This is a genomic window from Methylocapsa palsarum (assembly GCF_900114285.1).
GTDB classification, from domain to species: Bacteria; Pseudomonadota; Alphaproteobacteria; order Rhizobiales; family Beijerinckiaceae; genus Methylocapsa; species Methylocapsa palsarum.
Map to the genome: position 1 here is coordinate 57,672 of NZ_FOSN01000004.1, position 56,746 is coordinate 114,417.

Sequence of the window (56,746 nt, forward strand, 5' to 3'; positions counted from 1 at the left end):
ACGAAGGCGCGCCGGCGCAAGACCTGCGGCTTCTCTCTCCGACGGAAAAGGGATTCGTCCTGTTGAGCGCCCTGGCGAACTTCCCGAGCGAAACGGCGGATGCGGAGCAAAGGGTGAAAGCGTTCACCTGCGAAACGCAGGAGCCGGCTACGGATTAACCCCGACGTCGAAAACGCTCAGACTCGTTCGACGTCATGGTTCAGAACACACAACGGCCCGTAAACAATCTGGGCCGTACTCGCTTCGAGAAGCGACTGCGTCTTGAGATACGCGGTATAAAGCCGCGCAACAAAACACTCTTTAAAATTGAAGAACTTCGACAAATTGAAAAAACACCGCCAAATTGAAGACAGCCCGCAAAGAAAGCTTACCCGCCACAGAATGGATCTTCTCGCGACATGTTGGCGCAAAAACTCCTGACCGGACGCCTGTGTTCAATATTTTTGTTTTTCCGTAACCCCGTCTTTGCCTTGAAGCACAGCCCCTTGCGACTGTTTCCGGCGCGTCTTTTTTTGCGGACGATCTCCCTGCGCCCGTCCCTTGGCCTCGCTCGGCCGGTCGACAATCGTCCCGCGCCGGACGCCGGGGAAGAAAATGACGACGGCCGAAGGCCTTGGCGTAGAAGGCTTGGGCGCAGGTGGCTTGGGCGCAGGGCCTTGATGAGCAAGGCGATCAGAGTCTGAAAGACCATGGCCCGTCACAGGTTTGAAAACCAACACTTCGCCCATCCTAAGTCTCCAGAATTCAGCGCACCCGGCTGTGCGGATCGCGTGATGTCTATTTTTATGAGTCCACCTTGCTCAACGCCAAACATGCATGACGAAAAAGCATGGTCGAGGTCAGAGGCGACCGTCGGCGCGCTGTTTCGCCGGAGGGTTAAACTACGGCCTTACGATAATTTTAATGTGATAAAACGCACTCCCCATCAACGGGTTCCGGGCATCTCAGGCTTTGCTATTTCGATGGCTGTGACATGGCGCCCTTGCGGACTCCAGCGAAGCCGCTGTTTCTCGGAATTCGTTTCTTGGAATCTGTTTCTTGGAGGCGATGCGGACTACAGGAATTGACTGAGGCCGGGGATGGCCGCCGCGACCTGCCCCACACGTTCATCGCCCGCCTTCTCACGGGCATATGCGAAGACTTCCTTGCCGATCGCCTGCATTTGACTCATGCCAAGACCGAGCTCCCCAAGCCTGCCCGCCAGACCCATGAGGCCGCCGCCGATCATTCCAGCGAAGCCGGACAACACCCCGCCGCCGTCTCCCGCCGCGTCCGCAGCCTCGGAGGCCCCCGGCACGGACGTAAACAATTCCTCTACTTCAGCCTGCGGACCCTCCTTACGCAGAAACGCAAGAATGAGCCCCGTCGCCTGCCGGGCGACGTCGGGCTCCACACCCGTTGCTGCGGCGATGCGCGCGATCAATTCATCCATGTCGGCCTCCTTCCTTGCGAACCTGTCGCGCCGGGCTTTCGCGGCCCCGCCGATGCCCGCACTTGCCGCTCGCCGAGGCCAAAAATCAAGCCGATCCGCGCTTGAAAATGACCCTGCCGAGGCCATCGCACCTCGTATCGCGACAAGACATGTCCTATAGTCATCCTGATCCGCGGACCTTGAGGCAGACTGACCGCGGGGCGACCGGTCCGGTCAAACCGGTCCCTAGGAAATATTCTGTCCTGCGAAATAATCTGTCCCACAAGGAATCCGCCGCATGGCCGATGAGTCGGCAAATCCGCCTGGTCAGATTCTGGTCGGCAAGGGAGACCGGTTCGAGCATTTGATTCTGGCGCTCGGCAACCGTCACGGTCTTGTCGCGGGAGCGACCGGTACGGGTAAGACCGTGACTCTGCAACTTCTGGCGGAGGGATTTTCGCGGGCTGGCGCGGCTGTATTTGCGGCGGACGTAAAAGGCGATCTGGCGGGCGTCGCCATGCCAGGCGATTCAAAGCCGCATTTCGTCGCGCGCGCCAGGGAAATCGGCGCCCCCTACAAGCCCGATTCCTTTCCGGTCGCGTTCTGGGATCTTTTCGGCGAACAGGGTCACCCCATCCGGGCGACGCTCTCCGACGTCGGCCCGCTGCTCCTCGCGCGGCTGCTTGAACTCAACGACATCCAGGAGGGCGTCCTCAACATCGCGTTCAAGGTCGCCGACGAATCCGGCCTGCTCCTGATCGACCTCAAGGATCTGCGGGCGATGTTGCGGCATGTGAGCGAGAACGCCTCCGACCTGACGGCGCGCTATGGCAATATCGCCGCCTCGTCGGTCGGCGCGATTTTGCGCCAATTGCTGGTTCTTGAAAATCAGGGCGCCGCGAATTTCTTCGGCGAACCCGCGCTCGACATTCACGACTTCCTGCGCACGGACGCCAACGGGCGGGGGATCATCAATATCCTCAGCGCCGACAAGCTCATGCGCTCGCCGCGTCTTTACGCGACTTTTCTTTTATGGATGCTGTCCGAACTGTTCGAGAAATTGCCAGAGGTCGGCGATCTCGACAAACCGAAGCTGGTGTTCTTTTTCGACGAAGCGCATCTTTTGTTCGAGCGCGCCCCGGCGAGCCTCCTCGCCGCGATCGAGCAGGTCGTGCGGTTGATTCGCTCGAAAGGCGTCGGGGTCTATTTCGTGACGCAAAACCCCGTCGACATTCCCGACAGCGTCCTCGGGCAACTCGGCAATCGTGTGCAGCATGCGCTGCGCGCGTTCACGCCAAGAGACCAGAAAGCCGTGCGGGCGGCCGCGGAAACGTTCCGCGCGAATCCGTCGTTCAATACGGCGGCGGTCATCACCCAACTGGGCGTCGGCGAGGCGCTGGTCTCGATGCTGGACGAGAAGGGGAGTCCCGAAATCGTGGCGCGGGCCTTGATCGCGCCCCCATCGGCGCGGGTCGGCCCGATCACCCTCGAGGAGCGGCGCAGCCTCATCCAAAGCAGCAGCCTGCTTGGCAAATACGACACGCCCGTTGACCGGATCTCGGCCTTCGAGCGCCTAGAAAATCCCTCCGCCGCGCAGGCGGATCAACCCGGCGGCCAGCCTGGCGACGCGGCTGCAACCCCGACGGGAGGACTTCTCGACAGGCTCGGCGGCGCGATCGGCGGATTCTTCGGCAAAACGTCCGGGACCAGCGTCGGCAAACGCCAGCGCATGTCCCCCGGCGAGATGGCGGTCCGCTCCGCCGTTCAATCCGCCGCGCGCTCGGCCGGAACCCAGATCGCCCGGGCGATCATGCGCGGAATCCTCGGCGGGCGCTCGAAATAGACGGCGCCTACTCTGCTCTCGCGGTCCTGATCCGCGATATCGAAAGGCGGGTGAAATCCTATGGCTCGCTGAATAAAAGTCCTGCGGCCGTCATCGGCAACACCCATCACGCTTCGTCAGGTCGTCGCGTCACCGGATCGGCACCCCCGATTCGGCGCTCAACTGGCGCGACAGGGCTGGCGTCAGGGCGCCGTGGACCGGACGGCCCCTGTCGCGCTCGTAGCGCTCGATGGCCTGCCTTGTCGTCAGTCCGGCGACGCCGTCGGGCTTCAGCACAAAGCCCAGTTTGACGAGAGCGCGTTGCGCCGCAAGAATCGTTTTGCTCGGGGCCGCGGATGAAGCAGACGGCGACGTCGCCGCCGCAGCTTTGCCGGGCGAGGTTTGGGCAGGCGAAGTTTTGGCGCCCGAGGGTTTGGCCGATCCGGTTTTTGCCGGAGGCGCCTTGAGGAAGGTGGAAATCGGATCCCCTGTCTCTTCCTCGGCGGGGGCGTTTGCTGCCGGGGCCTGGCGCGGATGAAGGTTCACGACCTTGTCGGCGCCTTGATGGTCAAATGTCGTCTTCTCCTCGCTTGTTAGAGCGGGGGTTGACGCGCCCGGAGCGATTCGGGCGACGGGGGCCGGGGCGGTCTCCGCGATGGCCGGCTCACGCGCAGGCGCCAAGGATGCGGCCTTCGCGAACAAAGGCGCAGGATGGCGGCTGGTCTGCAAGGTGAGCGCGTTGACGATGATCCCGGCGACGACCGCGGTCCCGAGGACGGCGCAGATGAGGAGCCCATAGCGCCGGCGCGGTTTTCGCCGCTGGTTCGCGGGCCGCCGTTGTCTGGAAAAGGGCTTGTCGAGCATCGGGTTTTGTCTCGAAGCCGGTTCAGACAAGATGAAATCATGATCGGCCGCAGCCAGAGCTTCACGCAATTTTCTTCACCTTCGTTTGCTTTGAAAGATCATCCAGCGTCTGCTTGAAAAGGTCGGGCTTTTCCTCTCCCCGGCGATAGCCGGAAAGGGCCGCGACTGGCGCGCTGGCGCGCGCGTCTTTAAGCGGCGGGCGGCAGTCGAGAGGCAGACGGACGACGACGCAGGTTCCCTTGCCGGGTTCGCTCGCGACCGCGATCTCGCCGCCCTGCAGTCCGACGAGGCCGCGGACGATCGACAGGCCAAGGCCAGTCCCCTGAAAGGGCCGATCAAGCGAGACTTTGGCCTGGAAGAACGGATCGCCGAGCCGCTCGAGATCGCGCGATTCGATTCCGATTCCTGTGTCCGCCACGGTGAGCAGGAGCGAATTCCCGTCGGATTTCGCGCTCACCGTCACGCGGCCGCGCGGGGGCGTGAACTTCACGGCGTTCGAAAGAAGATTGAGGATGATCTGTTTGCAGGCGCGCTTGTCGCCGATCAACTCGCTGAGACTCGCCGGGTAATCGCGAACGAGTTCGACGCCCTTCTCGGCGGCGTCAAGCCGGATCATGTCGCAACAAAGCTCGAACAGGGGCAAGACGCAAAATCGTTCAGGGCTGATTTCGAACGAGCCGGAGCGGATCTTGGAGAGATCGAGGATGGAGTTCACGACCGTCAGCAGATGCTGGCCGGACTGGTGAATGACTCCGGCATATTCGAGCCGCTTGCCGGCGTCGCGCGGCGCGAGGTCTGGATGGCTCAAGAGCTCCGAAAAGCCGATGATCGCATTGAGCGGCGTTCGCAGCTCGTGACTGACATTGGCGAGGAAATGATCCTTGGACTGGCTCGCTTCCTCTGCGCTCGCGCGGGCCGCTTCGAGTTCGTCTTCGCGCGCCTTCGATTGCGTGACGTCGCGGAAAACGCAGATGATTCCAAGACCGTCGCGCTCGCCGGTCTCCCCAGGATCGCCGCCGCGACACCCCTGGGCGAGCATATCAAGCCAGACGAAGACCGGCTCGGCATAGCGGCCGCGATCGACCACCGCCGAGGCGCGCAGGCGCAGGTTCGCCCGCGCGATCGCGGAGCCAGGGCCAGCGTCGGTGATCGCTTTGAGAAAAACCGGCCGGTCGGCGACGTGAACCCGCTCGAAAAAGCCGCGGCCTTTCAATTCGCCGGGGGGAAGCCCAAGCAGGCTCTGGCAATTGCCGCCAACAGACATGGCGGCGCCGGAGGCCTCAAAAACCACCATGAGATCGAGGGAGGTCTCGCTCGTCAGCCTGGCGCCGTCGGCCTGAGGCCACTCGGGTTCGATCCGCACCGCCGCAAGCTGGACAAAGGCGAGGGCCGTGATCGCGTTCCCCATCGCCAGGATGAGGTAGAGCGAGCCATGCGCCGCGCCGAGCACCGGCGTGGAAAGACTGGGGACGGCCGCCGCGCCAAGAGTCGCCAGCGCCAGAATTGTAAAGGCGCCGCTCGCGCCGGCGAGGACGGCCTTCATCGCGCTCGCCCCGGCGGACGCGTCGCGACGCCCGCAACATTCAGAAGAGCTTTTTGACCATCAAGGCGGGGCGAAGGATTCACGATCGGCTCCAGGAAAGGGTCTGTCAGGCCGTTCGTCCGATGTGACGAATGAATTGAATGTGACCAGGTCTTGTTAAGTTCGCCCTAAATCCTGACGCCTTTACCCATCCCGAACCCGTCGAGCAGCGGGTTCAGCAAGCAAAACGGCCGCTAATTCGCGAATATGGTTTAGAAAGGGTTCCGCTTCGACACCTTCCGGGTCGGGGCCCTCGCCTTGGGCGCGCCGCGCCGGTCTGGAGGCAGAGATTTAAGGATTGAACCCTAAAATCGAAGGGCTCGCCGGCTTTGGGTATTACTATGTTCTTTCTGCTTCGCTGCGTGTTCTGGCTGACGATCGTGTATGCCGCGATCTTCTGGCCGAAAGACTTTGATCGAAAAGCCGCGGCTGACATCCTTCCAAAGACGCGTCAGCTGGCCGGCGACGCCCTGGAGCAGGCGCGCGACGAGATCGTCAGGTCCTGCGTCAGCGCGCCCGCCGCCTGCCTTGAAGCCTCGGGATATCTAAACCTGCCGTCGGCCGCACGCGCCCCTCTCGGCAGAACCCGACCGCCGCCAAGAGAAGCAGCGGACCGGCCCTGACGCGCGGAAGCGCCGGACGAACGCCGGGCGCCTGCAACCGGAGAAGTTTAAGCCGGCGGCGTTCCCCGATTTGAAGCAACGGCTGCGGCCCGAGTTTTGCCTTGGTAAAAGGCGCGACGCGTCAGTATATTGGAAAGTCACATTTCGGGCTTGGGAACGCATGACACTCGACGAAATCATCTCGAACTTCGAATATTTGGACGATTGGGAAGACCGCTATCGCTATTTGATCGAGCTTGGCCGGACTCTCGAGCCCCTGGCCCCAGAATCCCACAACGAGACCAACAAGGTTCGCGGATGCGCCAGTCAGGTCTGGCTGGAGACGCAGGTCACGAAGGACGCCTCGGGCACGCCCGTCCTGAACCTTAAGGGCGACAGCGACGCGCACATCGTCCGCGGGCTTGTGGCGCTGGTTCTCGCGCTTTATTCGGGCAAGCCGGCGCCGACGATCCTGTCAACGGACGCCCTGGAACTTTTCGAAAGCCTTGGTCTGGCGGCGCACCTGACGCCGCAGCGCTCGAACGGCGTCCGGTCCATGGTCGACCGGATCAAATCCGACGCGCGCGAAGCCGTTGAACCCGCTTGACGGGCGATTGCTCCGCGCCTCCGGCGGAGCGCAAAGGCGAGATTTCAGCGCATCCGCCTGCGCTGCTGGCCAAGTCCCATTTGTTTGGCGAGATTCGAGCGCGCCTTGGCGTAGTTCGGCGCAACCATGGGATAGTCGGGCGCGAGGCCCCATTTCTCCCGGTATTCGTCAGGAGACATGTTATATTGGGTGCGTAGATGTCGTTTCAAAGATTTGAACTTTCGTCCGTCTTCAAGACAAACGAGAAAATCGTTTGTGACAGACTTCTTGGCCGGGACGGCCGGCTTCGGAATCTCGACTGTGGGAACAACCGTCCCCGTCGTGACCCGCAGTAAGGCCGAATGGACCTCGTTGATAAGCGAAGGTAGATCGCTCGCCGGGACCGAATTGTTGCTGACGTAGGCCGACACGATGTCGGCCGCCAACTCGATGAAACTGTTAGAACTTGACGTTTCGCTCATTGCCCTGAATATCCTGAGTAGTCGCCGCCGCCAACAGGGAGCCGATTATAGCGATGCCGTTATTTCCTGAATTGGCGGCTCGCCCATTTAAAACAATCGTTCTCTTTATCGACCTTCTCGAATCGAGTTCAAAGAACATTTTTACTTTTCTAAGGCTAAACTTGTGTATCCGCAAGTAGCCGCGTAAGCGCTTTATTGCGAAAGCGAAAAAAAGCGTCAAAATTGCAGAGCGCCGAATTGAGGGGGTTCCGCTGGTGACAAGTGTTACAATTGTAACAATGTCATGAGCGCGCTTCGTCAGGCAAAACTGCCAACAAAGGCGCGGCTTCTCCACGACGCCGGGCGCCTTCGTTTTATTCATCGTCCGCGGAAAATTGAGTTCTCGCTGGGCGAAACCCGCCGCAAGCCGCCTTTTTCTATACATAGATCAGGCGTCATTCACGCCAATCGATCGCGACCAACAGGATCTCCCGATGAAAGCCGCGTTTTTGTCAGACCAGCCGCGCCCGCCCCGGATTGAAAAGCGTTGGGAAAAAAAGATCGTGCACGGGGTGGAGCTGACAGACGAGTACGCCTGGCTCAAGGCGGAGAACTGGCGCGATGTCCTGCGCGACCCGGCCGCCCTTCCCGGCGAGATCCGCGCGATCATCGACTTGGAGAACGAATACGCCGGCCGCGTCCTCGCTCCCCTCGAGGATCTGCGCGCGCAACTCGTCAAGGAGATGCGTGGCCGCATCAAGGAGGACGATTCGGAGGTTCCGCTCGAGGACGGCGACTGGCTCTATTACAGCCGCCACGACGAAGGCGGACAGCATGGCGTCTTCTGCCGGACGCCGCGCGAGGGAGGCGCCGAGGAGATCTTGCTGAACGGCGACGAACGAAGCGCCGGGCTGAGCTTTTTCGAGATCGGCGCCGTTCGCCATTCGCCCGATCACCGCCGTCTCGCCTGGAGCGACGACGACAAGGGCTCGGAATATTATTGCATCCATGTCCGCGACCTCGCCGCGAACAAAGACCTTCCCGACGCGGTCGTCGACACCGACGGCGGTTTTGTCTGGATGGCGGATTCAAGCGGCTTTTATTTTGTCCGGATGGATGAAAACCATCGCCCCGCCGCCGTGTTCAGGCACAGGCTGGGGACAGGGCCAGAATCCGATGTCCTTGTTTTCGAGGAGCGCGATCCGGGTTGCTTCATCGACATCAGGCGCAGCCAGTCGGGTGCCTTCGCCATCATCAGCGTCAGCGACCACGATTCGTCCGAGTGCCTGCTGCTGGATCTGCACGATCCCGATGCGGCCGCCCGTCCGATCGAACCAAGGGCTCCGGGTCAGCGCTACGACGTCGAGCATCGCGACGAGCGGCTCTACATCCGGACCAATGCGGACGGCGCGGAGGATTTCAAGATCGCGAGCGCGCCCGTGAAAACTCCGGGCAAAGAATTCTGGATCGACGAGGTCGCCCACCGGCCGGGGCGGATGATCGTCATGATTTCGCTTTATCCCGATTATCTGGCGCGTCTCGAACGCGAGGCGGGCCTGCCTCGCATCGTCATACGTCATTTTTGCGATGGCGAAGAGCATTCGATCGCGTTCCCCGAGGAGGCCTACCATCTCGGGCTCCACCAGAGGCTGCGATACGAGTCAGGTACGTTGCGATTTTCCTATTCGTCGATGACGACGCCGAGGGAAACCTACGATTACGATCTTCTGACGAGAGAACGGATTCTCAGGAAGCGGCAGGTCATTCCATCGGGGCATGATCCTTCGAATTACGTCACCCGGCGATTGTATGCGACCGCCGCAGACGGCGAGAGCGTGCCGGTCTCGATTCTTCATCGAGCGGATCTTCATTTGACCGGCGCGACGCCCCTGCTTCTCTACGGATACGGCGCTTACGGCTCGCCGATCCCGGCGTCCTTCGGCGCGAACCGTCTGTCGCTCGTGGATCGCGGCTTCGTCTACGCCATCGCCCACACGCGCGGCGGAACGGACAAGGGCTGGCGCTGGTACACCGAAGGCAAGCTCGAAAACAAACCCAACACCTTCGGCGACTTCCTCGCCGCGGCGAAACATCTCGTTGCGGCCGGCTACACCGGCCCGGGACGCATCGTCGCCGAAGGCGGCAGCGCCGGTGGAATGCTGATGGGCGCGATCGCCAACATGGCTCCCGAGTTTTTCGCCGGGATCATCGCGGACGTCCCCTTCGTCGACGTCCTGAACACAATGCTGGACGCCGAGCTTCCCCTGACGCCGCCGGAATGGCTCGAATGGGGCAACCCCATCGCCGATCCCCGCGCGTTCGCCGCGATCCGCTCCTATTCGCCCTACGACAACGTTGCGGCGAGGCCCTACCCGCCGATCCTCGCGCTCGGCGGCCTGACCGATCCGCGGGTCACTTATTGGGAGCCGCTGAAATGGGCGGCGCGCCTGCGCGAGGCGACGACGGGCGACGGTCCAATCCTGTTGAAGACCAATATGGGCGCCGGCCACGGCGGCGCTCCTGGACGCTTCGAACATCTCGAGGAGGTTGCGCTGGAATTCGCCTTCGCCCTGGCCTGCGCGGAGGTCAGATCCGATCGCCCGCCCGCCTTATGACGGGCTACGCTGCTGGGCCTCCATGAAAGCCTTGAGTTCGGTCATCGTCTCGAAATGCATGATCCCATGCTCCGATTGCGCCTCGATCGACCCGTCGGCGTACATGACATAGACCGTGCCCGCGGATTCATAACGGCGGATGATGACGCGTCCCTCGTCCCCCTGAACCTGCGCCGGCGCGGGCTCCAAGGCGGCGCTTTCCTCCGATGGACGCGCTGTCTCGCTTTGCCGCTGGTCAGGATAGGCCGGGCGGCTCGCCGCCGCGCCGGGATCATCGACCGCTCGCCCGGACCATTCCGGCTCGGACCGCTCCACCGACCGCGGATCGTAATCCTCCGTCTCGTCAAACTCGTCGTCGGCGATCTCGCGCGCGGCGGAGGGAACCCCCGGTCGACCCGGCTCCTCATCCTCCGGCGGCGCGATGGTTTCCTCCGCGCGATCCTCCAGGATTCCGATCCGCGCCCGCACTTTTTCCGCGACCGCCCGGCGGATGTCCTCCATCGTTTCAGCCGCCGGGCGCGGCTGAGGCCACGACGCATTCTCCGGAGCGTCATGGAGATCCGGGCCCGGGCCATGAGCCTCCAACGCTTCGGGCTGGAATGTATCGTCGAACGATTCATCCTTGAACGATTCGTCCTTGTAGGATTCGTCCTGGAAAGATTCGGCCTGGAAAGATTCGGTCTGGAACGATTCGGCATAGGACGGGCCCGGGAAATCCTCGTCGGGATAGAGCCGCACCTCCCCGGGAAGCGGGATCGCGCTCGGTTCGGCTTCAAGGACGGTCCTCAGATTGGACAGGCTGTTGAGGATCAGGCCGAGCGCCATCGTCACGACGCCCCCAGACAGCGCGGCGGCCCCGGCGATCAGGCTCGCCCAGCCGCGCTCGACGGAGATGATCCCGTATCCGAAATACATGGCGAAGGCGCCGCCGATCGACAACGCGAGGCCAAAGGCGAAGACCACATAGCTCATCTTGTTTCATCCGCGGCGAAGATCCGCCGTTTTTCCATAAAAGATACTATAGAACAATTGACGCCGATTGGCAGGATAGGAGGCGAGGCGCCTCCTATTGCGGCGCAATATAAGGGCTAGAAGGGTTCCAAAGAAGCGCGCGAACCGTTAACTTCGCCGCCGGACTTCGCCTTATGTCTTGATCAAGGAGCCTTTGATGTCGTTCACGCTACCCGAACTGCCCTACGCCTATGAATCGCTTCAGCCCTACCTCTCGAAGGAAACGCTCGAATACCACCACGACAAACATCATGCGACCTATGTGACGAACGCCAACAACCTTCTCAAGGACAGCGGCCTTGAGGGGAAATCCCTTGAGGACGTCGTCAAGGACACTTTCGGTAAAAACGTTCCGCTCTTCAACAATGCGGCGCAGCATTACAATCATTCGGAATATTGGAAGTCGATCAAGCCGAACGGCGGCGGGAACATTCCCGGCGAACTCGAAAAGGCGCTGATCGACTCGTTCGGCTCGGTCGACAAGGCCAAGGCGGATCTCGTCGCGGCGGGAACCACGCAATTCGGGTCGGGCTGGGCCTGGCTCGCGGTCAAGGACGGCAAGATCGCCGTCTCGAAGACCGGCAACGCGGATAATCCGCTGGTCCAGGGCGCGACCCCGATCCTCACCGTCGACGTCTGGGAGCACACCTATTACATCGATTACCGCAACCGCCGCCCCGATTACCTCAAGGCTTTCGTCGACCATCTCGTAAACTGGGAATATGTCGCCGAGAAATATCTCGCCGCGGTGAAATAAGGTTTCGCATTCGATTCGAACAAATGGCGCGGGTTTCGCGGAAGCGAAATCCGCGGGAGCATACGATGAATCCCCTGGATTCGAAGGATATTATCTACCAGGACGCCAACGCGGCGATCACCCGAGGCATCGCGGACCGCCGCGTAAATATCAATAGAAACAAGCTTGGATGTCCAGCCCAACTCAAGAGGGCGATTCAACCCCTTGACGGAACGCAGCGCGAACAGATAGGGTATGTTCACTCTTTGTGCGATAGGCTAGAGCCAGCGGGCCGGGAAACCGATTCGCGCCGCACGCCAGAGTTGAAGCGCAGCACCGCCCCGGGGCCAGAACTGATGTTGACCAAAAAGCAGAGCGAGCTGTTGCGGTTCATCCACGAGCGTTTGAAGGAGACCGGGGTTCCCCCTTCCTTCGACGAGATGAAGGACGCGCTCGACCTGCGTTCGAAATCGGGCATTCACCGGCTGATCATCGCGCTCGAGGAGCGCGGCTTCATCCGGCGGCTGCCCAACCGCGCGCGGGCGCTCGAGGTTCTCCGCCTGCCCGGCTCGACGACGCCGCTCGACGCCGGGCGCGGCAAGAAATTCGCGCCGAGCGTCATCGAGGGCACGCTCGGGCGCGTGCGGGCGCTGCAGCCGAGCGCCTCCGCTGACGAACCGCGCGAGCGCGCCGTCATCGCCATCCCCGTTATGGGCCGGATCGCGGCCGGAACGCCGATCGCGGCGCTGCAGAACCGCAGCCACACGATCAGCCTGCCGCCCGAAATGCTCTTGCCCGGCGAACATTACGCGCTCGAAGTGCGCGGCGATTCGATGATCGAGGCCGGCATTTTCGACGCCGACACCGTCGTCATCCGCAAACAGGACACCGCCGAGACCGGGGACATCGTGGTCGCGCTCATCGACGACGAGGAGGCGACATTGAAGCGGCTGCGCCGGCGCGGCGCCTCGATCGCGCTGGAGGCCGCCAATCCGGCCTATGAAACCCGGATCTTTGGACCCGACCGGGTGCGCATCCAGGGCAAGCTCGTGAGCCTCTTCCGCAAATATTAGACGCGCAGCAAATATTAGGCGCGAACAAATATCAGGCGGGGGCGCGCTTATCGACCTGAGCGGCGGCGGCAGCCGCCCGCTTATTCCCGCAACAACCCGTCGTCAGGTTCTCCGGCATCGGCCGAATCATTCGCCGCCTCCTGTCCGGGATCGCGCAGGTTCGGCGCGCCGGGATCGGGCGCCTGCTTTCGTCCCGCCGTCGGCCCTGAGACCGCGGCCAAATCCAGCGCCGGCGGCGCGCTCCGGCCCCATTGCCGTTTGGGCGCGCGCGACCAGGGCCGGTCCTCATCCGCCGACCGCGCGGCGCGAACAAGAGCGCCTCCTGGCGCGAAAGCGATCGTCAGGGCGCCGGTCTGTTTCAGCCGGTCCCGGTCGATGACGACCCGCGCGGCGCAACCCGTCGGAGCGAACAGCGGCGTCACGACGAGATCGGCGCGCACGCAATCTTCCGCGAACGCGAGACGATCGAGCACAAGCGCGACGATTCGCCCGTCCCGCAACCGGCCGACGCAGCCGATCTTGTCACAGGATTCCCGGAAGACCGCCGCGCGCGCGTCGCGGCCGTCGGCGTCCGCGCGAAGCCATTGCTCGACGGTGAAAAGGCCGGGGCGGGCGCCGAGAATCGCGAGCCTGCCGTCCGCCCCCCGCACCGCGATCGCCGCCCCGTTCGGCGCCACCACGAGATCGAAGGCGGGCAGAGCCGCCGCGCCGAAAAGTCCGATTGCGGCGAAAGGGATGGCCATCGCGCGGAAAACCGCCGTCCGCCACAGCACGGCCGATAGAACCGCGAGGGTCAGGAACGCAATCGACCAGGGTGCGAAGGCTGGCAGGTGAATGGTCGCGCCGGGCAAGCGGCCGACGACTCGCGCGGCCCACATGATGGCTTCGATGCCAAGGCCGACATAGCGCCACACCCAGGCGTCGAGGCCGAGCGGATAGAGCAGCGCGCCGGCGATCGCGCCCGGCACCGCGAAGATCTCGATCACAGTCAGGGTCAGCGGATTGCCGATCAGGACATAGGGGCTCAATTCGTGGAAATTATAGGCCATGAAGGACGCCGTGGCGGCGGTCGCGCAGAAGGTGGCGAACAAAAGCCCGAGAGGTCCCTCCCGCATATGCGCCATCGCGCTGTCGAACAGGCTTTGAACCGCGCCGGTCCAGCCCCGCGCGCTCCGCTCCGGCGCCAGCGGGCGCGCCGCGAAAAGCCGGAGATCCTCGCGGTCCCGCGCCTTGGCCTCCATCCGCGCTTCATAGACGGCGACGAGCGCGGCGACCGCGGCGAATGACAACTGGAAACTCGCCCCAGTGATCGCCTCAGGCTCGACCAAGACGACGACGGCCGCCGCGAAGGCGAGATTGCGCATGGTCAGCGCCTGGCGGTCGAGGACGACGGCGGAAAGCATGATCAAGGTCATGACCAGCGCGCGTTCGGTGCCGACGCGCGAACCGGTGGCGATGTCGTAAAAGAGCGCGCCCGCCATCGCGAGGACCGCCGCCCATTTCTTGATCGGATAGCGCAGGGCGAGCGTCGAGCTCAGCGCCAGCAGACGGCGGAAGCCGACGAAGAAGATCGCGGCGACGAGCGTCATCTGTACGCCAGAAATCGTGATGATGTGAAAGATTCCGGCCTCCCGTATCGTCTCCTTCGCCTGATCTGACAGCAAATCGCGTTTGCCCGTCACCATCGCCGCAGCAATCGCTCCGGCGTCGCCGCCCACGATCGCATAGATCCGGCGCGCCAGCGCGTTGCGGCCCCGGTCGAGACTCATCATCGCTGAAAGCCACAGTCCGGGCGCAGGCGGGTCAGCGACGGATTCGATCCGCCCGAGCGAACTGCCGACGGCGCCAAGGCGCGCAAACCAGGCGTCCCTGGCGAAGTCGTAGCCGTCCGGAAGGCTCGCGCGGGCCGGCGGCAGCAGCCGGGCTTTCAGCCTGACGTAGGTTCCGGCCTCGAAGGGAGGCGCCCGGCGCGTCGAGAGCCGCACGCGGAAAGGCGTCTCGTCCGGCGCGAGGCCAGACGCCGAGCGCACGCGCAGGATGAAACGAGCGCCGACGGGACGGAAATCCATCTGTTCGATGTAGCCTTCGACAGTCGCGATCGTCACCCGGCCGATGACCGGAGCGGCGGCTCTGGCGCTCCGCCACGACGCGGATAGCTCTCCGGCGAAAAACGCGCAAAGCGCGCAGAACATGGCGAAGGCCAACCGGCGGCCGCGCGCCACAAGCGCGAGAGCGCCAAACAACGCCGCCCCCGGAACAATGATCCAGAGCGACGGTTCGCGATCAGCATAGAGGTAGCTGACGGCGCCCGCCCCGGCGGCGACGGGCAGCCAAAGAAACGGCCGCCGCAGGGCGATCTCTTTTTCGAAAGCTTCGGCAAACAGCCGCGCCATCGAAATGCCGGCGAGCCCCAGCGCTGACAACAGGCCGGGCGAGCCCGCGCCGGTTTTGAGTGTCGCCGTTCTGGCCGTCTCCGCCATCGCTTCACACTAATGATGTTTTACGTTTTGTGAAATGCAAAATCCGTCATTTGCGATCGGCCCGCGACTTCGGGGAATTGCGGCCTTTCCTTTCCGCCTTTCCGTGCTAAACGCGGCGAACGGGCGCCTCTCATTCGGGCGGCGCCGCCATCCTTTGCTTCTGTCAGCCGTGCGGGATCTTTCTTATGTCCGACGCCGTCGTTACGCGCTTTGCTCCCTCCCCGACCGGCTTTCTCCACATCGGGAATGCGCGCACGGCGCTGTTCAACTGGCTCTACGCGCGCCACTCCGGCGGCCGGATGCTGCTTCGCGTCGAGGACACTGACCGCGAGCGCTCGACCCAGCCCGCGATCGACGCCATTCTCGACGGCCTGAGCTGGCTTGGCCTCGATTGGGACGGCGAGACGATCTATCAATCGCAGCGCGCGGCGCGCCACCGGGAGGTCGCGGAAGCCCTGCTCGCCTCGGGCGACGCTTATTATTGCTATGCGAGCGCGCAGGAGCTCGAGGAGATGCGCGAACAGGCGCGGGCCGAGCGCCGGACGCCGCGCTATGACGGACGCTGGCGCGATCGTCCTGCGTCGCAGGCTCCAGCGGGCGTCAAACCGGTGGTGCGCCTCAAGGCGCCGCTCGCGGGCGAAACAATTCTCGACGACAAGGTGCAGGGCCGCGTCAGCTGGTCCAACAAGGACCTCGACGATCTCATCCTGCTGCGCTCCGACGGCGCCCCGACCTATATGCTCGCCGTCGTCGTCGACGATCACGACATGGGCGTCACCCAGATCATTCGCGGCGACGACCATCTGACCAATGCGGCCCGGCAGATACAGATTTACCAGGCGCTCGGCTGGAGCGTTCCTGCGATGGCTCATATTCCGCTGCTGCACGGGGCGGACGGCGCCAAATTGTCGAAACGGCACGGCGCTCTTGGCGTCGACGCCTACCGCGCCATGGGCTATCTGCCGGAGGCGATGCGCAATTACCTCGTCCGGCTGGGATGGAGCCAGGGCGACCGGGAGTTCTTCTCGACGCCGGAGATGATCGAGGCGTTCGATCTCGCCCAGGTCGGCCGCTCGCCTTCGCGGTTCGATTTCGTCAAGCTCGAAAACATGAATGGACACTATATCAGGTCCGCCTCCGACAAGGATCTTCTCGCCGCGATCGAGGCCGCCCTGCCGTTTCTGCCGCAGGGCCAGGATGGCGCGGACGGGAAGCTCGAACTCGATGCGGCGCGCCGGGCGAAACTGCTCGCGGCCATGCCCGGCCTCAAGGAGCGTGCCAAGACCCTGATCGAATTAATCGACGGGGCGGCGTTCCTGTTTGCGCAGCGGCCGCTGACCCTCGATTCCAAGGCGAGGGACATCGCCGCCGCCGGGCGGCTTCACATCGTTCATCTGATTCCCGGCCTTTCCGCGCTCGGTGAATGGTCGGCCGCGAACGCCGAGGCCGTGGTGCGCGACTATGCGGCGGAGCATAAGATCAAGCTGGGCGACGTCGCTCAGCCATTGCGGGCCGCGTTGACCGGACGCGCCACGTCTCCGGGCATTTTCGACGTGCTCGAAGTGCTGGGCAAGGAAGAAAGCCTCGCGCGCCTAAAGGACCAGTCGGCTTGATCCGGCGGTCTGCCCGCAATCGGGCGTTATGCGGAAAATTCAATCATTGACTGGCGAGGACGACGCGTTTCCTGGAACGGGATCAGACGCGGGCTGGGCACGAACGGCCTTGGCGCCCCGCTTGAATGCAAATTGCGCTTACGGTACTGATTTTGCGCCGCATCAAATTAACAAGCACCGCTGGGTCGCCATGATCCTGCCCGCCTGATGGACGACTTTGGTTCTGCTACACACACTTGGGGAAGGCTTCATTCATGAGCGCGACGACCGGCACGTTTAATATTGGCGACACATCGGTCAACATGCCGGTCAAGGCCGGAACAATCGGCCCCTCGGTCGTCGATATCGGCAAGCTCTACGCCCAGACCGGAATGTTCACCTACGATCCCGGGTTCACGTCGACAGCGAGCTGCGAATCCGAAATCACCTATATCGACGGCGATGAAGGCGTGCTGCTTTATCGCGGCTATCCGATCGACCAGCTGGCCGAGCACGGCGACCATCTCGAAACCTGCTATCTCCTGCTCTACGGTCAGTTGCCGACCGCGGCCCAGAAGAAGGATTTCGATCACAGGATCACGCGCCACACCATGGTGCATGAGCAGATGGCCCGGTTTTTCCAGGGGCTGCGCCGCGACGCGCACCCGATGGCGATCATGGTCGCCAGCGTCGGCGCGCTGTCCGCCTTCTACCACGATTCCACCGATATTTCCGACCCGCGCCAGCGCATGATCGCCTCGTTCAGGCTCATCGCCAAGATGCCGACGCTGGCCGCCATGGCGTACAAATATTCGATCGGACAGCCGTTCGTTTATCCCAAGAACGAACTCGGCTACGCGGAAAACTTCCTGCGGATGTGTTACGCGGTCCCCTGCGAGGAATACAAAATCAATCCGATTTTCGCTCGCGCGCTCGACCGGATCTTCATCCTGCATGCCGATCACGAGCAGAACGCCTCGACATCGACGGTTCGGCTCGCCGGATCGTCGGGCGCCAATCCGTTCGCCTGCATCGCCGCCGGCGTTGCGTGCCTTTGGGGTCCGGCTCACGGCGGCGCCAACGAAGCCGCGTTGAAGATGCTGACCGAAATCGGCACGGTCGAGAATATTCCGAAATTCATCGCCCGCGCCAAGGACAAGAACGATCCTTTCCGCCTGATGGGTTTCGGGCACCGGGTCTATAAAAATTACGATCCACGCGCGAAAATCATGCAGCAGACCTGCCATGAAGTCCTCGGCCAGCTCGGCATGAAGGACGATCCCTTGCTCGACGTCGCCGTCGAACTGGAGCGGATTGCGCTCTCGGACGAATATTTCATCGAGAAAAAGCTGTATCCGAACATCGATTTTTATTCGGGCATCACCTTGAAGGCGATGGGCTTCCCGGTCTCCATGTTCACGGTTCTGTTCGCCGTCGCGCGCGTGTCCGGCTGGATCGCCCAGTGGAAGGAAATGATCGAGGATCCGGGACAGAAGATCGGCCGCCCGCGCCAGCTCTACATCGGCTCGCCCAAGCGCGATTATGTCCCGATCGCGGAGCGCGTCACGAAGTAGGCGGCCGCTTCGTCCGTCGCTTCGCCGCGGTAAAACCCAGGCGAAAAATCGGGCGCCGTCTCGCCAGAAAGCCTTTGCCGGTTTACATAACTGGCAAAGGATGGCGCCGATGACACTTTCAGCACCGGACACAAGCACTTCAGTTCACTCCGGCGAGGGCCTTGACGCGCCTGTGACGGCCGACGTCCTCGTCGCCGGAGCGGGCGCGGCCGGATTGTCCGCGGCCCTTGCCCTGGCGAAGGCCGGGTTTTCGGTGGTCTGCGTCGGTTATACCGATCGCCGCGCCAATGGCCGCACCGTGGCGTTGTTCGAGACGTCGCTGCGCTTTTACAAGTCGCTCGGGCTTTGGGAGCGGTTTCGCGGCAAGACCGCGCCGCTTCAAAGAATCAGCATGATCGACGCCACGGGCGCGCGGTTCAAGGCGCCCTCGGTCGCCTTCGCCGCTGCCGAAATCGGCTTTTCGGCTTTTGGCGAAAATATCGAAAACAATGTTCTGGTCGACGGTCTCGTCGCCGCCGTGAATGAAACGCCAGGCATCCGCCTCGTCGAAGCGCTGCTGAGCGATATCCGCTTCGAACACGACGCGGTGATCGCCGTCACCGACGCCGGCCAGAGGATCGAAGCCAAGCTTGTCGCCGCGGCCGACGGGCGCGGGTCGTTGTCCCGGGCCAAGGCGGGAATCGGCGCGCGGAGCTGGACCTATCCGCAGACCGCGCTCACGGCGTTGCTGTCGCACGCCAGGCCGCACCGCAATATATCGACAGAGTTCCACACCCGCTCCGGGCCCTGCACGCTGGTGCCGCTGCGCCCGCTCCCCGATGCGCCGCATCGTTCAAGTCTGGTGTGGCTGATGTCGGCCGAGGATGCGGACCGCCGTCGCGCTCTCGATCCGGAGGCGCTCGCGCGCGAGGTGGAGATTCAGGTTGATCATTTGCTCGGCGCCATGGCGATCGACGGTCCCTCCGGGTTTTTTCCAATGGCCGGAATGAGCGTCGATCGGCTTTACGCACATCGCGTCGCCCTCATCGGCGAAGCCGCGCATGTCTTTCCGCCCCTCGCCGCCCAGGGCCTGAACCTCAGTCTGCGCGACAGCGCGGCGCTGGTGGAGGCGCTGGAGGACGCGCGCGAGCAGGGCAAGGACATCGGCGAGCGCCAGACGCTCAAGGCCTATGCGAACGCGCGCAAGGGCGATATTTCGCTCCGCACCAACGGGGTCGACATTCTCAACCGTTCGCTATTGTCGGACTTCATCCCCGTCGACGTCGCGCGCGGCGCCGGCATGTTCGCCTTTTTGATGATCGGGCCGCTTCGCCGCGCCCTGATGCGCGAGGGCATTCTCACCCATGGGTCGCTCCCCCGTCTCATGCAGCCCCGCCCCCGGCGACGTTCGCTGACTTCCGGCGCGGGAGCCCAGCATTGAGAATTGCGACATGGAACGTGAATTCCGTGCGGCAGAGAACCGAGCATCTCTTGCGTTACCTGCGGGACGTCGAACCGGACGTGCTTTGTCTGCAGGAGCTGAAATGCGTCGATGACGCCTTCCCCCGCGCCGAGGTGGAGGCGCTTGGGTACAATGTCGCGACGCATGGACAAAAGGGCTTCAACGGCGTCGCGATCCTCTCCAGGACGCCGCTGGAGGTTGAACACGGATTGCCAGGAGATCCCGACGACGAACAGGCGCGCTATATCGAGGCTCTCACGCCCCTTGGCGATGGCGTGATCCGCGTCGCTTCGATCTATCTGCCGAACGGCAACCCGCCGACGACGGACAAGTTCGCCTACAAACTCGCCTTCATGGACCGCCTCATAACCCACGCGGCCTCACTTTTGGCTCTCGAAGAACCGCTGGTCCTGGCGGGAGATTACAATGTGATTCCTACTGCGCAGGATTGCGCCGACCCGGCCGCCTGGGCGGGCGACGCGCTTTTCCTCCCCGAAACCCGCGCGCGATTTCGCGCCCTGCTCAATCTCGGGCTGACCGACGCCCTCCGCGCCGCCACCGATGATGGCGGGCTCTATACGTTCTGGGATTATCAGGCGGGAGCCTGGCAGAAAAACAAGGGAATCCGGATCGATCACCTTCTGTTGTCGCCTTCGGCGGCGGACCGGCTGAATTCCGTGACCATCGACAAGCAGCGTCGCGGCGAGGACAAGCCCTCCGATCACGTTCCGATTCGGATCGACCTCATCTGAATGAAAAGGCGACCGAACCAAAAGACGACGCGGGTTGATTGCGGGCTGGTCAAAATGAGACGAAACGCTAACGCCTGACGCTGAGTCCGATCATAGGCCTGGGCGCGCGGTGGTCAGACAAGCCAGACGGATCTCTCCTTGAGGCGCCGCGTGCGACGCAAGATCCGGGGGAACAGCGCGGCAACCGGCCGCCGTCCGTGATTCGTCGCTGTCCTGTTCCCGCTTCTGTCTAAACCTTAACGCGCGAGCCGAGTCACCTTGCGGTCAAGACCAAGAGAAAAGAAACCGTCGCCAGGGCTCCGAGCGCGCTGCGGACGGCGTGGAGGGAGCCCCCATCGCTCGATCAGCGCGCGCGTGGCGGCGCCTGCGGCATCGGGGTCCGTGGCTTCCAGCGCCTTGTTGAGCGGCATGATGAAATTGAGGGTGTACGGCCAGTTCGACGCCAGCAGGACCGCGCCTACGAGCCAGCGCCAGTCGCTCATTTGCCAAGCCGCGACCGAACCGAGCAAAGACCCGATGATGGCGAGCGGCGCTTGCATGGCGAAGCCGCGGCGATAGGCAGGTTTCCATTCGGCGAGGAGCGCCTTATCGTCGAGACCCAGGCGGGCCGGCTGCTCGCAAAAATTGATATAGACAGCAGCCCCTGTGAACAGGGCGGCGGTGACGAGCGCAAGATATCCCGCCAGCATGAGCTCGCGCTCCATCCCTCGGGAGGAGGTGCACCGTCAGCTTTTGACTCTGGAGCGATTTCTGATCAATCGCACCACATGCGATCGGAAAGCGCTAGTTCCGGCCCTTCAGGTGTTCTTCCAGATAGACGAGCGCAACCTGGCGATCCTCTTCGTTGGCGCCAGCCATGGCCCGGTCATAGAGATCGACGATCCACTGATCTTTCTTGGCGTCGGTCGCGGCTTCCCGGGCGAGCGTCAGCCACATCAGCGCCCGGCCGGGCTGCGCAGGAGCGCCGTCCTGACCGGTCAACAGAATTTGACCGAGCAACGCCTGCGCCTGCAGATGACCTTTCTGCGCCGCAAGATAAAGCCAGCGAAGTCCCTGCCGCGTGTCCTTGCCGACGCCGACGCCATCGAGATGCATCCGGGCGAGGTTGTATTGCGCGCTGGGATCGCCGAACCGCGTCGCGGCGTACTGGAACATCTGCATCGCCCGCGCGGGATCGGGACGAACGCGGCTGTTGGCGATGCCGGTAAGATTGTAGACGCCAACCGCGACGATCGCGCTCGAAACCGCAACCTGATCGCGGCGGTTGGGACTTTCCTCGTCGAATTCCGCGACCACCTGCGAGAAATATTCATACGCCTTGAGATCGTCCCGGGCGACGCCTTCGCCATTGGCGTAGATCTTCGCGAGCTTCCATTGCGCGAGGGATTCGCCGCCCGCGGCCGCGTAGGTCAAGGCGGCGAGCGCCGATGTCGCGTCACCGGACCGGAACTCCTCAAGACCCGCCTGCAGGGCGGCGCGCGGAGTCTTGTAGAGGGGCGCCTTGTCCGCCGCCGCGCCGCTGACGCCAGCGCCTTCCAGCGCGCTGATCGACGCTCCGGGCAGCACAACCGCCAAGCCGAACATTGTGAGCGCGACGAAGCGGCTAGTCCGCGTGAACATGGGAGTCTTTCAGACCGGCGATGGATGGGGCGGAAGCGGTGCGATATTCAACATAACGCATCGAAACCGAATTCGGTTTGCAGGGTTTACAAATAATTTTTTTACGATCCGTTCGGGCTAGGCGCGCCGCCGAATCAATCGCTATCGGACCCATGCGCTCGCCATAAAGCTCCGCCTCCGGTGACAACTCTTTAACCCGGCGCTCGTTAATAAATTCGAAACGATGTTGATCGTGTTCGAAACAAACGGCGCGGGTGGTTGCCTCAGTGTGCATCGCAAGTCCACGGGCTTCATGACCGATACGAATTCAATAGAGGCGGACAAACCTTTTTTGGCCATCCTCCATATGAGTGAGATAAGCGCGATATCGCCGCCGTGATGTGTTTTTCGTCACATCGCGAGCAGCGCTGACAATTTCGCTGCAGCGCACGCAATCACGTCTGTCCCTCCCCGCGACGCCGGGGATCAAAGGGAGACAGGACGCAACTGGCGTGCGCGAAACCAACGCCCGCCGAAATCGGCTGGCGATGACGCAGCAAAATTTACCGTTAACTACTTGTTAGGGGAGGGCGAAAGCTTGTTGAAAAGGAGTGTATCAAGTTGTTCGCCGCTGGAAAGAGGCTTTCGCGCCGTACAGACAGGCGACGGCCAAGAAGCCCCGCTCTGTTGCCCAAAAAGCACAAAAATTTCGTTCCGGCGCGGTTTGTAGAACGTCCGCCTCATTGCGCCCGGGCAAAATCCGCGACTTTCACATTTGCGTCACCGGCCTTGAGCGACGCAGCCGGCTACTTCCGTTTGGCTTCAAGAAAGCGCGCGAACGCCGCGAGGGCGGCTTCCGACACATGATGTTCGATGCCTTCGGCGTCGAGCTCCGCACAGCGCTCGGGGACGCCAACGGCGATCAGGAGATCCACCACGAGCCGGTGCCGCGCCCGCACCCGAGCGGCGAGGTCGTGTCCTTCGGGGGTCAGGAACACGCCCCGGTACAGCTTTGAGGTGGCGAGACCCTCGCGCTTCAAACGGGCGATGCTCTTGATCGCGGTGGCGTGCGAGACCCCAAGGCGGCGGGCGATGTCGGTCGGGCGGGCCTCGCCGCCGCTCCCCAGAAGGTCGTCGATCAGTTCGACATAATCCTCGAGCAAGGCGCCGGCTTGGGCGGAACGGGCCTTTTCGAACCGCTGGGCCTGATCGGCTTCGTCGGGAAGCATCGCCGGACCTCGCGCCGCGCTCGCGATCTTGGTCATCTGACGCCGCGTCCAGCGGCGCGGCGCATTCGCCCGCACATGCATAGAGCCAAAACGATTTCTCCCCACATCAATCTGAAGCTGATTGAATATATTGTAGCCTGTGCTACATTCTAGGCCTATTCCCGGATCTGGAAAAGGCTCAAAGTGGCCCCGCCTGCTTCGCCTTCGGTAACAAATTACGTTCAGCCCTCGCTAGGCGGGGCGCATCGCAGCGTGGAGATTCCGCGCGGCGGATCAGCCCTCCGGCGTTTTCTCGCCTTCGCCGGTCCGGGCTATCTCGTCGCCACCGGCTATATGGATCCCGGCAATTGGGCGACCGCGCTCGCCGCCGGATCACGGTTCGGCTCGGCGCTCCTGTTCATCGCGGTTTTGTCGAGCCTGATGGCGATCGTGCTGCAGGCTCTGTCGGCGCGGCTCGCCTTCGCCACCGGGCGCGATCTCGCCCAGAATTGCCGCGACGCCATGCCGGGGCCGGTCAGCTTCGTATTCTGGCTGATCATGGAGACGGCGATTGTCGCGACCGATCTCGCCGAAGTCATCGGCACAGCGATCGGGCTGGAGCTTTTGTTCAAAATTCCGCTCGGCGCCGGCGTGATCCTCACCGCGTTCGACGCATTTCTCGTGCTCGCCTTCATGCGGTTCGGGTTCCGCAAACTCGAAGCGTTCGTGGTCTCGCTCCTGATTCTCATCGCCTCCTGTTTCGCGATCGAACTCGTTCTGGCGCGCCCCGATATGGCGGAGGTCGCGCGTGGGCTGATTCCCGCCCGCGCTCTCTTCACCGAACCGCAGATGCTCTATCTCGCACTCGGCATCCTTGGCGCGACGGTCATGCCGCATAATCTTTATCTGCATTCGGGGATCGTGCTCACCCGCGCCGTCGGTCCGAGCAAAACCGACAAGGCCGAGGCCATTCGTTTCGCGATCCTCGATTCGACAATCGCGCTCTGCTTCGCGCTCGTCATCAACGCGTCGATCCTGATCCTCGCCGCCGCCGCGTTTCATGCGCACGGCCAGCACGAGGTCGCGGAACTCGGGCAGGCCTATCAGCTGATCGCGCCGCTGCTCGGCAGCGCGCTCGCCGCAAAACTGTTCGCCATCGCCCTCATCGCCTGCGGCCTGAACTCGACCTTGACCGCGACTCTCGCCGGACAGATCGTCATGGAGGGCTTCATCAACATCAGGCTCAGTCCCGTCGTCCGGCGGATGCTGACCCGGGCTGTCGCCATCGTCCCCGCCATCGCGGTGATTTTCATCAGCGGACCCGGCGCGGTCAACGAGCTGTTGGTGCTCAGTCAGGTCGTGCTGAGTCTCGCCCTGCCCTTCGCGGTCGTACCGCTCGTCTGGCTCACCGCCTCGCGCGCCCGGATGGGCGCGTTCAAGGCGTCGGCGCCGACGACGGCGCTGGCCGGCGTCATCGCCCTCGCCATCATCGTCTTGAACGGCAAGCTGATCCTCGACGCGATCGCGGGTTAGGACAGCTTCGACAAGGCGGAGCCAAGCTTGTCGGCGCGAGCGAGGGCCTCCGCCAGCCGCTCCCGATTTTCCGCAACCACCTCCTCGGGCGCGCGGGCGACGAAATCGGCGTTGCCGAGCTTGGCTTCCGTCTTTTTCGCGTCGGCCAGAAGCTTGGCGATCTCCTTTGCGAGCCGCGACTTCTCCGCGTCGAAATCGATGATTCCCTGAAGCGGCAGCGCGGCGATGGAGCCTCGCACGATGACCTGAACCGATTTTTCCGGCGCTTCGGCCGCGAACGAAACCTCCGAGAGGCGGGCGAGACGGCGCAAGGGCTCATCCCATCGCTTCGCCCGCGCAGTGATCTCCTCGCCGGCGGCGACGAGAGTCAGCGGGATCTGCGCTCCGGCGGGCACGTTCATTTCGGCGCGGACCGAGCGCACCTCGGAGACAAGCTCCAAAAGCCACCCGACCTCCGCCTCGGCGGCGGGATTTTCACAGCCCTCAAGATTCGGCCATGGCGCCAGCGCCAGAAGGCTCGCGCGCGGCGCGCCTTCAGCGCCCTTGATCGCCCACAATTCCTCGGTGATGAAGGGCATGAACGGATGCAGCAGCTTGACGATTTCGTCGAGGACAAACGCCGCCGTCGCGCGGGTCTCGTCCTTTTCCGGTCCGTCCGCACCTTGCAACAAGGGCTTGCCCAGTTCGAGATACCAGTCGCAGAAGATGTTCCAGACGAATCGATAGGCCGCGTTCGCCGCATCGTTGAAGCGATAGGCCTCGATCGCCCCCGTGACTTCATTCACGGCCTTTGCGGTCTCGCCGATAATCCACCGGTTCAGCGTGATCGCGACGTTATGGCGATCGAAATTCTCGACCCGGACGCAGCCGTTCATTTCGGCGAAACGGGCGGCGTTCCAGAGCTTGGTCGCGAAATTCCGGTAGCCCTCGACGCGCTGCGTCGAGAGCTTGATGTCACGCCCCTGCGCCGCCATCGCCGCCAGGGTGAACCGCAGCGAATCCGCGCCATATTGGTCGATGAGGTTCAGGGGGTCGATGACGTTGCCCTTCGACTTCGACATCTTGGCCCCCTTCTCGTCGCGCACGAGCGGGTGGATATAGACGTCGCGGAACGGGACCTCGCCCTGGAAATGGAGGCCCATCATCATCATCCGGGCGACCCAGAAAAAGATGATGTCGAAGCCGGTGACGAGGACGTTGGTCGGATAATGGCGCTTGAGTTCGGGCGTCTCGTCCGGCCAGCCGAGGGTGGAGAACGGCCAGAGCGCGGAGGAGAACCAGGTGTCGAGGACGTCGGGGTCGCGCCAGATGGGCAGGCTGTCCCACTTCTCGCCTTTGTCCAGTCTCACCTTTTGATCGTTCGTCAGTTGCGCCAACGCATGGGTTGCACTCGACGTGACGAAAACGGCGCCGGCGACTTTACTATAGTATTGCTCGGCCGTTCGCTGGGCTTCCTCCTCGGATTCAGCGACGAAAATCTCGTGAGGAGTGTGATCCAACGTCACGCCGCCTTGTCCGTCCGGCACAATCTTGAACCCGTACCAGGCGGGGATCTGATGGCCCCACCACAATTGCCGCGAGATGCACCAGGGCTGGATGTTCTCCAGCCAGTCGAAATAGGTCTTTTCCCAGTTCTGCGGGACAAAGCTCGTCTTGCCATCTCGCACGGCGGCGAGCGCTGGCTGCGCCAACACTTCGGCTTTGACGTACCATTGATCGGTCAGCCACGGTTCGATCACCACGCCGGAGCGATCGCCGTGTGGAACCATATGCGGATGCGGTTCGATGCGCTCGACCAGACCGCGCGCCTCCATCATTTCGACGATGAGCTCGCGCGCCGCAAACCGATTGCTTCCGTTCAGCCGCGCAATCGTATCGTTCAGTACCGCGTTGTCAGCAACGCCCTCTCGAAAATCGTCATTGGTCGCCAGATCCAGATTGGCGTGAGCGTCAAGTATATTGACCGGCCACACGCCCTCGGCTTCATGCCTCTTGCCCACCTCGAAATCGTTGAAATCATGCGCCGGGGTGATCTTCACCGCGCCGGTGCCCTTTTCGGGATCGGAATATTCATCCGCGACGATCGGAATCAGCCGCCCGACCAGCGGCAGCCGCACGCGCCTGCCATGCAGGTGTAGATAGCGCTCGTCGGTCGGATGCACAGCGACCGCTGTGTCGCCCAGCATGGTTTCAGGCCGCGTCGTCGCCACCACGATGAACTCGCCGGTCTCCGCCTCGGCGTCATCAACGATCGGGTATTTGAAGTGCCACAGGTGGCCCTTGGTCTCGACCTGCACGACCTCGAGGTCCGAGATCGCGGTCTGGAGCTGCGGGTCCCAATTGACGAGGCGCTTGTCCTTGTAGATCAGCCCTTCCTTGTAGAGCTGCACGAACACCTTGACGACGGCGCGGGAAAGCCCCTCGTCCATGGTGAACCGCTCGCGCGACCAGTCGCAGGAGGCGCCGAGCCGCTTCAGCTGATTGACGATCACGCCGCCGGATTCGGCCTTCCATTCCCAGACCCGCTCCAGAAACTTCTCGCGGCCCATCTCGCGGCGGCCGGGCTGCTGGCGCTCCATCAATTGGCGCTCGACGACCATCTGGGTCGCGATGCCGGCATGGTCGGTCCCCGGCTGCCAGAGCACGTCCTTGCCGCGCATCCGCTCGAACCGGCAGAGAATGTCCTGCAGGGTGGTGTTGAGCGCGTGGCCCATATGCAGCGCGCCGGTGACGTTCGGCGGCGGGATCACCATTGTGAAGGGCTCGGCGCCCGCCCGCTCCGGCCGCCCCGCCCTAAACGCGTCCTCCTCCCGCCATCCCGCCGCGACGCGGCTTTCGACCGCCTGGGGATCGAACGTTTTATCCATTTCGAAAATCGATTCTTGATGCGGCCGCGCCGGGCGCAGCAGGGGTTAACCAAGGTGTTTTCAACAGGAAGAGAGCGATCGCAAACGCGGGCGCAAAAGGCAAGCGCCTCCCTCGCGGCTGGAAAGATGGCGGCGCTGACCTCGGCCGGCCTAACCTTCCCGCGTGATCCGCTCGATTTCCGCCGCGACAAGCCGCTCGACCAGCGGCGGCAGATTCTCGTCGAGCCAGGCCTTGATCAGGGGCCGCAAGGCCTCCGTGGTCAGGGCGGCGATTGCGTCCGCGTTCTTAGCGAACCGGCTCGCCGCCAAAGCATTGAACGCGGCGGCGACCGACGCCTCCGCCCTTGGCGAGACGAGCGCCGCCGAGAGACCTCGCGAGGAGGAGGGCGCCCCGCGCGAGGACGGCGCCGTCCCCGGATTTTCCGCAGGTTCGGGGATCGCGCCGACGTTCGTTTCGTCCGGGGCGGCGTCCGCAAAGGCCATCTGGTCGTCCGCGATGATTCGCCTGATCGAGGCGAGGATGTCCTCCATCGCAGGCTCGTAAGCCTGAGCGTCGATCACATGGCGTTCATCTTGAAGAGGCTTGGCTGCGCTCATGGCCGCGATGCTTTCGGTCAGACTGATCCGCTCCCGCCCGCCGGCGATCGCGCGAATGCGCTTTGCCGGCCGAATCGCGCCGTTTGTGGGCCGGAGCCGCTCAAGTTAGCCCTCGCCCGCCCCCGCTTGCAAGGCGTATCGCCTGGATTGATTAACCTGTATTGATCAACTTGGACTGATCAACGGCCATCCGGCGTGCGCAGGCCGATCCACTTGTCCTTGACCTGATCGAAATGAATCGTCGGGTCGTATTCCGCTACGTTCAGATTGAGGTTGGCCGCCGAAAGACGTCCCGTCGCCGCCATGACGTCGTAGGACGCGACCACGCGGTTGCGCTGCGCGACGACGAGGTCGACCCGTCTGTTGAGAAGTGTCTGCTGCGCGAAAAGGACGTCGAAGGTGGTGCGCTGCCCAACCTTCGCTTCTTCGCGAATACCCTCGAGCGCGATTTCGGCGGCCTTGACGGCGGCCTTGGACGATTGAATGACAGCCTTGGAGCTGTCGAGTTCGCCCCAGCTCGACACCACGTCGCGGCGCACGGCGTCGCGCTCGAAATCTGCCTGAATGCGGGCCTGACCGAGTGTTTCTTTCGCCTGGCGGGCGCGCGCATAGACTTCGCCGCCTTCGTAAATCGGCACGGTGAGGCTGGCGGTGATCGAACCGTTGAACAAGCGTTCGCCGGGGAACCCCGAGACTTCATTTTGTTTCTGAACGTTGCCTTGAAGGTCGAGGCGCGGATAAAGCTCGCCCTCGATGATCTTGACCTGCAGTTCGGCGGTGTCGACAGCGTGCAGCCGCTCCTGAATCGCCGGATGCTCGGACAGGGCGAGGTCTATGGCGCTCTGCATATTCCGCGGCAGAAGACTTTCGATCGTCCGCGCCGGTTCGAGCTTGGTCGGCTGCACGCCGATGATCCTGCGATAATTGGCGACGCTGTTTTGCAGAGCGGCCTGGGCGATGAAATAGTCCGAGCGCGACTGCGCGAGCGAAGCTTCGGCTTGCGCCACATCCGTGCGCGTCACTTCGCCGACGGTGAAGCGATCGCGCGTCTGGCGCAGTTGTTCCTCGAGCACGACGATGTTGTTCTGGCGCAAATCCAGGATGGCGATGTCCCTCAGAACATCCATGTACGCCGTGGCGCCGTCGCGCAGAACGTTCAGTTCCGTGTCGCGAAGGGTTTCGCGGGAGCCGAAAACGCCCGACTGCGCCTGCCGGACGCTGTTCAGCGTCCGGTTGCCATTGAAAATGTTCTGCGTGACGGTGAACCCGAACGAGGTCGGCCCTGTGCCCGCCCTCTGTCGCAACGCCTGAGCCGCGGACGTGGAATCGAGATAATTGTAGCCGGCCTGGGCGTTCGCGGTCGCCGTCGGACGCCAGCCCGATGAGGCGCGTGGGATGTTCTCGTCCTGCGCCCGCACGCCCGCGCGTTGCTGATTGAGGTCCGGGTTGCCGCCATAGGCGCGCGCCAAGGCGCCCGACATCGTCTCCGCGCCGGCTTGTGGTGGAACAGCGATCACGCCGGCGAAGGCCAGCGCAAGGGCGAGGCTCGCCCGTTGAAAGGAGCGCGGAGCGAAGGAGGAGCGGCGCAGAGCAGACAAAAGACCACCTTCTCGATCAAGCCGCGCAAGACAAGGCGGCCCGCCAGCGGTCAGGTCGCCACGTCCCCGGTCGCCAAGTCCCCGGAAGAATCCACTTATCATCCGCCGGAATTTAGCGGGAAGGTGGCGGAACGTCGCGTCCGTTCGGAATACGGCGAAAAAACCGGCCCATTGCTTCAAAAAAGTCACGCGGACGGGGCGGCCGGCCACGCTCGCGACTCGTGCATGGCTGGAAGAAGAGTTCAAAAAAAGGAGAACTCCGGCGTTTTCCGGAAAGCGGCAAGGACAGGCGACGAACCGTCGAACAGCTTGCGCGAACTGATTTCGCCCTCGATCTTCTCGAATCGCACGGCCTTGCCCGCGCGTTCCGTCGGATCGTCCGGCAGAAAATGAATAGCGAGCAGACGGCCGCCCTCTTTTAGTTGCTTGAAAAGCCCGGCCAGATTGGCTTCGACGGCCCCGTTGATGAAGATCACGTCGAATGGCCCTTCCTCCGGCGCTCCGTCAGCCAGGGGCGCAAGGACCGTGCGCACGTCCTGCAGTCCGAAGCCGTCCAGGGCGCCGCGCATTTGCTCAAGTAAGAAGGGGTCGGATTCGATCGCGACGACGGAGCCGGCGAGGCCCGCGAACAAGGCCGCCGAATAACCACCGGACGACGCGACATCGAGAACTCTGTCCGCGGGGCCGACGCCCGCGTCCTGGATGAGCCGCGCGAGAATCAGCGGCGGCAAGAGCGTCCTTTGTTCCTGACCAGGCTCGCGCGAAGGGATCTGGAGCCCGATGTCCGAATAGGCGAACGGGCGCAATTCTGCGGGAAGAAACCGTTCGCGGGGCACGTCCAGCAGTCTGGCCAGCACCGTCCTGTCCGTCACGTCGAACGTTCTGATCTGGCAATCGACCATCGTCCGGCGGAGGAAAGCGGACTCCGCTCCAGCGTCCCCGGCGGGCGCAGCCTCGGCCGGGGCCTCCCGAGCAGGAGAAGGATGAACGAGTAAGTCTTCGGCGGGCATGTCTTGCATGACTATTGAGGATCCCCGGACCGTCGGCGCTTTGAGATGGAAACGCTGATCATCCCGGTTATAAAACGGGCGGTCGTTCATGTCTATTGCGGCGCAGCTTGATTGCCGCGTCAGCCGACGGGATGCGGCCCTCTTTTGTCGCCGGAAGTCAGAACTCCCATTGAAAAAAGGTCAAGCCGATGAGCGAATCGCCAACCGAGCATTTCGAGCACGCGGAACACGCCCAGCATGTCGCGCATCTCGGCGACAAGTTCCTGACTCAGGTCTCGGTCACGATCGCGCTACTGGCGGTGATCGCTGCGACGGTGGGCAGCTTGGAGACGATCGAGACGGCGGCCACCATCGGCGACAAGAACGCCGCCGTGCTGACCCAGAACAAAGCCACCGACATCTGGAATTTTTACCAGGCGAAAAGCATCAAGAAAAATCTCTACGGCATCGCCGCCGCCAATGGCGGCCCCAACGCCGAGGACTTCAAGGCGCAATCGCAACGCTACGGAGAGGATGAAAAGGAGCTGTCCGCGAAAGGCGAGCAACTCGAGCATGAGACGGAGGAAAAGCTGATCGCCAGCGAATCGCATGAGCGCCGCCACCACGTTCTGACCGTGGCGGTGACCCTTCTTCATGTCTCGATCGCGATCGCGACCATCTCCATCATCATGCGCGGCCAGCGCTGGCCCTGGTACGGCTCGCTTTTTCTCGGGCTGGCCGGCACGCTGGCCGCTGTCTATGCCTATTTGTGAGGCGGTCTACTTTTTAAGCTTCTTATTGCATTCGCTGTAGTAGCCGCCGCCCTTCTGGATCCATTTCAGCCCGGCGTTGGCGTTCGTGGCCTTGTTGGCGTTGTATTGATCGGTGCAGGTCTTCTGGCGGGCGACGCCCGGTTTCAGGCCGGAATATTTGGGCGAAATCTCCGTGGGAAACACGGCTTCGCCCGCGGCGCTCGCAGCGGGGACCATCGGGGCCGCTTTTTCGGGTTTTCCCTTCGCGGCCGGCGGCTTGAGCGGATTGGCCGGGGGAGGAGTCTCTGCGACTGGAGCCGGGGCCGGCGCGGGCGGCGGAGGCGCGGCCGCGGCGGGAGCCGGCGGCGGGGCGACGGGAGCGGGCTCAGGAGCCGCGACCGGAGCGGCCACAGGCGCGGCATCGGGAGCCGCGGGAGCCGCTGCCTTCAATTCGGTCACGCAAGTGCTGTAAAATTGCGGCCAGGCCTGGCCGTTCAGGGTTCCGGCCGATTTCGCTGCCTGGTACTTTTCGCTGCACTGGCGTTGAAGCGACTCGGCCAGCGAGGGAGTAACGGATGTAAAATTGAAGAGGGCCGAAGCGGCGGCGAGTGCGAAAAGCGAACAACCAGTACGAACATGCATGGGATATTTCTCCATCCTATCGGAAGCGCCAATCGCCGGGGGCTTGGGCGTGTCTATATCGAGAAACCGGACAAGGGTCGAGTCGCGACAGAATCCGTCGCAAAGAGGCCTGTCCGGACATGCAAATTCAGCGCCGCAGCGCCTGGAGCGCTTTCCGATCTCATGAAGTTAAGCGATCGATCAGAAATCGCTCCAGAGTCAAAAGCTTGAGCATATTCTTCTCGATTGGATTGATTCAATCCCATCGGAATATGCTCGAGCGCTTTCCGATCGCATGACGTCATGCGAACGATCAGAAATCGCTCCAGAGTCAAAAGCTTGAGCATAGTCTTGTCGATCGGATTGATTCAATCCGATCGCAATAAGCTCTGAGCCGCGGCGCATAGGCTCGGCTGTAAAAGGATCGGCGTCAGGCGCACCAAAGCGCCGCCTGCGCCTGATCAGATCTTGGCGCGCTAGATTAGATCTTGGCGCGCTTGATCAGGCTTGGCCGCTCGCCGCGGCCGCGACTTCCGCGGCGAAATCCGACTCCTGCTTTTCAATGCCTTCGCCAAGAGCGTAGCGCACGAACCCTTTAAGGGTGACCGGAGCGCCTACGGATTTCTCGGCGTCCTTGACGACCTGCGCGATGGTTTTGTTTGCATGGTCAGCATGAATCGAAGGCTGATCGAGAAGACAAACTTCCTTGAAATAGGTCTTCAGCCCGGAATCGACGATTTTCTCCAGAACATTGGCCGGCTTGCCCGCGTTCTTGTCGGCGAGAACCGCTTTCTCCCGCGCTACGACCGCCGGATCGAGACCGGCCGAATCGAGCGACAGCGGGCTGGCCGCCGCGACATGCAAGGCGATCAGCCGGCCGAGCGGCGCCAGCGCCGCCGGGTCGCCGCTGGATTCAAGAGCGACAATCACGCCGATCTTGCCGAGGCCTTCGGAAACGGCGTTGTGGACATAGGACCCGATAAAGCCTTCCTTCACCTGCACGGAGGCGGCGCGGCGCAAGGTCATGTTCTCGCCGATCGTGGCGATGGCGTTGGCGATGGCCTCCGCGACGGAGCCGCCGCCGGGATAGGGCGCACTCTTCAGAGCTTCGGCGTCGGTCAGGCCGGATTTCACCGCGACTTCGGCGATATTGCGCGCCAGAGCCTGAAAATCCTCGTTTCTTGCGACGAAATCCGTCTCGGAATTCACCTCGACGACCACTCCATCGCGCCCGCTCACGGCGACCGCGACAAGGCCTTCGGCCGCGATCCGGCCCGATTTCTTCGCGGCCTTGGAAAGACCCTTCTTGCGGAGCCAATCGATCGCGGCTTCAATTTCGCCCTCGACTTCGTTGAGGGCGTTCTTGCAATCCATCATCCCGGCGCCGGTCTTCTCGCGAAGATCCTTCACCATTGCGGCGGTGACGCTCGCCATTTCACATTCCTTCGTTTCCGGTCGTAGACGCCGTGTCCGGCTTCTTGCCGGATCAATGAGTTAGAGCAGAATGCCCGTATCGCGATTAAGCGGCGACAAGACCACGGGCATGGTTGATCCAGCCGTCGCGTTCGATGCGGCCCCCGAGCTTCAGGTCGTGATCGGCCTTCGCCGCATCCTCGGCGGTCATGGCCGCGATCTGCCAGAAATGGAATATGCCCGCATCGTTGAGTTTCTTCACGATCTGCGGACCGATGCCCGGCAATTTGCCAAGATCGTCCGGCGCGCCGCGCGGCGCTGTCAAAAGCTCGAAGATTTCGGCCGGAGCTTCGAAACTCTCTGCGACAGGAGCGGCGACCGTCAGATCCTCGCCGAGCGGTTGTTCCAGCTCGCCGGCGTCGATGTGGGTCGAACCCTGGGCCCGGGAAATTCCGTCGAGCGCGGCGCGGGCGATCAGATCGCAATAGAACGTGATGGCGCGCCCGGCGTCGTCGTTGCCCGGGATCGGAAACGTGATTCCGTCAGGATCGCAATTCGTATCGAGGATCGCGGCGACGGGAATATGCAGCCTCTCGGCTTCCTTGATCGCCAGTTGCTCCTTGTTCGTGTCGATGACGAAAATCAGATCGGGCGTGCCGCCCATATCCTTGATCCCGCCAAGCGCCTTTTCGAGCTTGTCGCGTTCGCGCGACATCATCAGACGCTCTTTCTTGGTCAGGCCTGCGGCGCCCGCCCCGAGAAGCTCGTCCAGTTTGCGAAGCCGCTGAATCGACCCGGAAATCGTCTTCCAGTTGGTCAGCATGCCGCCAAGCCAGCGCGAATTGATGTAATATTGGGCTGATCTATGCGCCGCGTCGGCGATCGCATCCTGCGCTTGCCGCTTCGTTCCGACGAGAAGCACGCGGCCGCCGCGGGCGACAGTGTCAGACACGGCCTTCAGCGCCTGGTGCAGCAAAGGCACCGTCTGCGCGAGATCGATGATATGGATGTTGTTTCGCGCGCCGAAGATATACGGCGACATTTTCGGGTTCCAGCGATGCGATTGATGGCCGAAATGCGCCCCCGCTTCGAGGAGGCCGCGCATAGTGAAGTCAGGCAATGCCATGATGGTCTCGTTCTCCGGTTAGGTCCGCCGCGGAGCGATATGGACCTTAGTCCCCTGCGGCGGCGCCCTTGCGGGAGGAACGCTCTGTCAGGAAAATAAGGCCACCGGGAGCGGACCTTAAAGCAGGCCCGCGCGATCCGCGTGTGGGATAAGGCGCGCTTATAGGACCGTGCGCGCGCCAATGCAAGGAGACGAATATGACGTCGATCCGCCGGAAATCCCTTGCCGGCGCCCCCGCCTTGGCGGCGCTTGCCTGTGCTGCTGTCGGAATGGCCTTTTTTGCCTCCGCCGCAACGCCCGCCCTGGCGGAAATGAGCGTCGAGGTCGGAGGAGCGCCGATGTTTCCCTCGAGAACTATTGCAGAGAACATGGCCGCTTCGAAGGACCATGTGAACCTCGTCACGGCGCTCAAGGCGTCGGACCTCGCCGATATATTGCAAGGCCCCGGACCTTTCACGGTTTTCGCGCCAGTCAACAAGGCTTTCGAGAAATTGCCGAAGGGAATTCTCGAATCGCTGCTGAAACCCGAAAACAGGGCCGAGCTGACCGCCCTGCTCTCCTATCATGTTCTTGCCGGTAAATATTCCGCCGCCGATCTCATCGCCGCGATCAAGACGGGCGGCGGCAAGGCGGTTTTCAAGACGCTGCAAGGCGAAGAGGTCAGCTTGATCCAGGACGGAAGAAAGATAGAGATCGTCGACGCGAAAGGCGGCAAATCCGCCGTGACGATCTCGGATGTCAATCAGAAGAACGGCGTCATTCACGTCGTCGACACGGTCCTGCTGCCCGGCGGATGACGCTTTCCAGAAACGAAGCTAGCGGCTCCGCGAGCTCTCCGGTCGCGCGCGGGGAGAGAAATTGGCCTCAAAACCGGCGCGAAGCGGAGCTAGAAATCGATTCTGGTTTATGTCCGCAGCCGCGGCTTCCAAGAAAATTATTGTCAAAGAAAATTATTGTCGTTTTCAAAGGTGTGTTTGGTATTGAAGGACAAGAATGGCATGATTGACATTCACTTTGGAGCGAGCGTGCCCGCGTGATCGAACAGGCGATGATTTTCGCGCTCGGCTTTATGATCGCAGGGCTGATCGCCCTCGCGATCGCTCCGGCGTTCTGGAGCCGCGCGATCCGGCTTTCCACCCGCCGGCTTCAGATGCAATTACCGCTTTCGGCGGAAGAGATTCGCGCTGATCGCGATCTGCTGAGGGCTGAATTCGCTGTCGAGCGCAGACGTCTCGAACAGAAATCGGAAGCCCTCAACCGCATTCACGGCGCTGATCTTGGCGAACTCGGGCGGCGCGCGACGGTCATTGTCGAGCGTGAAGCGGAAATAGCCTCGCTTCAGGCGAAAATCGCCGAGGCGGGAGCGGACATCGCCATCCTGCGGCTTTCGCTGGCGGAAACCACGGGCGAACACGCGGCGACCTCGACGGCGCTGAACGGCGCGAGCATCCTTGTCGAACGCAAGGACGCGGAATTGATCGCCTTGCGCAAGGCTCTCGCCGAGGAAAGCGCCGCGCGCGCGCGCTTGCGAGACCTCTTCGCCCAAGCCGAAGTCAAGGTTACGGCGCTCGGGGAGCAGATCGCGCATCTCCACAAAGACGCGGAATCGATGCGGGTCGAGCGTACGGCCGCGATCGCGGACCATGAAGCCGCCATCGAGGCCGCCCATACTCGCGAGAATGAGCTCCACGCGCGCGAGAATGCGCTCCAGGCAAAGCGCAGGCGCGCGATTGGCGCGGCGCGGGCGATCCGGCGAAGATGGCTGGAAAAGGCGCAAGCGCTGCGCCTGACGGCGGCCCAAGCGGCGCAGCCAGCCGGCGAAATGGAAAAAGCCGCCACGGAAAACGACGACAACGCGATCCTGCGGCAAACCATCAACGAGATCGGCGCGGCGATCATCCGCATGGCGACAAACGGAACGGCGAACATTGCCGAAGAATCAGCGACAAAGACGGAGGAGACGCCCCAGCGGCTGCCGAATCTGACGCTCGCGAGGCCGGACGCGCCGTCAATTCAAGACGAAAGCGTCCCGCCAAAAATTTCCCCCGCGCGGCGGGTTTGATGATTTGGGTTTGATGAAGGGCGCTTAAAACAAAGGCGCTAAAACAAAAAAAGGTCGCTAAAAAACAGCGAGGGCCGCGTCCCCCTTATCGGGGGCGCGGCCCGTAATACGAACCTCCCGGGGGCCAATGGGAGTTTCGTATGACAGTTTTATAACATCAACCGTGGATGTCTAGTAACGTTTCCGCGAAATGAGAAGCGCCTGCCGACGCTTCGGGATTAGCTCCACGGGGCGATTGATCCCAGCGCGCAAGCATACCAAGAGCGAACGCAGCCAGCGCCAATACAACGACCAGCGCGACGGACACCTGGAACTGACGGCGCGCGGCGCGCGCATCATAGGTGCGGACGAACCCTGCGTCCGCCCTTGGTGCAAAATGATCTGCGATCGACATGCCGCAACTCCAGTGCTGCGTGGGTAACTGATTGTTCTTACATAGGCGTTGAAGGGGCTTGTGCAGGTGCGGCTTCGCACATTGCTCCTCGGACGACGCCGGCTTTTTAGCCTGGACGAGGTAAAAATTGCGTGTTGAAACGACAATGCGCGATCAGCAAAAGGGTTCGAGGTTAACGGTTTTCATAGTTAACGAAGTGTTGACGCGCGGTTTCGAAAGCAGCGCCCTGCTGGCCCCTCAAGGGTTGCTCGGTCCCGGGTTTTGTTATTGCGTTGCACGCGCGCCGACCATAATGTCCGCCCGTTCCAAAACCCTGACCCTTTGATCTGAACTGGAGCTTGTCGCATGGCCTTCATCGCCGACGCCCTGTTGCGCGTTAAACCGTCCGCGACCATCGCGGTCACGCAAAAGGCGAGGGAACTCAAGAACGCCGGGCGCGACATCATCTCGCTGTCCGTCGGCGAGCCCGATTTCGACACGCCGGACAATATCAAGAAGGCCGGGATCGCCGCGATCGAGCGCGGCGAAACGAAATATACGCCGGTCTCGGGCATTCAGCCCTTGCGCGAAGCGATCGCCGCGAAATTCAAGCGCGAGAACGGCCTCGATTACCAGGCCTCGCAAACCATCGTCGGCACCGGCGGCAAGCACATCCTGTTCAATGCGTTTCTGGCGACGGTCAATCCGGGCGACGAGGTGATCATTCCGGCGCCCTATTGGGTCAGCTATCCGGACATGGTCCTCATCGCGGGCGGAACGCCGGTGTTTGTCGAAACGAAGATCGAAGACGGGTTCAAGCTCAAGGCGGAGGCCCTCGAACGGGCGATCACGCCAAAAACCAAATGGCTCCTGCTCAATTCTCCCTCAAATCCTTCCGGCGCCGCCTACACGCGCGACGAGCTGAAGGCGTTGACGGATGTGGTATTGCGCCACCCGCAGGTCTGGATCCTGACCGACGACATCTACGAACATCTGACCTATGGCGACTTCGTCTTTACGACGCCCGCGCAGGTTGAGCCCAATCTGATCGACCGCACCCTCACCATGAACGGCGTCTCGAAAGCCTATGCGATGACGGGATGGCGGATCGGCTACGCCGCCGGCCCGATCCACCTGATCAAGGCGATGGACATGCTGCAAGGGCAACAGACCTCGGGCGCCTGCTCGATCGCGCAATGGGCGTCGGTCGAGGCCTTGAACGGACCGCAGGATTTCATCGCGGAGCGGCGCAAGATTTTCGAGGAACGGCGCGACCTCGTCGTGTCGATGATCAATCAGGCAAGATACTTGCAATGCCCTTCGCCGGAAGGCGCTTTCTATGTCTATCCGTCCTGCGCGGACGCGATCGGCCGGAAAACGCAGAACGGCGCGACGATCGGCAACGATGAGGATTTCGTCGGCGCGCTCCTCGAGGCTGAGGGAGTGGCGGTGGTGCACGGGTCGGCGTTCGGCCTTGGTCCCAATTTCCGCATTTCCTATGCGACGGCGACGCCTGTCCTCGAAGACGCCTGCGTGAAGATTCAGCGGTTCTGTTCTTCGCTCGTTTGACCGCTGCGCGCAGCGGCCGTTTTTTTTGGACCCGAGGGCATATGTTCAGAGACGATGCCGGGGGCGGCGGCCGCAAACCGTCGCGCAATGTGCTGGGACAACCGCTGGAAAGCTGCTCGGTGAATCCGATGACGGGGTTCTTCCGCAACGGCTGCTGCGACACCGCCGCGGAAGACGTTGGAAGCCACACCGTGTGCATTGTCGCGACCGACGCGTTTCTGGCCTTTTCAAAGGCGCGCGGGAACGATCTCTCGACGCCGATGCCAGATTACGGCTTCCCCGGCGTGCGGCCGGGCGATGGCTGGTGCCTGTGCGCGCCCCGATGGCAGGAGGCTCACGAGGCGGGCGCCGCGCCGCGCGTCAAACTCAAATCGACCCATGAAGGCGCGCTCGCCTTCTGCAAACTCGAAGATTTGAAGCGCTACGCCATCGACCTGTCGTGAGCGCTTCGCTTTCGTCAATCGGCCAGTCCGAGAACGTCGATCATGGAATAGAGGCCCGGCTTGCGGGCGCGGCCCCAGAGCGCGGCCTCGACAGCCCCGCGCGCGAAGATGCTCCTGTCCTCGGCCTTGTGAACGAGTTCGACGCGCTCGCCCGGCCCCGCGAAGATGACCTTGTGGTCGCCGACCACCGTGCCGCCGCGCAATGTGGCGAAGCCGATGTCGCCAAAGGCGCGGGCGCCGGTATGCCCGTCGCGGGCGCGGACCGAATGGTCGTCAAGTTCGATTCCTCGCCCCTTGGCCGCCGCGGCGCCAAGCAGCAGCGCGGTGCCGGAGGGAGCGTCGACCTTCATGCGGTGGTGCATTTCGACGATTTCGATGTCGTATTCGGAACCAAGGACGCGGGCGACCTTCTCGACGAGCGCCGCGATGAGATTGACCCCGAGACTCATGTTGCCGGAGCGCACGATGACCGCGTGACGGGCCGCCGCCGCGATCTTCGCGAGATGATCCGACGTCAATCCCGTGCTGCCGATGACGTGAACGATGCGGGCCTGCGCCGCGAGCGCGGCGAGTTCGACCGTCGCGTCCGGGGCGGTGAAATCGAGAACGCCGTCGGCGTCGACAAGAACGCCCAAGGGATCGCTGACGATTTCAACCCCGCTTTGACCGCAGCCCGCAAGCAGTCCGGCATCTTGGCCGAGCGCGATCGACCCCTCGCGTTCAAGCGCTCCGCACAACACCGCGCCGGGCGTTTCATGAATGAGCTGGATCAGCGCGCGGCCCATCCGACCTGCGGCTCCGGCGACGACGAGTCGCATATCCCCCATGATTTCTTCCTGTTCAATCAGCTCGCGGCGATCTCGGCGAGGATCTCCTGCGCCGCCGCCTTCGGGTCTTTCGCCGCCGTAACCGGGCGCCCGACCACAAGATAATCCGCGCCCGCCTCGATGGCCTGCGCCGGAGTCATCGTTCTCTTCTGGTCGGACGCCTGCGCGCCCGCCGGCCTGATTCCCGGCGTCACCAGAAGCAGGTTTGAACCGTATCGCGCGCGGACGGACCTCGCCTCCTCGCCCGAAAGGATCAATCCGTCAAGACCCGCGGCGCAGGCCTGCGCCGCCCGGCGCGCGACAAGCTCTTTCACGCCGCAGGCGAAGCCGGCCTCGGCAAGATCGCGATCGTCATACGAGGTCATCACGGTGACGCCAAGCAATTGGAGAGGCGAGCCCGCAACGCCTGATTTCGCCGCCGCCATTGTCTGCGGATAGGCGTGGACTGTCAGGAAACGCGCGCCGAGCCGGGCGACGTTGGCGCAGGCCCGGCTGACCGTCGTCGGAATGTCGTGCAACTTGAGGTCGAGAAAAACCTGCTTGCCGTCCTTGATCAGACTGTCCGCGAAAGCAAGGCCGCCTCCATAGGCGAACTCCATGCCGATCTTGTAAAAGACGACGCTCTCGCCCAGCGCCCGGACCAGCGCCGACGCCTCTGAGGGAGTTGAGACGTCCAGCGCCACGATGAGCTTTTCGCGCAGATTGGGCGCGAGCGTCCGATCGAGCGCCGGGGCCCCCGGCATTACGAGCGGTGAGTCTTGTTGTGGTCGCCGATATGGCGCGCGGGCCGACCCTTGAGATCACGCGGCGCGCTCTTGCGTCCCGGTTGAGAGGGTTTGGGCTTCAGGCGCAGACGGGCTCTTGCGCCGTCGATCTCTTTTTGCAGGCCCAGTTGCATCTTTTCGGTGCCGATTCTGAGCTTGTCGAAAAATTCCATGGCCGGATTTTGCCGCCGCCCGCCGTCGTGGCTCACGACGCCGGTCTCGTTGCGGCGATAGACCCAGACGCGAGCCGGCGGAATGTTCAGCCACACCGGGCGTGAGGCTTCGACATGAAACGCCTGAAGGGCCGCATGATCGCGCGGCATCGGCGAGGCCGGACCATAGGTGAACTGAATGAAGCAACCCTCCGGCTGCAAACATCTGAACCCGTCCGCCAGAAGCACGAGCCTTTGCGATTCCGGCTTCATGAGCAAGGGCAGGCTGGAAACGATGGCGTCCGCCGGGCCTTCGAGATGCGATCCGAGCGTCTGGCTCAAATGGTAGGCGTCGCCCTGGACGATCCGGACGCCGGGAAAGCGCCGCTCCAGCAGTTTGCAGAAACCTCGATCAAATTCCACCAGGATCAGGCGCTTGGGGTCGACCCCGCGCTTCAGCAGCGCGTCGGTGATCGCTCCGGTTCCTGGTCCAAGTTCGATGATCGGACCCGAGCCCTGCGGATCGACGTAATTCGCCATCATCCGGGCGAGGTAGCGCCCCGACGGGGACACAGCTCCCGCAATCATCGGATTTTCGAGCCAGGAACGAAAAAAACGAGCTTCGTCGGGCAGACGGGCTTCGATCGGTCTGTCGTATGATGCGCGATGGTCCGGACGCGAGGATGGGGGGTGCAAAGGAAACCTCGCTTTAGACGTTTAGCGTTATTATTGGTTGTAAAATTGCTGACATAAAGACCGCCGTCAAGCAAGAGTGACGCCGACCGCCAAGCGATCCGGGGCGCCGCCGCCCGCAGCCTGCTCGCCTCGCGCGCAGGACTCTAAGACCGCCCCGAATCGCGGGCGATCTAAAAAAAATCCTTCATCTTGGCGAAAAAGCCGGCCGCTTCGGGATGGGTTTTGTGAGACGACAGGCTCTCGAACTCGGTCAGCAATTCGCGCTGGCGCTTCGTCAGGTTTTGCGGGGTCTCCACATTGGCCTGAACGTAAAGGTCGCCGATTTCGCGCGAGCGCAGCACCGGCATCCCTTTGTTCTTCACCTTGAACTGCTTGCCCGATTGCGTTCCCTCGGGAATTTTCACCTTGGTTTCGCCGCCATCCAGGGCGCGCACGCTGACTTCGCCGCCGAGCGCCGCCTGCACCATGGAGATCGGAACCCGGCAGAAAAGATCGGCCCCCTCGCGCTGAAAGAAGGCGTGCGGTTTGGTCGAGACGAAAATATAAAGATCGCCGGCCGGACCGCCCTTGCTTCCGGCTTCGCCCTCCCCGGCGAGGCGGATTCGCGTCCCGTCCTCGACTCCCGGCGGCACATTGACCGACAAGTTTCGCTCTCGGGTGACGCGTCCCGAACCGCCGCAAGGCGGGCACGGATTGTCGATGATCTCTCCCCGGCCATGACAATGCGGACAGGTTCGCTCGATGGCGAAAAAACCCTGCTGCGCGCGCACTCGCCCCTGCCCGGCGCAGGTCGGACACAATCTTGGCTTGGCGCCCGGCTTGGCGCCCGATCCCGAACAGGCTTCGCAGGTGACCGAGGTCGGAAGGGTGAGCGAGGCGGTCTTGCCGTGGTACGCCTCCTCGAGCGTAATCTCCATATTGTAGCGCAGGTCGGAGCCGCGCGACGCGCCGCCTCGCCCGCCGCTGCGCCGGCCCATGACGTCGCCAAAGAGATCGTCGAAAATATCCGACATCGACGAGGCGAAGCCGTCGCCGCCGCCAAGACCGCCCTGCTCGAACGCAGCGTGGCCAAACCGATCGTAGGCCGCCCGCTTCTGCCCGTCGGAAAGCGTCTGGTAAGCCTCGTTCAACTCCTTGAACTTGATCTCGGCTGACGCATTGCCGGGATTGCGGTCGGGATGCCACTCCATCGCCGCCTTCCGGAAGGCGGTTTTCATTTCGATTTCGGTACAGGTCTTCGAAACACCCAGAACTTCATAATAGTCGCGTTTGGCCATCGTTCTTCGCGTTCCCGTCTTGCGTCCTGGAAGTCGTCCCATGCGCGACGCCAACCGCATTGCGCTCATCATGTCGCGACGCCCGACGCAGGAAACCTGTTCCCGGCGCGGCCCGCAATGTCCAGCGGCCGAACAACCGGCACCGGCGTCAAGGCTCTTGCGACGGTTCCAGAACTCTAGGCTGCAACATAATCGCCCCGGAAGGCGAGGTCGAGATCAACAAAGTCGAGCGCGACGATAAAATACATAGATCACGAAGGGCTTCGCGTGGAGACAACGCCCGCGTGGAGATAGCGTGAGCAAGACTGGCGCCGGTTGCCGGCCAGAGCATATTCCGATCGGATTCAATCAATCCAATCGGTCTGACCGATCGCATGACTTCATGCGATCGGTAAGCGCTCAAGTTCCAAAAAAGCGCCTCCGCGCGCCGGGATCATTGCTCCCGGATGCGCGAAGGCGGCTGTTTCATTTCACTTGCAAAGCCTGTTTGCCGGACGGACTTTCAGGTCAGGCGGATTTCTTCTTGTCGTCCGGGCCGACTTCCTTGAAGTCGGCGTCGATGACGTCATCCTTCGCCTCGGGGCCGGCGTCGTGGCCGCCCTCGGCGCCGGGTCCGCCCTGGCCTTTGTATATTGCCTCTCCAAGTTTCATTGAGGCCTGCATCAGATCGTTGGTCTTGGCTTTGATGGCTTCGAGATCTTCGCCTTCGAGCGCGGTTCTCAAGGCCGCGACCGCCGATTCGACGGCGCTCTTGTCGGAGGCGGCGACCTTGTCGCCGTATTCCGCCAGCGATTTGTCGGCGGTATGAACCATGGCCTCGCCATGGTTCTTCGCGTCGACCAGTTCGCGGCGGGCCTTGTCCTCGCTCGCATGCGCCTCGGCGTCCTTCACCATCCGGTCGATATCGGAATCGCTGAGGCCGCCAGACGCCTGGATGCGGATCTGCTGCTCCTTGTTGGTGGCCTTGTCCTTGGCCGTGACGTTGACGATGCCGTTGGCGTCAATGTCGAAGGTGACCTCGATCTGCGGCACGCCGCGGGGAGCCCCCGGGATGCCGACAAGGTCGAACTGGCCAAGAAGCTTGTTGTCGGCCGCCATCTCGCGTTCGCCCTGAAACACCCTGATGGTGACCGCCGTCTGGTTGTCCTCGGCCGTCGAGAACACCTGACTCTTCTTGGTCGGAATGGTCGTGTTCCGGTCGATGAGGCGCGTGAACACCCCTCCAAGGGTTTCGATGCCGAGCGACAAAGGCGTCACGTCGAGGAGCAGCACGTCCTTGACGTCGCCCTGCAGCACGCCGGCCTGAACCGCGGCGCCGATCGCGACGACTTCATCCGGATTGACGCCCTTGTGGGGCTCCTTACCGAACAGGGCCTTCACCACTTCCTGGACTTTCGGCATCCGGGTCATGCCGCCGACGAGAACGACCTCGTTGATTTCACCAGCGGTGAGCCCGGCGTCCTTCAACGCCTTGCGGCACGGCTCGACCGTCTTCTGAATCAGATCGTCGACAAGCGCCTCGAACTTCGCCCGCGTGAGCTTCAAGGTCAGATGTTTCGGTCCCGCCGCGTCCGCCGTGATATAGGGCAGATTGATTTCGGTCTGGGTCGCGGAGGACAATTCGATCTTGGCCTTCTCGGCGGCTTCCTTGAGCCGCTGAAGCGCGAGCTTGTCCTTGCGCAGATCGATCCCGTTCTCCTTCTTGAATTCGTCCGCGAGATATTCGACGAGACGGATGTCGAAGTCCTCGCCGCCAAGGAAGGTGTCGCCGTTGACGGACTTCACTTCGAAGACGCCGTCGCCGATTTCGAGGATCGAGATATCGAAGGTGCCGCCGCCGAGATCGTAGACGGCGATGACGCCGGAGCCTTTCTTGTCGAGGCCATAGGCCAGCGCCGCGGCGGTGGGTTCGTTGATGATGCGCAGCACTTCAAGTCCGGCGATCTTGCCGGCGTCCTTGGTGGCCTGGCGCTGGGCGTCGTTGAAATAGGCCGGGACCGTGATCACCGCCTGGGTGACCGGCTGCCCGAGATAGGCCTCCGCGGTCTCTTTCATCTTCTGGAGGACGAAAGCGGAGATCTGCGAGGGGGAATATTGCTTGCCGTCGGCCTGAACCCAGGCGTCGCCGTTGGGGGCGCGGATGATCTTGTAGGGGACGAGGCCGATGTCCTTCTTGGTCATCGGATCGTCGAAGGTCCGCCCGATAAGCCGCTTGATCGCGAAAAACGTGCGCTCCGGATTGGTGACGCTCTGGCGCTTGGCCGGCTGTCCGACGAGCCGCTCGCCATCGTCCGTGAACGCGACGATTGAAGGCGTCGTGCGCGCTCCTTCAGCGTTTTCGATGACCTTCGGTGTCGCTCCTTCCATGACGGCCACGCAAGAATTCGTGGTTCCTAGGTCGATTCCAATTACTTTTGCCATGAATGTTATTCCTTTCGATCCGCAAGACCACCGGACCCCGAAGCGATCCAGGTTATGGGCGGACGGATTTCCGCCCGGTCCCCGACGCTATTCAGATTGGTATCCTCGCGCGCGAAAGCAAGATGCGCCCCGCGCGCAGGACAAGGCCCCTTTTTTTCAGGATGCGACCTTTATAGGGAGAGGGCCACAGGGCGCAAGGCGAGACTTTACCGGCGAAGGTTGGCCGGCGAGCGAGGACCGGCTGGCGAGCGAGGATCGGCTGGCGAGCGAGGATCGGCTGGAAGCAAACCGCGGCGCAAGCTAGAACGCTTGGCCAAACCTTGGCGAACCTTGACGGAACCCTGGCGAACCCGGCCCGAACTGGCGCGTCAGCCTCAACCGTGCGAGTTTGCCTGGCGCAAGCGCGCGCAAACGCGAGAAACACCGAGCGAGTTAGAGGAACTGTTGTTGAAGCATCCTACCTTGGCCCTGGGCCTTGTTCCCTCGACCCTCGCCGTCTGCTTTTGTCTGCTTGCCGACCCTGCGGGCGCGCAAATGATGCTGCCCGGAGCCTTGCAGGCCGCCCCCCCGTCCGACGCCGCTCCCGCAACGCCCGGGGCTCGCCCAGGCGCAGCCGGACCCAGCAAGCCGAGGACAGCCGGACAGAAAGCGCCGACAGAGGCCGGCATCGTCGGACGTGATCTCGTCCGAGAAGGAGCCGCTGGCGTCATGGCGTTCCAATCGGGCGCCGGCAAAAGCCTCGAGATCACCCGCCTGTCCTTCACAGGAGCCGGAATCGCCAATTCGCACGAGGCTTGCCGCGTCGACGTCGTCGCGGACGCCCCCATTGAACTCAAGCCCGCGGGCCGCGCCCATGGATTAGCCCGTTATGACGCGGCGGTTGAAGCCTGCCCGTTCTCGCTCGAGATCCTTGACGGAGCGGTGCTGGTCTCGAAACTCGCGGCCCCGTGCGATTTCGCGCAGGCCGATTGCCGCGTCGATCCGGCCGGCCTCTGGGGCCCGGCCGGCGACTCCATCGACGACAAACAGATCAAGGTGATGGAGCGCGAACGCGCGCGGGCGGAAGGAGCGATGCGGACCAACTTCCGGGCGCTGCTGTCGAGCGCCGGTAAAGACAAGGCCGCGATCAAGCAGATCGCCGCCGATCAGGCCGGCTTTTCCTCGGAACGGGAGGTCGCCTGCCACAACTATCGCAAGGAAGAGGTCCATGGATTTTGCGCGCTGCGTCTGACCGAGGCGCGCGCGCTCGCGCTGCAAGCGGAGTTCGAGGCCCGGCCGAAAGACGCCAAGGGCGCAAATCAGAGGAAGGCCCCGAATAAGACGAAGCCAAAGCCTTCGCCTTGACCTTATCGATATTTCGGTCTTCTCATCCCTGAAATTCACCCTCGAAGACGAAATCGCTTTGCGAATTTCGTCCGTTCGGCTTCTCGCGAGCGGCGAGAGCTTCGGGAAGGATCGACTTGTCGCCGGGCCGTCCCAGAGCCAGCGCGATTTCAACCCGATAATCGTCCGGGACCTTCAGCTCCTTCGCGGCGCGAACGTGATCGAACCCGCCCATCCCATGCGTCCCGTAGCCCAGAAGCGAGGCTTCCAGCGCAAGATAGGCCCAGGCGGCCCCGGCGTCGAAGGAATGGCTGCGGGAGGGGGAAGGCTCGTTCTTGCCGACGGTGATGGTCGTCTTCGAAACAACGACAGCGAGGACCGCCGCGTTTTTCGCCCAGGACCGGTTGAACTCGCTCAGCAGGCCCGTGAATGTCGCGAACGCGGGCGTGTCGCGCCTAGCGTAGATGAACCGCCAGGGCTGCGCATTGAACGAAGACGGCGCCCACCGCGCCGCCTCGAAGATGGTCCTGAGGTCGGCGTCCGGAATCGCCTCGCCGGTAAAGGCGCGCGGCGACCATCGGTTGAGGAAAAAGGGCTCGACCGGATAATCGGCGGCCCGTGAGTTTGCTTGCGACATCGACCAAACCTTTGGCGGGCGAACGACCGCCCAAACGCCGTCATTGCGAATGCAATCACGGGACAGATCCAGGGATTATCATCGCAATCGGCGCGGCGCCAATCGCCAGACCGTCCGCCGCGCGGATCAGGACTCTTCCCGGGTCAGTGCGTCGCGTAGATCTGGTCGAACACGCCGCCATCGGCGAAGAACCGCGCCTGCGCCTTGGCCCATCCGCCGAAGTCCTTGTCGACCGTGACCAGCGGGATTTTTGCCAGGCGCGCGATATCCTTCGGGTCGGCGTCCGAGGGTTTCGCGGGATGATAGTAATTTTTGGCGATGATGGCCTGAGCCTTGGGCGTGTAGAGGAAATTGAGATAGGCCTCCGCCAGCTTGCGGGTCTTCTTGGCGTCCACGTTCGCATCGACGAGCGCGACGGGAGGCTCGGCGAGGACCGAAAGCGACGGAATCACGATTTCGAATTTGTCCTTCCCGAATTCCTCGGAAGCAAGATAGGCGTCATTTTCCCAGGCGATCAGAACATCGCCCTGCTCGCGTTGGGCGAAGGTGATGGTCGAGCCGCGCGCTCCTGTGTCGAGAACGGGAGTGTTCTTATAGATGCCCGCGACGAACTCCTTGACCTTCGCCTCGTCGCCTTTGAACTTCTTGTTGGCGTAACCCCAGGCGGCGAGGAAATTCCAGCGCGCTCCGCCGGATGTCTTGGGGTTCGGCGTGATGACGGCGATTCCGGGCTTGATCAGGTCGTCCCAATCCTTGACGCCTTTGGGATTTCCCTTGCGGACCACGAAGACGATTGTCGATGTGTAGGGCGTCGAGTTGTTCGGCAGCCGCTTTTGCCAATCCGCCGGAAGTTTTCCCGATTTCGACGCGATCGCGTCGATGTCCGCCGCCAGCGCCAGAGTGACGATGTCGGCGTTCAGCCCGTCGATGACGGCGCGCGCCTGCGCGCCTGAACCCGCGTGGGACGCGCGGACCAGGACGGTTTCGCCGGTTTTGGCCTTCCAATCCGCGATGAACGCTTCGTTGATGGCCCGGTAAAGTTCGCGGGTCGGATCATAGGAAACGTTCAGAAGCTCCTGTTCAGCCCGCGCGGGCGTGGGAGTGGAGGCGAGAACTGCGGCGGCCAGGCTGGCGACGGCGACAGCGAGACCCGCCAGGCGGCGATGCGGAAAAAGGACCATGATGGTGGAAACTCCTTTGGTTATTCCACCATATCTATGGAAATACTTTTCTACACAAGTCAAGCTCGCGCCACGGAGGCCTCGCTCGCTCCGCCGCTCAGTCGCACGCCAGGATCACGTCGGCGGACTCGAAAACCGCCCACACGTCCACACCCGCAACGACGCCCGCCGCATCGGCACTTTCGCGGCTGGACACCGAGACGATTGTCTTGCCGCCGCCGAGGTCGACACTCAGTTCGCTGTCGCTCGCGCCGTCTACGCGGTCGATGACAAAACCCTTGAGTTTGTTTCGCACCGCAATCTTGGGCGGATCGCCGACCGCCATGAGATGCACCGAAGGAGGATTGATCAATGCGACCGCGGATCGGCCCGGCGCGAGGCCGAGTTCGACGACGCTCTTGTTGGTGACAAAGGCGTAAATTTCAGTCTCGGGACCAATGATCAGCTTGACGCTGACGTTGACGGGCGAGGGAATGACCTCGACGACCTTGCAATGGTATGCGTTCCTGATGCTGAGTTTGAGCGAGAGCCCCCAGAAAAGGAGGTCTTCTTCATGCTCCAGACCGACCTCCACAATGGAATCGGAGATCTTGCCGAGTTTTTCTTCGAGGCGGCGAAAGGTGGCGATCAACCGGCGCCCCTCCTCCGTCACTTCCGCGCCGCCGCCATGCGGACCGCCGGTGCGCGTAATGAAGGCGGGACGGGGAAGAATATTGTTGATTGCGTTGACGGCGTCCCACGCTGTCTTGTAGCTGAAACCGGCCACTTCAGCCGCTTTGGTGATGCTGCCGTGTTTGACGACAGCCTCGAGGAGCGTAATCCGCTCACGGCCAACGAGCAGACGCCCGTCTGCTCTCAAGGCCAGTAGAGTGTCGATCTTGCCAGTAAAGGTCTTCGTCATTTTTCTTCTTGACCTTGTTTAATGAGTCGAAACACCCCCCCGGCTGAACTCCGCAATTATTTAAAAGGTTCTCCCTTGGCTTGCAAAAAACCCATCTGATTTGCTTGTTTCATCGCCTTGGAGCGCTTTCCGACCGGATGGACTCATCCGGTCGACAAGACATCGCTCCAGAGTCAAAAGCTTGAGCCTGTTCTGATCGATCAGGCCCAACCAGTCTGATCGGAATATGCTTTAGGAATAAGCTTTAGAAGGCGTTTTTTTTAGGGCTTTTAAACGACCTCCGCGGTCGGAGATTCATAGGAGGCTCCGGCTTCGCGGTGTTCGAAAAATACGCTCTCCGGCAACTGATGAATCTCGTTCATCGGCATCTGGTCGAGGAGCGCGCGGATTCTCCGCCGCGAGCGCGCGAGAACGTCAGAGTCAAGACGCCCGTCTGCGGCGGCCGAAAGGATCGCCTCGGCGAAGCCGCGGGCGCGATCGACGAGCGTGAAATGCGCGCAGACGACGAGCATGTCGCATCCCGCCGAGAGGAATCTCGCCGCCGCGTCGGCGGCGCCGAAGAAATCCGTCATCGCGCCCATGCCGATATCGTCGGAGACGACGACGCCGTCAAAGCCGAGTTCGTCGCGCAGGAGATCCGTCGCGAACCGCCTGGACAAAGTAACGGGCGCATCGGCGTCGATGCCGGGAAACAGGATATGCGAGGTCATCAGCATCCTCGCCCCGGCCCGGATCGCCGCGGCGAAAGGCCTGATCTCGCGCAGCCGCAGGGCCTCGAGATCAAGGCCAAGCGAGGGAAGCCCGAAATGCGAATCGACGTTGGTGTCCCCATGTCCCGGAAAATGCTTGCCGCAGGCGAGGATTTTCTCCGCTTCGAGGGCCCGCATGAACGGCAGCGCCGCCGCAATCACCGCCTCGGCCGTGCCGCCATAGGCGCGCGGGCCGATCACCGGATTGTCCTTGTTGGTATGAATATCGAGAACGGGAGCGAAATTCAGATTGAAGCCGAGCGAGGCCAGTTCGCGTCCCATGGCCCGACCGACCTCGGCGGCGTTGGACGCATAATCTGCGGCGTATGCGAAACGGGTGATCGGCGGCGGGGTCCGGCAGACCCGCCCCCCTTCGTGGTCGACCGCGATGAACATCCGGCTTCGTCCCGTCGCCTCGAGAACCTCGCCGATCAGGCGCCGATGGCTTTCGAGCCAGGCGGCGTAAGGCAGATCGTGACAAAAATTGCTCTTGAAGAGAATGACGCCGGCCGGTTTCAGATCACGCAAAAGCGCGCGGTCGAGTTCGTGCAGGACAGGCGTCGGCCTCAGTCCGACAAGAAAATGATCGCCAACGGCGTCGATAGAGGCGTCGGAGATGATGGCGGCGTCGGACATCGGGGAGCGCCTGAATTCGAATCAGAGGAACAATTTTTTTGTCAGGTCTCGGCGCGTTGCGCAACAAGACGCTTTTGGACTGGGATGACGGTGAATTCGCGGCGGCCGGGACGCCTCCGGCCGACATATCGGGACGCGCGAGACGATTCGAGGCGATTTAAAGCGATCTTCCGCTCTGGGCGGCGGGACGCTTTACCCTTCGTTAACCATGGGAAAGCAAACTTTCCGGATCATTCCCCATGGGACATTCGAAATGACCAGTTTACACCTCCAAGAAGCGCTGCGCGAGCCGAGCGCGAATGCGGCGTCCGCCTCAACTCCACAACCGGCTCTGGAAACAACGTCTGTCGCGACGCCGTCGGCTTTCTCCCCGGCCAGGGCCGAACCGGCGCAAGATCAGGGCGGCGGCCTCCAGATCGCTGCGGATGATTCGTTCTGGGTTTACAGGCCGAAGGCCAGCCGCAAGCCGGCCGCGCGCGATGCGGGGCCGGCCGTCCTTGCGCCGGCCGACGCGCAGAACCGCCAGAGCGGACTGAGCCTGCGCGAAGCCGCCGCCCTGGCGGGGGCCAGCAAAAGCACGATCTTGCGCGCGATCCAGTGCGGCCGGCTCGCCGCGCCCAAAATCGACGATGGGAGCTACGCGATCGATCGCGCAACCTTGTTCGCGGTTTTTCCGCCCAAGAATGGGGCTGCGTCCGGGGCCGCCGTGTCGTCCGGCAAACCCGGGAGCCGCGAGACGAAAGCCGTCCCTCGGCCCGCAGCCGCGACCGAGACGAAGCCGGACGTCCTGGCAGCGCGAATGGCGGCCCTCGAAGCCGAAATCAAGAGCCTCAAAGCCTTGCTGGGCGAAGTCAATCCGCCGCGGACCTGGTGGCGGAGACTTGCAGGCTAGGCGTCTGGTCTCAGAGAATTATGGCGCGCTTGTCTGGAGCTGGAGCGGTCTGAACCGCTCCAGGCGGGAGAGCGCTCCCGAAAACGTTCACGATTCCACCTTCCCGGCAATCGGGCGTGATTTGATCTTTAGGCCTTGAAGACGTCTTCAAGGGCGTAATGGCTGATGGTCTTCCGGTTTGCGATCAGTTCATCGGCGGTCGGCTCGCCCTTCATCGCGCGCGATATGGCGAGTTTGGTCGCCTCATAATTGGTCCGGTAGAGATCGCGCTTGTCGAGGTTCGAATCCTCGGCGCAGCGGGGATCGAGCCAGATCATGATGATCATGCAAAGTTCGTCCGCCTGCGCTTTCGCCAGAACGCCCTCGGACAGGCAGTCGACGATGGCGTCTCCGGTCGCGGCCTGAACGACGCCGCCGAGCAATTCGACATAATCTTCCGAGCCCACCGTCATCTTGGTGGTCATCATGGTCGCCGGGCGCACCATCTGATTGAGATCGCGGATGACGAACATGCGGGGATGACCGGCGGTCTGGCCCGCCATCGCCGCGAAGGCATGACCCACCGGCCCCTTGACGTCGCCGATCATCACCTCCGGCATGGCGTCTGTGAATTGCCCTTCGGCGGCGAGGACGGTCGCCTCGCCTGTGCGCAGCCAAATCTCGCTCATGTTCGTTCCCTCTCCTGAAGCTGGCGTCGCATAGCATCGCGGCGATCGAGGCGGAAGAGCCCGCCGCCCGTCAATTGACGCTTGCCAATTCAAGTCGCCGCGTCATCGATGGCGGCGGTCCATGGCTTAGGTCTTGCCACGCGAACTCCGCAATTCTGAATGAGCGCGAGTGAAACCAAGGGAGCAGCCAATGAAGCGCGAAGACCTTTCCGAAAAGATCCTCGACATCAAACGCGACCGGGGCTGGACGTGGAAATACATCGCAGGTGAAATCGGAGGGATGTCAGAAATTCTTGTCGTCGGCGCCTTGCTTGGCCAGATGAAACTCGTGAAGCCCCTGGCGCAAAAGGCCGCCCGGCTGTTCGGCCTTTCGGAGACCGAGGAGAAAATGCTGAACGAAATCCCGCACCGGGGCGCGCCAATGCCGCCGACCGACCCGCTGATCTACCGCTTCTATGAAATGGTGATGGTCAACGGCCCGGCCTTCAAGGCGTTGATCGAGGAGGAATTCGGCGACGGCATTATGTTCGCCATTGATTTCGACATCGAAATCGCGCGCGAGCCCAATCCGAAAGGAGACCGGGTGAAGCTCACGATGTTGGGTAAATTCCTTCCCTACAAATATTACGGCAACGAGCCGGACGTTCCCGCCTATGGGTTCAAGGAATGATCTGGGGCTCGCGCGCCCAAGATTCAGCGGCGCGTTGACAAGACTTCGTTGACAGGGCTTCGTTGACAGGGCTTGGACGGATTCCTATCGTGCCCGCGTCGAACCTGTCCTTCGCCAATACCGGACGCTGGTTCGGCGGACCACCGCCTATGAGGCCTTTCGCTGGCGATCATCGGACGACCCTGGGAGTTTCATCATGAGCGACGCCGTTTATAATCCCGCCGCCCGTCCGACGCCGATCCCCATCGGTCAAATTGCCCCGTGGCTGGCTTTCGGCGGCCTGCTGTCCGTTCTTTTGATGTATTTCGTGGGAGCCGAGCAAGGCGCGACAGCGCTGATCCCCGGCCATTATATCCACGAACTCGTCCACGACGGCCGCCACCTTCTCGATTTTCCCTGTCACTAGGTCTGAGCGCGTGGCGGGACGCCTGCTGTTCTACGGCATGATCGCGGGGCTCTTGGCTGGGCTCGCCGCGGCGGGATTTTTCTCCCTGGCGGCGGAGCCTTCCGTCGAGCGGGCGATTGCGTTCGAAAGCGCCCTCGCCGACTCGGCCGGCGAGGCGCCGGAGGCCGAGATCGTCAGCCGGCGAATGCAAAAAAGCGTCGGACTGATCATCGGGGCGAGCGCCTATGGGGCGGCGGCCGGCGGCTTCTTTGGTCTGGCGTTCGCCTTCGCCTACGGCCGCATCGCGCAAGACGATCCCCGCGCCGTTTCGGCCTTGCTTGCGGCTGCGGGATTCATTGCGATCGCGCTCGTTCCGGCGCTGAAATACCCCGCCAATCCGCCCGCGATCGGAGCGCCGGATTCGCTTGGCGAACGAACCGCGCTCTTTTTCGCGATGGTTTTGATTTCCGTTGTCTCGCTGATCGTCGCCGCCTCGCTCGGCGGCGCCCTCGGGGCCAAATTCGGAGCCTGGTGCGGCCGCGTGGCGCAGGCCGGCGTCTTTGTCGCCGCCGTGACGATCGCCGCACTGGCTCTTCCGGGATTCAACGAGATCCCCACCGGATTTCCGGCCGATCTCCTGTGGACGTTCCGGCTGGCCTCGCTCGGCGGACAAGCCGTCCTCTGGAGCGTTCTCGGACTTTCTTTCGGCGCGCTGGTCCACAATGATCGCTGTCGGGACGAAACTATGAGCCGCCGGTCGGGCCTCGCTTGAAACAGGCCGGAGCGTAGTCCGATTGGATTGAAGCCCTCCCGTCGACAGGGATATGCCCGCGCTTCTGACTTTGGAGCGCTTTCTGCTCGATCGCTGATTTCATGCGACCGGAAAGGGCTTAGGGCGAACCCGGCTTGAAAAAGGCGGCGGCGGCGCTCAGGGAGGCGTGTTTGCGGGCGCGCATGTCTTCAAGACGCCGAACTTCGGCCTGAAGCGCCGCGATCCGCTCGTCGAGTTCCTGGACGGAAAGGTCATCGAGCGTCTGCCCGATCTGATGCGGGGACGACGACGGCTTTCGCACCGGCGCTCCGAAAACGTCGTCGTCCTCAAGGGCCATGCGGGTCACCCTGTTCAGCAGCGAGACCAAGCGATCCTACACGCGGCGCCGGCCTATGGAAAAGCGTCATCTGAAATAAGCGCGCACGCATGGATCGCTCCTCCTGAAGCTCCGCGGCGGAAGGAGTCAGGACCGCTTGTTCAAGGCCTTGGCGACATCCTCGATGCGCAGCGCCGCCTCCTCAAGGGTCAGGGCAAGACGTCCGGTCCATTCGTCCTGGCGGTTCGCCGGCCTCGCTTCGGCGGCCCGGCGCGCTGACAGTTCCGCCTCCAGAACGCCAAGACGCCGCTTAATTTCCGTCATCTCGTCGGCAAGGGTGATCGCCGCCATCACGGTAAGCCGCTGGTCGCCAATCTCGCCGAACCGCTCGCGCATCCCCTGAATCCTGGCGTCGACGATTTGGGTGAGTTCGCCAAGCCGTTCCTCCTCGCCCTCATCGCAGGCGACCCGGTATTCCCGTCCGGCGATCGTCACTTTAACCTGAGCCATCGACTCCCCGCAGTCTGGTTCGTGATGATTGCGATCCTGCGACCAGCCGGGGGCTCTTTGAGGAGCCGACGCCTAGAGCAGATCCGATCGGATTGAATCAATCCAATCGACAAGACTATGCTCAAGCCTTTGACTCTGGAGCGATTTCTGAGCGATCGCATGACTTCATGCGATCGGAAAGCGCTCTAGCCGTCTCGGGCCCCCGTTCCGGCCAGGATCGCGTTGATCGACGCGCCCGCCGCCTTCAGTCTGCGGGCGACTTCCTCGGAGGCGAATTCCAGTTTCTTCGACCTCGCGAGCGCGCCATCGAGTTCCGACTGGAGCGTCGAGCGGTCGTCGCGCATCGCAGCTAATTCTTCCTTAAGCTTTCCGAAAAGAACATCGTCCTCGCTGCGGCTCCCCGCCGCGGCGTCAAGCTGGTCCAGCGCAGCCGCAAGCCGGATGAGCGCTGCTTTGATCGATTCAGGAGTGTTCATCTCGGCTTCAATGCCCCGGCTGACAAAATCTATCCGGCGGTGGATGAATTCGTCAACGCGCGGCGGAGACGAAAATAAAACGGCTGTCCCCGCCTCCCCGAACTGGCGCACCCGCGCCTGAACAGAATAATAGAAGGATCAGGCTTGCAAGGGACGAACGGATTTCAACGAACGGGATCCCGATTTAACTCTACCACAGTTTATGCTAAGCAATCGCTGTTCATTCCGGGCCGTGGCCCATCACTTTGAAGTCTTCTTATTTTCAATGCGGCTATGCCTTCCCAACAGCCGCCCAAACAGCCACGCCGCCGATATTGCGCTGCAGCAAAAGTTGACGATTTCGGGAACACAAGTCATAAGGCCCGCTCGTTGGGCGGTCCCCTTAGCAATCGGCTGAGTCGATCTCAACCGCCGGAAAACAAGGAGCGCCGAGGATGGCGGTTAGAGTCGCTATCAATGGATTTGGCCGTATCGGCCGCAACGTCTTGCGGGCCATCGCAGAATCCGGACGTAAAGACATCGAAGTCGTCGCGATCAACGACCTTGGTCCGGTTGAGACGAACGCCCACCTGTTGCGCTTCGATTCGGTCCACGGACGTTTTCCGGGAACCGTGACCGTCACGGACGATTCGCTCGATATCGGCGGCGGGCCCATCACGGTCACCGCCGTGCGCGATCCCCATGAACTGCCGCACAAGGATCTTGGCGTCGACGTTGCCCTGGAATGCACCGGGATTTTTACCTCGCGCGAAAAAGCGGCGGCGCATCTGAAGGCCGGCGCGAAGCGGGTGCTGATCTCCGCTCCTGGCGACACGGCCGATCTGACGGTCGTGTTCGGCGTCAATCATGACAAACTGACGAAGGATCACCTCGTCGTCTCCAACGCCTCCTGCACCACCAATTGCCTCGCGCCCATCGCCAAGATCCTGAACGACGCGATCGGGATCGAAAAAGGCTTCATGACGACAATTCACTCCTATACCGGGGATCAGCCTACTCTCGACACGATGCACAAGGATCTGTACCGCGCGAGAGCGGCTTCTCTTTCCATGATCCCGACATCGACCGGGGCGGCCAAAGCCGTCGGCCTTGTTCTTCCCGAACTCAACGGCAAGCTCGACGGCGCGGCCATAAGGGTGCC

General features: G+C 62.6%; 52 protein-coding genes and 2 pseudogenes (2 of these 54 only partly in view). 23 read left to right on the forward strand and 31 right to left on the reverse strand.

Annotated features, from left to right (window positions below):
* On the forward strand, positions 1–158 hold the end of the coding sequence (locus tag BM177_RS06005; protein WP_091679839.1) for a DUF1254 domain-containing protein. Its footprint begins 433 nt before the window's first position; the window shows 158 of its 591 coding nt (coding positions 434–591); its start codon lies off the left edge, out of view; it ends in the stop codon at positions 156–158.
* 896 nt (positions 159–1,054) lie between these two features.
* On the opposite strand, the gene BM177_RS06015 is transcribed toward BM177_RS06005, so the two are convergent.
* The gene (locus tag BM177_RS06015; RefSeq protein WP_091680255.1) at positions 1,055–1,432 is read right to left on the reverse strand and encodes a hypothetical protein; all 378 of its coding nucleotides are present in this window, start codon (positions 1,430–1,432) and stop codon (positions 1,055–1,057) included.
* A 277-nt stretch (positions 1,433–1,709) separates the two neighbouring features.
* Here BM177_RS06015 and BM177_RS06020 point away from each other — a divergent pair, with 277 nt between their 5' ends.
* Positions 1,710–3,254, forward strand: coding sequence for a helicase HerA-like domain-containing protein (locus tag BM177_RS06020; RefSeq protein ID WP_091679849.1), 1,545 nt, complete (start codon positions 1,710–1,712; stop codon positions 3,252–3,254).
* A gap of 129 nt (positions 3,255–3,383) precedes the next feature.
* On the opposite strand, the gene BM177_RS06025 is transcribed toward BM177_RS06020, so the two are convergent.
* Together BM177_RS06025 and BM177_RS06030 are read right to left on the reverse strand one after the other, a co-directional pair.
* Positions 3,384–4,166, reverse strand: coding sequence for a peptidoglycan-binding domain-containing protein (locus BM177_RS06025; protein WP_139223532.1), 783 nt, complete (start codon positions 4,164–4,166; stop codon positions 3,384–3,386).
* Positions 4,159–5,640 carry a sensor histidine kinase gene (locus BM177_RS06030; RefSeq protein WP_091679855.1) on the reverse strand — a complete coding sequence of 494 codons (1,482 nt, stop codon included), beginning with the start codon at positions 5,638–5,640 and terminating at the stop codon, positions 4,159–4,161. The genes BM177_RS06025 and BM177_RS06030 overlap by 8 nt, the downstream gene beginning before the upstream one ends.
* A 380-nt stretch (positions 5,641–6,020) precedes the next feature.
* Between BM177_RS06030 and BM177_RS06035 the strand changes: the two genes are divergently transcribed.
* Together BM177_RS06035 and BM177_RS06040 are read left to right on the forward strand one after the other, a co-directional pair.
* Positions 6,021–6,302, forward strand: coding sequence for a hypothetical protein (locus BM177_RS06035; RefSeq protein ID WP_091679859.1), 282 nt, complete (start codon positions 6,021–6,023; stop codon positions 6,300–6,302).
* Between the two features lie 160 nt (positions 6,303–6,462).
* Entirely contained in the window at positions 6,463–6,888 is a 426-nt protein-coding gene (locus BM177_RS06040) for a SufE family protein (RefSeq protein WP_091679864.1), read from the forward strand.
* Positions 6,889–6,932: 44 nt separating this feature from the next.
* Here the strand turns inward: BM177_RS06040 and BM177_RS06045 are convergent, their stop codons facing one another.
* Positions 6,933–7,349: a Ros/MucR family transcriptional regulator gene (locus BM177_RS06045; protein ID WP_091679869.1), complete on the reverse strand. Its 417-nt coding sequence runs from the start codon at positions 7,347–7,349 to the stop codon at positions 6,933–6,935.
* 473 nt (positions 7,350–7,822) lie between these two features.
* Here BM177_RS06045 and BM177_RS06055 point away from each other — a divergent pair, with 473 nt between their 5' ends.
* The gene (locus BM177_RS06055) at positions 7,823–9,943 is read left to right on the forward strand and encodes a S9 family peptidase (protein ID WP_091680257.1); all 2,121 of its coding nucleotides are present in this window, start codon (positions 7,823–7,825) and stop codon (positions 9,941–9,943) included.
* On the opposite strand, the gene BM177_RS06060 is transcribed toward BM177_RS06055, so the two are convergent.
* Positions 9,938–10,915 (reverse strand): hypothetical protein, encoded by a 978-nt coding sequence (locus BM177_RS06060; RefSeq protein WP_091679878.1) that lies wholly within the window; start codon positions 10,913–10,915, stop codon positions 9,938–9,940. The genes BM177_RS06055 and BM177_RS06060 overlap by 6 nt on opposite strands.
* Before the next feature lie 196 nt (positions 10,916–11,111).
* Here BM177_RS06060 and BM177_RS06065 point away from each other — a divergent pair, with 196 nt between their 5' ends.
* Both BM177_RS06065 and lexA read left to right on the forward strand, forming a co-directional pair.
* A complete protein-coding gene (locus BM177_RS06065; RefSeq protein WP_091680259.1) occupies positions 11,112–11,711 on the forward strand; it encodes a superoxide dismutase in 600 nt (199 codons plus the stop codon).
* A 335-nt stretch (positions 11,712–12,046) separates the two neighbouring features.
* The gene (lexA, locus tag BM177_RS06070) at positions 12,047–12,763 is read left to right on the forward strand and encodes a transcriptional repressor LexA (protein WP_091680262.1); all 717 of its coding nucleotides are present in this window, start codon (positions 12,047–12,049) and stop codon (positions 12,761–12,763) included.
* Between the two features lie 80 nt (positions 12,764–12,843).
* Here lexA and BM177_RS06075 read toward each other — a convergent pair whose 3' ends face one another.
* Complete coding sequence (locus BM177_RS06075; RefSeq protein WP_091679882.1) at positions 12,844–15,243, reverse strand: ComEC/Rec2 family competence protein; 2,400 nt, start codon at positions 15,241–15,243, stop codon at positions 12,844–12,846.
* Between the two features lie 185 nt (positions 15,244–15,428).
* Between BM177_RS06075 and gltX the strand changes: the two genes are divergently transcribed.
* The 4 genes from gltX to xth all read left to right on the forward strand — a co-directional run bounded on the left by gltX (position 15,429) and on the right by xth (position 20,602).
* A complete protein-coding gene (gene gltX, locus BM177_RS06080; RefSeq protein WP_091679886.1) occupies positions 15,429–16,856 on the forward strand; it encodes a glutamate--tRNA ligase in 1,428 nt (475 codons plus the stop codon).
* Positions 16,857–17,110: 254 nt separating this feature from the next.
* The gene (gene gltA, locus BM177_RS06085) at positions 17,111–18,409 is read left to right on the forward strand and encodes a citrate synthase (protein ID WP_091679891.1); all 1,299 of its coding nucleotides are present in this window, start codon (positions 17,111–17,113) and stop codon (positions 18,407–18,409) included.
* A gap of 109 nt (positions 18,410–18,518) precedes the next feature.
* Positions 18,519–19,829, forward strand: coding sequence for an FAD-dependent monooxygenase (locus BM177_RS06090; protein WP_091680264.1), 1,311 nt, complete (start codon positions 18,519–18,521; stop codon positions 19,827–19,829).
* Complete coding sequence (gene xth, locus BM177_RS06095; RefSeq protein ID WP_091679895.1) at positions 19,826–20,602, forward strand: exodeoxyribonuclease III; 777 nt, start codon at positions 19,826–19,828, stop codon at positions 20,600–20,602. Before BM177_RS06090 ends, xth begins: the two co-directional genes overlap by 4 nt.
* Positions 20,603–20,855: 253 nt before the next feature.
* Here xth and BM177_RS06100 read toward each other — a convergent pair.
* The 4 genes and pseudogenes from BM177_RS06100 to mntR form a co-directional block, all read right to left on the reverse strand.
* Positions 20,856–21,288, reverse strand: a pseudogene (locus BM177_RS06100) (anthrone oxygenase family protein).
* Positions 21,289–21,385: 97 nt separating this feature from the next.
* Entirely contained in the window at positions 21,386–22,222 is an 837-nt protein-coding gene (locus BM177_RS06105) for a tetratricopeptide repeat protein (RefSeq protein WP_091679899.1), read from the reverse strand.
* Positions 22,206–22,496 (reverse strand): hypothetical protein, encoded by a 291-nt coding sequence (locus BM177_RS19455; protein WP_139223534.1) that lies wholly within the window; start codon positions 22,494–22,496, stop codon positions 22,206–22,208. Before BM177_RS19455 ends, BM177_RS06105 begins: the two co-directional genes overlap by 17 nt.
* Positions 22,497–23,007: 511 nt before the next feature.
* Entirely contained in the window at positions 23,008–23,466 is a 459-nt protein-coding gene (gene mntR, locus BM177_RS06110) for a manganese-binding transcriptional regulator MntR (protein ID WP_091680267.1), read from the reverse strand.
* A gap of 147 nt (positions 23,467–23,613) precedes the next feature.
* On the opposite strand from mntR, the gene BM177_RS06115 reads away from it, so the two are divergent.
* Entirely contained in the window at positions 23,614–24,942 is a 1,329-nt protein-coding gene (locus tag BM177_RS06115) for an Nramp family divalent metal transporter (protein WP_091679903.1), read from the forward strand.
* Here BM177_RS06115 and BM177_RS06120 read toward each other — a convergent pair.
* The 4 genes from BM177_RS06120 to BM177_RS06135 all read right to left on the reverse strand — a co-directional run bounded on the left by BM177_RS06120 (position 24,939) and on the right by BM177_RS06135 (position 31,023).
* Entirely contained in the window at positions 24,939–27,809 is a 2,871-nt protein-coding gene (locus BM177_RS06120) for a valine--tRNA ligase (protein WP_091679908.1), read from the reverse strand. The genes BM177_RS06115 and BM177_RS06120 overlap by 4 nt on opposite strands.
* 150 nt (positions 27,810–27,959) lie before the next feature.
* The gene (locus tag BM177_RS06125) at positions 27,960–28,406 is read right to left on the reverse strand and encodes a PopZ family protein (RefSeq protein WP_244532154.1); all 447 of its coding nucleotides are present in this window, start codon (positions 28,404–28,406) and stop codon (positions 27,960–27,962) included.
* Between the two features lie 179 nt (positions 28,407–28,585).
* Complete coding sequence (locus BM177_RS06130) at positions 28,586–30,004, reverse strand: TolC family outer membrane protein (RefSeq protein WP_244532156.1); 1,419 nt, start codon at positions 30,002–30,004, stop codon at positions 28,586–28,588.
* A 242-nt stretch (positions 30,005–30,246) separates the two neighbouring features.
* Positions 30,247–31,023 carry a protein-L-isoaspartate O-methyltransferase family protein gene (locus BM177_RS06135; RefSeq protein ID WP_244532157.1) on the reverse strand — a complete coding sequence of 259 codons (777 nt, stop codon included), beginning with the start codon at positions 31,021–31,023 and terminating at the stop codon, positions 30,247–30,249.
* Between the two features lie 179 nt (positions 31,024–31,202).
* On the opposite strand from BM177_RS06135, the gene BM177_RS06140 reads away from it, so the two are divergent.
* The gene (locus BM177_RS06140) at positions 31,203–31,766 is read left to right on the forward strand and encodes a DUF4337 family protein (protein ID WP_091679911.1); all 564 of its coding nucleotides are present in this window, start codon (positions 31,203–31,205) and stop codon (positions 31,764–31,766) included.
* A gap of 6 nt (positions 31,767–31,772) precedes the next feature.
* Here BM177_RS06140 and BM177_RS06145 read toward each other — a convergent pair whose 3' ends face one another.
* The 3 genes from BM177_RS06145 to BM177_RS06160 form a co-directional block, all read right to left on the reverse strand.
* Complete coding sequence (locus BM177_RS06145) at positions 31,773–32,387, reverse strand: hypothetical protein (RefSeq protein ID WP_244532158.1); 615 nt, start codon at positions 32,385–32,387, stop codon at positions 31,773–31,775.
* Between the two features lie 480 nt (positions 32,388–32,867).
* Positions 32,868–33,800 (reverse strand): translation elongation factor Ts, encoded by a 933-nt coding sequence (gene tsf, locus BM177_RS06155; protein WP_091679920.1) that lies wholly within the window; start codon positions 33,798–33,800, stop codon positions 32,868–32,870.
* Positions 33,801–33,885: 85 nt separating this feature from the next.
* Positions 33,886–34,905: a 30S ribosomal protein S2 gene (locus BM177_RS06160; protein ID WP_091679924.1), complete on the reverse strand. Its 1,020-nt coding sequence runs from the start codon at positions 34,903–34,905 to the stop codon at positions 33,886–33,888.
* Positions 34,906–35,102: 197 nt separating this feature from the next.
* Between BM177_RS06160 and BM177_RS06165 the strand changes: the two genes are divergently transcribed.
* Both BM177_RS06165 and BM177_RS06170 read left to right on the forward strand, forming a co-directional pair.
* Positions 35,103–35,702, forward strand: coding sequence for a fasciclin domain-containing protein (locus tag BM177_RS06165; RefSeq protein WP_091679927.1), 600 nt, complete (start codon positions 35,103–35,105; stop codon positions 35,700–35,702).
* Between the two features lie 236 nt (positions 35,703–35,938).
* Complete coding sequence (locus BM177_RS06170; protein WP_091679930.1) at positions 35,939–36,967, forward strand: coiled-coil domain-containing protein; 1,029 nt, start codon at positions 35,939–35,941, stop codon at positions 36,965–36,967.
* Between the two features lie 157 nt (positions 36,968–37,124).
* Here the strand turns inward: BM177_RS06170 and BM177_RS06175 are convergent, their stop codons facing one another.
* Entirely contained in the window at positions 37,125–37,361 is a 237-nt protein-coding gene (locus tag BM177_RS06175; protein WP_091679934.1) for a hypothetical protein, read from the reverse strand.
* A 345-nt stretch (positions 37,362–37,706) separates the two neighbouring features.
* On the opposite strand from BM177_RS06175, the gene BM177_RS06180 reads away from it, so the two are divergent.
* Together BM177_RS06180 and BM177_RS06185 are read left to right on the forward strand one after the other, a co-directional pair.
* Positions 37,707–38,909 (forward strand): pyridoxal phosphate-dependent aminotransferase, encoded by a 1,203-nt coding sequence (locus BM177_RS06180; protein ID WP_091679938.1) that lies wholly within the window; start codon positions 37,707–37,709, stop codon positions 38,907–38,909.
* Between the two features lie 41 nt (positions 38,910–38,950).
* The gene (locus tag BM177_RS06185; RefSeq protein ID WP_091680279.1) at positions 38,951–39,352 is read left to right on the forward strand and encodes a DUF2237 family protein; all 402 of its coding nucleotides are present in this window, start codon (positions 38,951–38,953) and stop codon (positions 39,350–39,352) included.
* A gap of 14 nt (positions 39,353–39,366) precedes the next feature.
* Here BM177_RS06185 and dapB read toward each other — a convergent pair whose 3' ends face one another.
* From dapB to dnaK, 5 genes and pseudogenes are all read right to left on the reverse strand, one after another.
* A complete protein-coding gene (gene dapB, locus BM177_RS06190; RefSeq protein WP_091679942.1) occupies positions 39,367–40,179 on the reverse strand; it encodes a 4-hydroxy-tetrahydrodipicolinate reductase in 813 nt (270 codons plus the stop codon).
* Positions 40,180–40,196: 17 nt separating this feature from the next.
* Complete coding sequence (pyrF, locus tag BM177_RS06195; RefSeq protein WP_091679946.1) at positions 40,197–40,922, reverse strand: orotidine-5'-phosphate decarboxylase; 726 nt, start codon at positions 40,920–40,922, stop codon at positions 40,197–40,199.
* A gap of 245 nt (positions 40,923–41,167) precedes the next feature.
* Positions 41,168–41,683 (reverse strand): annotated as a pseudogene (locus BM177_RS06200) (class I SAM-dependent methyltransferase); the annotation flags it as partial.
* A 278-nt stretch (positions 41,684–41,961) separates the two neighbouring features.
* Positions 41,962–43,068, reverse strand: coding sequence for a molecular chaperone DnaJ (gene dnaJ / locus BM177_RS06205; RefSeq protein ID WP_091679951.1), 1,107 nt, complete (start codon positions 43,066–43,068; stop codon positions 41,962–41,964).
* A gap of 507 nt (positions 43,069–43,575) precedes the next feature.
* Positions 43,576–45,489, reverse strand: a complete 1,914-nt coding sequence (dnaK, locus tag BM177_RS06210) for a molecular chaperone DnaK (RefSeq protein ID WP_091679954.1) — start codon at positions 45,487–45,489, stop codon at positions 43,576–43,578.
* Positions 45,490–45,936: 447 nt separating this feature from the next.
* Here dnaK and BM177_RS06215 point away from each other — a divergent pair, with 447 nt between their 5' ends.
* Complete coding sequence (locus BM177_RS06215; RefSeq protein ID WP_139223535.1) at positions 45,937–46,833, forward strand: hypothetical protein; 897 nt, start codon at positions 45,937–45,939, stop codon at positions 46,831–46,833.
* Between the two features lie 22 nt (positions 46,834–46,855).
* Here BM177_RS06215 and BM177_RS06220 read toward each other — a convergent pair whose 3' ends face one another.
* From BM177_RS06220 to BM177_RS06235, 4 genes are all read right to left on the reverse strand, one after another.
* A complete protein-coding gene (locus tag BM177_RS06220) occupies positions 46,856–47,449 on the reverse strand; it encodes a nitroreductase family protein (protein ID WP_091679962.1) in 594 nt (197 codons plus the stop codon).
* 143 nt (positions 47,450–47,592) lie between these two features.
* The gene (locus tag BM177_RS06225; protein ID WP_091679966.1) at positions 47,593–48,630 is read right to left on the reverse strand and encodes a sulfate ABC transporter substrate-binding protein; all 1,038 of its coding nucleotides are present in this window, start codon (positions 48,628–48,630) and stop codon (positions 47,593–47,595) included.
* Between the two features lie 97 nt (positions 48,631–48,727).
* Complete coding sequence (locus BM177_RS06230; RefSeq protein WP_091679969.1) at positions 48,728–49,531, reverse strand: TOBE domain-containing protein; 804 nt, start codon at positions 49,529–49,531, stop codon at positions 48,728–48,730.
* 269 nt (positions 49,532–49,800) lie between these two features.
* Complete coding sequence (locus BM177_RS06235; RefSeq protein ID WP_244532160.1) at positions 49,801–50,916, reverse strand: glycoside hydrolase family 3 N-terminal domain-containing protein; 1,116 nt, start codon at positions 50,914–50,916, stop codon at positions 49,801–49,803.
* Positions 50,917–51,169: 253 nt separating this feature from the next.
* On the opposite strand from BM177_RS06235, the gene BM177_RS06240 reads away from it, so the two are divergent.
* A complete protein-coding gene (locus BM177_RS06240; protein ID WP_139223536.1) occupies positions 51,170–51,808 on the forward strand; it encodes a MerR family transcriptional regulator in 639 nt (212 codons plus the stop codon).
* A 128-nt stretch (positions 51,809–51,936) separates the two neighbouring features.
* Here the strand turns inward: BM177_RS06240 and BM177_RS06245 are convergent, their stop codons facing one another.
* Positions 51,937–52,476: a formaldehyde-activating enzyme gene (locus BM177_RS06245; RefSeq protein WP_091679979.1), complete on the reverse strand. Its 540-nt coding sequence runs from the start codon at positions 52,474–52,476 to the stop codon at positions 51,937–51,939.
* A gap of 190 nt (positions 52,477–52,666) precedes the next feature.
* On the opposite strand from BM177_RS06245, the gene cynS reads away from it, so the two are divergent.
* From cynS to BM177_RS06260, 3 genes are all read left to right on the forward strand, one after another.
* The gene (gene cynS, locus BM177_RS06250) at positions 52,667–53,146 is read left to right on the forward strand and encodes a cyanase (RefSeq protein ID WP_091679982.1); all 480 of its coding nucleotides are present in this window, start codon (positions 52,667–52,669) and stop codon (positions 53,144–53,146) included.
* Positions 53,147–53,342: 196 nt separating this feature from the next.
* Complete coding sequence (locus BM177_RS06255) at positions 53,343–53,552, forward strand: CbtB domain-containing protein (protein WP_091679986.1); 210 nt, start codon at positions 53,343–53,345, stop codon at positions 53,550–53,552.
* 10 nt (positions 53,553–53,562) lie between these two features.
* Positions 53,563–54,303, forward strand: a complete 741-nt coding sequence (locus BM177_RS06260; RefSeq protein ID WP_091679989.1) for a CbtA family protein — start codon at positions 53,563–53,565, stop codon at positions 54,301–54,303.
* A gap of 118 nt (positions 54,304–54,421) precedes the next feature.
* On the opposite strand, the gene BM177_RS06265 is transcribed toward BM177_RS06260, so the two are convergent.
* From BM177_RS06265 to BM177_RS06275, 3 genes are all read right to left on the reverse strand, one after another.
* Complete coding sequence (locus BM177_RS06265) at positions 54,422–54,640, reverse strand: DUF1192 domain-containing protein (protein ID WP_091680287.1); 219 nt, start codon at positions 54,638–54,640, stop codon at positions 54,422–54,424.
* 126 nt (positions 54,641–54,766) lie between these two features.
* Entirely contained in the window at positions 54,767–55,129 is a 363-nt protein-coding gene (locus BM177_RS06270) for a cell division protein ZapA (protein ID WP_091679993.1), read from the reverse strand.
* 185 nt (positions 55,130–55,314) lie between these two features.
* Positions 55,315–55,605: a DUF4164 family protein gene (locus BM177_RS06275; RefSeq protein WP_091680289.1), complete on the reverse strand. Its 291-nt coding sequence runs from the start codon at positions 55,603–55,605 to the stop codon at positions 55,315–55,317.
* A 434-nt stretch (positions 55,606–56,039) separates the two neighbouring features.
* Between BM177_RS06275 and gap the strand changes: the two genes are divergently transcribed.
* Positions 56,040–56,746, forward strand: the 5' portion of a protein-coding gene (gap, locus tag BM177_RS06280; protein WP_091679997.1) for a type I glyceraldehyde-3-phosphate dehydrogenase. It continues 301 nt past the right edge of the window; 707 of the gene's 1,008 nt are visible here — the first part of the coding sequence; its start codon is at positions 56,040–56,042; its stop codon lies off the right edge, out of view.

Coding starts and splice junctions, on each gene's coding strand:
- BM177_RS06145 (WP_244532158.1), bottom strand. CDS start 32,387: ATGCATGTTCGTACTGGTTGTTCGCTTTTCGCACTCGCCGCCGCTTCG.
- gltX (WP_091679886.1), top strand. CDS start 15,429: ATGTCCGACGCCGTCGTTACGCGCTTTGCTCCCTCCCCGACCGGCTTT.
- dnaJ (WP_091679951.1), bottom strand. CDS start 43,068: ATGGCCAAACGCGACTATTATGAAGTTCTGGGTGTTTCGAAGACCTGT.
- BM177_RS06055 (WP_091680257.1), top strand. CDS start 7,823: ATGAAAGCCGCGTTTTTGTCAGACCAGCCGCGCCCGCCCCGGATTGAA.
- BM177_RS19455 (WP_139223534.1), bottom strand. CDS start 22,496: ATGCACACTGAGGCAACCACCCGCGCCGTTTGTTTCGAACACGATCAA.
- BM177_RS06045 (WP_091679869.1), bottom strand. CDS start 7,349: ATGAGCGAAACGTCAAGTTCTAACAGTTTCATCGAGTTGGCGGCCGAC.
- BM177_RS06235 (WP_244532160.1), bottom strand. CDS start 50,916: ATGTCCGACGCCGCCATCATCTCCGACGCCTCTATCGACGCCGTTGGC.
- pyrF (WP_091679946.1), bottom strand. CDS start 40,922: ATGCCGGGGGCCCCGGCGCTCGATCGGACGCTCGCGCCCAATCTGCGC.
- dnaK (WP_091679954.1), bottom strand. CDS start 45,489: ATGGCAAAAGTAATTGGAATCGACCTAGGAACCACGAATTCTTGCGTG.
- BM177_RS06035 (WP_091679859.1), top strand. CDS start 6,021: ATGTTCTTTCTGCTTCGCTGCGTGTTCTGGCTGACGATCGTGTATGCC.
- BM177_RS06090 (WP_091680264.1), top strand. CDS start 18,519: ATGACACTTTCAGCACCGGACACAAGCACTTCAGTTCACTCCGGCGAG.
- BM177_RS06180 (WP_091679938.1), top strand. CDS start 37,707: ATGGCCTTCATCGCCGACGCCCTGTTGCGCGTTAAACCGTCCGCGACC.
- BM177_RS06185 (WP_091680279.1), top strand. CDS start 38,951: ATGTTCAGAGACGATGCCGGGGGCGGCGGCCGCAAACCGTCGCGCAAT.
- BM177_RS06015 (WP_091680255.1), bottom strand. CDS start 1,432: ATGGATGAATTGATCGCGCGCATCGCCGCAGCAACGGGTGTGGAGCCC.
- BM177_RS06135 (WP_244532157.1), bottom strand. CDS start 31,023: ATGCAAGACATGCCCGCCGAAGACTTACTCGTTCATCCTTCTCCTGCT.
- tsf (WP_091679920.1), bottom strand. CDS start 33,800: ATGGCGAGCGTCACCGCCGCAATGGTGAAGGATCTTCGCGAGAAGACC.
- BM177_RS06230 (WP_091679969.1), bottom strand. CDS start 49,531: ATGACGAAGACCTTTACTGGCAAGATCGACACTCTACTGGCCTTGAGA.
- BM177_RS06275 (WP_091680289.1), bottom strand. CDS start 55,605: ATGAACACTCCTGAATCGATCAAAGCAGCGCTCATCCGGCTTGCGGCT.
- BM177_RS06020 (WP_091679849.1), top strand. CDS start 1,710: ATGGCCGATGAGTCGGCAAATCCGCCTGGTCAGATTCTGGTCGGCAAG.
- lexA (WP_091680262.1), top strand. CDS start 12,047: ATGTTGACCAAAAAGCAGAGCGAGCTGTTGCGGTTCATCCACGAGCGT.
- BM177_RS06220 (WP_091679962.1), bottom strand. CDS start 47,449: ATGTCGCAAGCAAACTCACGGGCCGCCGATTATCCGGTCGAGCCCTTT.
- BM177_RS06040 (WP_091679864.1), top strand. CDS start 6,463: ATGACACTCGACGAAATCATCTCGAACTTCGAATATTTGGACGATTGG.
- BM177_RS06030 (WP_091679855.1), bottom strand. CDS start 5,640: ATGAAGGCCGTCCTCGCCGGCGCGAGCGGCGCCTTTACAATTCTGGCG.
- BM177_RS06105 (WP_091679899.1), bottom strand. CDS start 22,222: ATGTTCACGCGGACTAGCCGCTTCGTCGCGCTCACAATGTTCGGCTTG.
- BM177_RS06140 (WP_091679911.1), top strand. CDS start 31,203: ATGAGCGAATCGCCAACCGAGCATTTCGAGCACGCGGAACACGCCCAG.
- gltA (WP_091679891.1), top strand. CDS start 17,111: ATGAGCGCGACGACCGGCACGTTTAATATTGGCGACACATCGGTCAAC.
- BM177_RS06165 (WP_091679927.1), top strand. CDS start 35,103: ATGACGTCGATCCGCCGGAAATCCCTTGCCGGCGCCCCCGCCTTGGCG.
- BM177_RS06065 (WP_091680259.1), top strand. CDS start 11,112: ATGTCGTTCACGCTACCCGAACTGCCCTACGCCTATGAATCGCTTCAG.
- BM177_RS06160 (WP_091679924.1), bottom strand. CDS start 34,905: ATGGCATTGCCTGACTTCACTATGCGCGGCCTCCTCGAAGCGGGGGCG.
- BM177_RS06270 (WP_091679993.1), bottom strand. CDS start 55,129: ATGGCTCAGGTTAAAGTGACGATCGCCGGACGGGAATACCGGGTCGCC.
- BM177_RS06265 (WP_091680287.1), bottom strand. CDS start 54,640: ATGGCCCTTGAGGACGACGACGTTTTCGGAGCGCCGGTGCGAAAGCCG.
- mntR (WP_091680267.1), bottom strand. CDS start 23,466: ATGACCAAGATCGCGAGCGCGGCGCGAGGTCCGGCGATGCTTCCCGAC.
- dapB (WP_091679942.1), bottom strand. CDS start 40,179: ATGGGGGATATGCGACTCGTCGTCGCCGGAGCCGCAGGTCGGATGGGC.
- BM177_RS06120 (WP_091679908.1), bottom strand. CDS start 27,809: ATGGATAAAACGTTCGATCCCCAGGCGGTCGAAAGCCGCGTCGCGGCG.
- BM177_RS06125 (WP_244532154.1), bottom strand. CDS start 28,406: ATGAGCGCAGCCAAGCCTCTTCAAGATGAACGCCATGTGATCGACGCT.
- BM177_RS06255 (WP_091679986.1), top strand. CDS start 53,343: ATGAGCGACGCCGTTTATAATCCCGCCGCCCGTCCGACGCCGATCCCC.
- cynS (WP_091679982.1), top strand. CDS start 52,667: ATGAAGCGCGAAGACCTTTCCGAAAAGATCCTCGACATCAAACGCGAC.
- BM177_RS06175 (WP_091679934.1), bottom strand. CDS start 37,361: ATGTCGATCGCAGATCATTTTGCACCAAGGGCGGACGCAGGGTTCGTC.
- BM177_RS06245 (WP_091679979.1), bottom strand. CDS start 52,476: ATGAGCGAGATTTGGCTGCGCACAGGCGAGGCGACCGTCCTCGCCGCC.
- BM177_RS06225 (WP_091679966.1), bottom strand. CDS start 48,630: ATGGTCCTTTTTCCGCATCGCCGCCTGGCGGGTCTCGCTGTCGCCGTC.
- BM177_RS06075 (WP_091679882.1), bottom strand. CDS start 15,243: ATGGCGGAGACGGCCAGAACGGCGACACTCAAAACCGGCGCGGGCTCG.
- BM177_RS06060 (WP_091679878.1), bottom strand. CDS start 10,915: ATGAGCTATGTGGTCTTCGCCTTTGGCCTCGCGTTGTCGATCGGCGGC.
- BM177_RS06240 (WP_139223536.1), top strand. CDS start 51,170: ATGACCAGTTTACACCTCCAAGAAGCGCTGCGCGAGCCGAGCGCGAAT.